Below are 43,963 nucleotides of genomic sequence, written 5' to 3' on the forward strand. Positions count from 1 at the left end.
GCTTTGCCGCCGCAGCCGAAACTTTGTAAATGAGCTCAAACAAATGCTGCAATCTGGGCTAGGTCGCAGCCGGAATCACAAATGTAAAGTTCCTTAAACTCAAAATTTGTAAACCTAATTTTAAAAAACTAATTTAGTCCTATGAAAATTTATACAAAAACAGGAGATAAAGGTCAGACCGCTTTGTATGGCGGAACAAGAGTTTCAAAAGCAAGTGCGAGAGTCGACAGTTACGGAAATATAGACGAGCTGAATTCCTTCATCGGAATTGCCAAAAGCCATATTGAAGATGAAGAAGTGTTAAGACAACTGAAAAAAATCCAGTTCGATTTATTTACCGTAGGTTCCGAAGCGGCAACTCCGGTGGATAAACTCATGTTGGCAAACGGAAAATCGCGGCTTCCTTTAATCATTTCAGATACCGAAATCGAAGAACTCGAACACTGGATGGATGCTTTTGACGAAAAATGCGAACCGCTTCAGTATTTTATCCTTCCCGGAGGCGGAAAAGCAGCAACATTTTTACATGCAGCACGTACCATCTGCAGAAGAGCAGAACGTTCTCTGGTTTTCTTAAACGAATCGGAAGAAGTGCGTCCGGAACTCATTAAATATCTCAACAGACTTTCCGACTATCTTTTTGTTTTGGCAAGATACATTTCAAAAATCAACAACGAACCGGAAGAATACTGGAACCCGAATGAAAGATAAAGTACTGCTTTTCATCAACGGAGATCCTCCCAAATCTTTTCCCAACCTTGAAGAATACAGTCTCATAGCCTGTACAGACGGTGCTTTTCATTATCTGAAAAATCTGAATTTTCCCTTGGATAAACTGGATTTTATTTCAGGAGATTTCGACTCGCATTCCGGCTCGGACGAAAATGTATATGAAAACAAATTCATTTACACGCCCGATCAGGATAAAACGGATTTCCAGAAAGCTTTAGAAATTATAGCAGAAAAAGATTTTAAAAAAGTAGATGTTTTTGGAGGAAGCGGAGGAGAGCAGGATCATTTTCTGGGAAATCTTACCGTGGCTTTTGGATTTAAAGATCAACTCGAGATCAAATTCTATGATGAATTTTCCGAATATTATTTTATCCCGAAACAATTTGCTGTAACAGGAGTGAAAGACAAAATGATTTCTTTGTATCCGTTTCCTGCAGTTGAAAATATTACGACTAAAGGATTAAACTGGGCTTTAACCAATGGAAATTTAGATATTACTTCCAGAATCGGAACACGAAATTTTGCTGTGGAAGATGAAGTTTCTATTCAATACGAAACAGGAGATTTGCTTTTGTTTGTTGGGAAAAACTATTTGTAGTGTAAACACTAATTGCACGAATTATTTGCACAAATTGCACAAATTTATTTTTGCAATTAAGAATAAATAATGAACTAATAGAATCAATAGGAAAGGACTTTGCTCATTTTTCTAATTGCTAATGTTTTCACAAATTGCACGAGCTTGGTTTTATAGAAATAAATAATAAAGTTATCCGCATCAATAGGAACGGGCTTTAGCCCGTTTTCAAAATTAAAAAACATCAACCGGCTTTAGCCAAAATATAAAAAATCAAACACGAACATCGGTGTAGATTCGTGAAATATGTGAGAAAATAAAAATGAAAAACCTCATCAAAATATCATTCCTTACCATCACATTACTCTGTGTTTTATCCTGCAGAACACAACAATTTTCCACACCCGAATTTGGAAAAAGAGAAGCAGGAAAAGATATTCAGATTAAAAAAGTCAACAATTTCAGAACGGTTGGAAACATCAGAAATATTGACGGAAGAACCCTGAAAGAAGGTAAGCTGTATAGAAGCGGAAATTTATATAAACTGAAAAATTCTTCTTTTAAACAACTTGAAAATTTAGGCATCAGAGAAATTATCGATCTTCAGAATTCAAAGGAAATTGCAAAGAAGCCCGATCATCTTCCGGAAGGAATTGTTTACAAAAATTATTCTGCGTTTGAAGACAAAGGCGATCAGTTGGATCAGGCAAAGAAATTGGTCTTAAAAGGAAAAGTCAGCGGTGCAGATGCTGACAAAAGAATGCATGAGTTTTACAAAGACTACGTTACAGAAAACCCTGAAATCATAAGAAAAATTATCACAGAAATTTTAGAATCAGATCAGCCTGTTTTATACCACTGCACCGCAGGGAAAGACAGAACCGGAATCACAACCGCTCTCATTCTTACAATTTTAAAATTCGATAAAGAAACCATTTACAACGATTATCTTTTATCCAATAATTACAGAAAAAAATTAATCGATAAAAGACTTCATCTCGCCGATAACCTGCATTTTCTCTATCCGAAAATGGATATCAAAGTTCTGGAGAAATTAAGCTGGATAGAAACCGGTTATCTGGATGCTGCTTTTAATGAAATTAACAACAAATACGGTTCTATGGATCGATATATTCAAGAGGCTTTGGGAATTTCTGAAAATAAAAGACAGGAATATATTCTTAAGTTTACATATTGATAATTCAGCTTTATTTTCTTCAATAAAATCCATTAAAATTTATAATAATTTTAACGCTAAAAAACCAAACTTTTTTAGCAATTTTGCATTCTTAATTCACTTGTTTAGAAATGAAAATAAAGTACTCGGAACTTATTGATCAGACGTTGTATTTCCCTACCGAGGAATTCAATGTTTCTGAGAACAATTTGTTGTTTCACGACATTCCTTTAATGGATGTTGTTGAAAAATTTGGCACCCCGCTAAAAATTAGCTACCTGCCGAGAATTTCTCAAAATATCCAGAAGGCCAAAAGCTGGTTCAGGGAAGCCTTTGAGAAAACCGATTATAAAAAGAATTATAGATATTGCTATTGCACAAAATCCAGTCATTTTAAATTTGTATTGGAAGAGGCTTTAAGAAACGACATTTCCATAGAAACTTCTTCAGCCTATGACATGGATATCGTAAAATCTCTTTACAAAGAAGGAAAAGTAACAAAAGATATAGAAGTAATCTGCAACGGTTTCAAAACAGACGATTATCTGGCGAAAATTTCGGAGATGATTAACAGCGGTTTTGAAAATATTACCCCGATTTTGGATAATTACCGCGAGCTGGATAAACTTACAGAAAGCATTGATACCACTTTCGATATCGGAATCAGAATTGCTTCTGAGGAAGAACCGAAGTTCGAATTTTATACCTCAAGATTAGGAATCGGGTACAAAGACATCATTCCTTATTACAGCCAGAAAATTGCAGAGCATCCGAATGCAAGACTGAAAATGCTTCATTTCTTCATCAATACCGGAATCAAAGACACAGCGTATTACTGGAACGAATTGTATAAATGTCTTCGTGTATACGCACGTTTGAAGAAAATTGCACCCGAAGTCAACTCTTTGAACATCGGAGGAGGTTTCCCGATCAAAACATCTCTGCAGTTCGATTACGATTATCAGTATATGGTGGAAGAGATCGTTTCTCAGATCAAAAAATTCTGTGAAGAGGAAGGAGTGGAAGAACCGAATATTTATACAGAATTCGGAAGTTTTACCGTTGGTGAAAGCGGAGCCAATATTTATAAAATCATTTCCCAGAAACGTCAGAACGACAGAGAAAAATGGAATATGATCGATTCTTCTTTCATGACGACTCTTCCCGATACATGGGCAATTTCCAGACACTTTATCATGCTTCCGCTGAACAGATGGGAAGATACGTACGAAAGAGTTTTCTTGGGAGGCCTTACCTGTGATTCGGATGATTATTATAATTCTGAACAGCATACCAACGCGATTTACCTGCCTGTTTTCAGCGATACGAAACCTTTGTACATCGGATTTTTCCACACAGGAGCATATCAGGAAACCATCGGAGGATACGGCGGAGTTCATCACTGCTTAATGCCACAGCCGAGACACGTTTTGATTCAGAAAGACGAAAACGGTGAGTTGCAGTATGAAATTTTCCGTGAAAAACAGGAACCTGAAGATGTACTGAAACTTTTGGGTTACAAATAAATATTTAAACACAAACAACACAAATTTTTTGCACTAAAAACACAAGAAATAATTGTGAAATTTGTGAAAATTATTTGTGCAATTGGTGTTTAATAATAAAACAAAAGCTCTCAGATGTTGAGAGCTTTTCCTGTTTAAAAATATTTTGAAATTTTATCCAGTTCTAGTTCGGCATAATCCGAAACCACAATATTTGCCAACGTATAATCCTGATTTTTAGAATGCGGACTTCTGTACGCAGCACAGAAAATATTTGCCCGATGCGATGCTAAAATTCCATTCGTGGAATCTTCAATCACCATACAGTTTTCTACAGGTTCATTCGCCATTTCTGCGGCAAGAAGAAAAACTTCAGGATGAGGTTTGGATTCCTTCAGATCGGCTCCGCTTATCTTTCCTCCAAAATATTGTTCAAGCTCAAATTTTTCAAAAACCATATTAATCGTTGCCATTGTTGCGGAAGAAGCGAGAATCAGTCTGATCCCGTTGTCGTAATAATGCTGTATCAGTTCTCTTACGCCTGAAATCAGGTCAAACTCTTCATCATTATAAAAGTATTCCTTAAAATAATCTCTTTTGGTTTTTGCAATGTCTTCGTACGTCTGTTTTAAATTAAATTCCTGAATCAGAGTTTCGCAGACTCTTTTGGTAGAAGCTCCGGTAAATGAAGCGTATAACTCTTCCGAAACATCGATTCCGAGATCATTAAAAGTTTTAAAATAGGCTTTTCTGTGCAGAGGTTCCGTATCCACAATCACGCCATCCATATCGAACAGCACAGCTTTTAAAGGCATATCTGAATTTTTTCACTAAAATAATAAACGTTTCAGAAATGATGAAACTATTTTTCGATTACTTTTTAAGTTTTGCGATCCAGTCTGCCATTTCAGTCAAAGCTTTTGGAGAGATGGTTTGTTCAATGTCTGCATATTCTGCAAATGCTCCCGTTTTCGCTTCCTGAAATAAATGATTTAAACCGGGAAGTTCCTCCGTTCTGAAATTTTTGTTTCCTGCTTTGGTTAAAGATTGTTGAATGGCTTCCAGATTTTCTTTAGCCGGAACCTGAAAATCCAGACTTCCGTTCAGTGCCAGAACAGGAATTTTTATGGTTGAAAGATATTCGTCGGGATTGAATTTTATAAAATATCTGAACCAGTTTTTCTTGGTCTGGCTGATGGTTTGTGTCAGCTCTTCCTTACTCATTTTACCCTGAAAATTTTCTGTCATAAATTTTTTCAGATCTTCTTCATAGGTTGTTCCGCTGTAACTTTTAATAAAGTCATAAATCTTTTTATTCATTACATTGGCTTCAGCTAAATCTTTTTCAGTCATTCCTGCGAGTTTGCCGCCCAGATAATTCTGCTGAATCAGGAGTTCGTCAATTTTAGTTCCCGGAGCAGCCATTAACACTAAAAATTTCACTTTGTTGTTCATTTTTGCTACGATCGGTGCAATCATCCCTCCTTCGGAATGTCCGATCAAGCCTATGTTCAGATATCCTTTTGCTGCAAGAAAATCAACCGCTGTAGAAATGTCTGTTGCAAAGTTAGCAGTTGTGTCATCATCTTTTCCCTGACTTGAACCACCCATTCCACGGTCGTCAATTCTTAAAGTGGCAATGCCTTTTTTCGCAAAATAATCTGCAATCACGGCAAAAGGTTTATGCCCAAAAAGCTCTTCGTCCCGGTTTTGTCTTCCGGAACCTGTAATCATGACTAAAATTTTATCCGATTTTTTAAAGTTTTGAGGTATAGAAATGGTTCCTGCCAAAGTATTTTTATCTACAGGATTTACAAAAGTCACCTCTTCCGTTTTGTAGTCGAAAGGAGGTTTGGGAGTTTGGGGACGGTTAAAATTTACTTTTTCTTCCCCGATAAGAGTTTCGAAAGTAAGAGGAAGAGACATCGATCCCTGTTGGAAAGTTCCTTCAATTTTTCCGTTTTTCAAAGTTCCTTTATAAGAAACAGAAAGTGCTTTTACTTCAAAAATAAGTTCGTTGTTTGCAAAGGTTGTATGGTCTACAGGAATATCTTTTGCTCCCTGTTTCGGGCTGTCTACTGTGGATTTTAAGTTTTCACCGTCTTTGCTGATGTGCAGAACGAGAGGAAGTTTCATTCCCTGAATATCGAGGTTACCTTTCCAGTTTCCTGTTATTTCCTGAGCGTAAAAAGTCTGTGCCAATACAATCAGCACCAATAAAAGTTTGGTTTTCATAATGTTATTTTTTTAAGTTATAGGCTGAATTGAGGTAAAATAATTTGACAGATTAAAATTCCTAAAAGAGTTACAAAGGCAAAAATGGCGATCTGCTGCCATTTTTTAATATTGGTTGCGGTTTTGAAACCGTTGAAAAGCAAGGTAAAACTGTAAATGATTAAAATTAAGTTGGCAAACGCAAAAACCGTTAGACTGATTAAATCCAAAATATTAATATCCGGAATTTTATCTTTTGCAGATGTTTGGGATATTTTTTCTGAAAGTTTTTCAATATCAAAAAGTTTGGTAGAAATTACGGTAAACAGTACAGGAATTTGTGAAACCAAAACAGTATTGGCAATATCAATCAGCCTTGTTCTTTTATTGAAGATTTTTCCTAGCCCGAAAAGCAGTAAAACCGCATACACTAAACTGATTAAAACATAGAGACTGATTGAAACCAGATTTAAACCTTCGCCCGAAGAAAAATGGAGCAGACTGTCCATTTTTGTTTGGGTAAAGTAACAGGAAATAATTAAGAATACACCTGTAACAGCACCAATCACCAAAAGAGTTTTTTCCGAAAATTTAGAAAACGGATTGAATAGAGTTTGCCAGTTCATTACTTCAGGTTTTTAATTTTTTCGATTAAATCATCCATCTTGTTTCGCATGGTAGGATAAGAATTTCCTGCCTGCTTCGCCATTTCTTTAATGCTTCCGCTGGACAGGAAAAAGCTGAGGATAAATTCCTGCTCTTCGCGCGTAAGCTGTAAGTATAACGGAAGCTCGTAATTTCCGCTGACGGTGGTTTCGCAGTTGTTGCATTTCATCTGGCTTACCTGTAATGCAGATTCGCAGCTTGGGCAAACGATGGGTAGTTTCATGTTCTTAACTTTTTGTAAAAATAAAAATTATTTTAATAAAGTTGAAAATTATTTTAATAAAATTAAAATTTGAGTGATTTTTGTTGTGATTGAATTGTATTTTATTTTAGAAAACTGAAATAATTTCTTGAATAGAACTTTAGTTGGAGAAGATTCTGGTGCTGCCGAAGATGAGAATTTTAATAAAAAGTTCAATAGAATTATTACTATTGAACTTTGTACAAATATTTTATAGAAGCGCTTGAGCGGTCATTTTGCCAAGCTGCTGTTAGCTATATTTTCTAAGTGCTTAAATCTGTTTCATCCCATTCCGTTCCATCAGAAAGCATCCACGTTAAAGAATGTCTTCTTTCGTGTATAACTCCGCCATTTCCAATAGGGTCAAAATTTTGTGGAACAGTTTGTCTTCCCAACTGGGCACTTCTTACTGCATTATGAAGACAATAGAATAAATCTTCTTTCTTATTTAAATCTTCATCTGATACAGTTTTTGCTGTTTCAGCCCAGTTTTCAATTTTTTCATCAAGCGGACAAGTATAATTAATTAAAATTTCTTGCATTTGTTCACCTGTCATCATCTGTCCTGTTATATCAGGAGCTATGTAGCCAAAGTACCAGGCTAAAGACCAGGCATTTTCAAATTTCCAACCAATCAGATTTCTTAATTCTTCATCATTTCTTGATGAATTTAGAATTTGTCTTTCATCATCTGCTAAAAATAAATCTAACCCATTATTCGAAACAAAGTTTAAAATTCTCTCATTAGATAATTCTTCCTCAGGTACCATAAGCCAAAGAACAATAGCCTTTATTGCGTTTAGTCTTTTTGCAATTTCAATTTTAGGTCTCAATTTTCTTTCAAATTCAGTGGGCAAAGAAGTAGCTGGTTTAAAACCTGAACTTAGACATATAGAAATATTATCAAGCCTTAAATCTGTCATCCAAGGGATAGCTTTATATTTTTCTAATGCATCACTCTTATTTGTTTGTTTTGGCGGGTTTTCATTTTCCGATGAACCAAATATTTTCTTAAAAAAACTCATACTTTTCTATTATTGTTTGTTTTGAAAACAGTAGCTAATGTTTTGTGGCTTGGTGAAGTAGAGGATTTCAGTATGAAAAATTCAATCAAACTAAAACTATTGAACTTTGTACAAATGTTTTGTAAAAATACTTCAGTCATCGTTTTGGCGAACCGATGATGGCTGAAGCGTTTATTATTTAATTTTCTAATGGAATCATTCCTTCAATCTGTCCATCAGTTACAACGAAAAGTGCGTTTAAAATTTGTGCATTTCCGTAGGAATCATCATTCCAGGTATGATTATGTAACTGTAAAAATGTATCAAAAAGTTCTTCGTCAACTTGTTTTGATGTTATCATCATACATTTTCGCCTTGGGATTGAAACATAAAGTTCTTTTGCATTTAAAAGTTCATGTGCTTTAAGCATATGGCTTCTGCATAAAATTTTTTCGCTGGAAAAGTCTTGTCCGGAAGCAGTTAAAACCTGTCTGTTTAGTGTTTCGGAAATTTCAAAATTAGATTCAATTTTCTCTAAGTTGTCATATGCTTCTTTCAAAATTTCACTTGGCTTTTTTTCTTCTAAATCATGTGGCATTAGAAAAACAAAATTATCCGGGGTATCATAACCAAAAGCAACAACAAGTTCAGGTTCTTCTTGTGTACCTATTATTGTTTGTTTCAAAGCACCAGCTTTTACTCCTACCCAATCACCCGGCTTAAGTATTGGATAAATTTTATTTATTTCTCCAGATTTTATTTTCTGAATATCACTTTCAGCAATTTTATCAGATTCAACATTTCCCTTACCAAAAATTCTATTAAATAATCCCATATATTTATATTATTTGATTTTTTTTATTAGTCTTTTAAAATTACCATTAAGTTGATATTTATTTAAAATATCAATACAAATAGTAAAGATCAAATATAAAAAATTAACCTTGCAATAATTAAAGTTTTTTTATCAATCCATTTTATCAACATTTCTTTATTGATCAGAATTCATTTCCTTATTCAGAGTGATGATGATTTTATTTTTCTTGTGGCAAACAAGCACAGATTGTCCACAATGGAAACCCGTTTCCTGAAGCCATTTTCCACAAAGTCGGATTTCAGGAAATACAACATACCGATGATACGGTCTTAAAATGTACTTCTGATGCACTTTCAATTGTCTTATTCCTGATTTTTGATATTTTTTTTCTTCCTTCATGATGGCTATTTATTGTTGTAAAAGTATAATAAATTATATTTTAGTAAAAATAAATTATCGTAAAAATATAATTTATTGCTTTTTTGAATTGATTTTCAAGTGTTTAAATTTTAACGATATTTGCAGGAAAAGTCAATAAATTATCATCGTGTCGAAAGTAAACTTAAATAGAATAAAATCTGTTCTGGTTGAAAAAAACAAAACCAGTAAAGAATTAGCCCGTCATTTGGGAAAAACCGAGTCAACAGTTTCTCGATGGTGTACGAATGAAGTTCAGCCTTCTGTTGAAACACTTTATGAAATCTCGAAATTTTTGAAAGTGGATATTCGAGAACTACTCGTGTCGACGTTATAATCTGCGAAATATATTGATCATACTTTAAAGTTTATCAGATGACTTCATGAAGTTGTTCCTTTCATCATCCGCCAACTTCTCCAAACTTCTTTGTATCTTTGCCGAAATCATTTAATTTTTACATAAAACATGAAAACATACGCAGGAATTCCTGAGGAAAATGCATCGTTAGAAAACTCGAAAGTAATGTTGGTGACTGTTCCTTACGACGGAACTTCAACGTGGGGAAAAGGAGCTGATAAAGGACCTGAATTATTCCTTGATGCTTCCGAAAACATGGAACTGTATGACATCGAAACGCAGACAGAACCGTATCTGGAAGGAGTATATTTAGCAGGAGAAGTTTCTGAAAATTCTTCACCGGAAGCCATGACAGAAGCGGTTTACCAGAAAACAAAAGAGCTCTTGAATAATGACGGAAAACTATTCACCCTTTTCGGGGGAGAACACTCTGTTTCTATCGGTTCGATTCGTGCGGTAGGAGAGAAGTTTGAAAATTTAACCGTTCTTCAGTTGGACGCTCACACAGATCTTCGTCCCGAATTCCACGGTTCTACTTCCAACCACGCATGTGCGGTTTTTGAAGCCAATCAGAAACATAATCTGGTACAGGTGGGAATCCGTTCTATGGATGTGGAAGAAGTTGAATATTTACCGGAAGGAAGAGTATTTTTCGCTCACGAAATTGCCAACAACGAAAACTGGGTAAATGACGTTTTGGAGAAAGTTTCAGGAAATGTGTACATCACCATTGATCTTGATGCTTTCGATCCATCGCTTTGTCCGTCAACAGGAACCCCGGAACCGGGTGGTTTACAGTGGTATCCTACTTTGGAATTATTAAGAAAAGTATTCGAAAAATGTAACGTTGTCGCTTTTGATATTGTAGAATTAATGGATTCTCCGATGGCAAAACCAAGCGCATTCTTAGCAGCGAAGTTATATTACAAAATGCTTGCTTACTATCATATTTATAACAACAACTAAATTCCGCAGGAAACGGATTTTTTCTGCCGTAGATTCTTTGGAAATTTGTAAGGTAAATTCAATGTTATGTCTACACAGAATCAGATAGATTACGAAAGAATTGCCAAAGCGATAGAGTATATTCGGAGCAATTTTAAGCTTCAGCCAAGTCTGGAGGAAGTGGCGGAGAAAATTCATTTGAGCCCGGCTCATTTTCAGAAGATGTTTTCTGACTGGGCGGGAACAAGTCCGAAGAAATTTTTGCAGTTCATCAGTCTGGAACATGCCAAAAGTTTGCTGACGGAAGAGAAAGCGAGTTTATTTGATACGGCTTACGAGACAGGATTATCGAGTACAAGCAGACTGCACGATCTGTTTGTGAAAATAGAAGGAATGTCTCCGGCAGAATATAAAAACGGAGGAAAAAGCCTCAACATCAATTACAGTTTTTCCGAAAGTCCTTTTGGAAAAGTAATTGCAGCTTCCACAGAAAAAGGAATCTGCTACATGGCTTTTGAAACCGATCATCATAAAGCATTGGGAGATTTACAGGCTAAATTTCCCAATGCTTCTTTTTTTGAAAGAAAAGATGATTTCCAGAACAATGCCCTTTCTATTTTCAGTAAAGACTGGACGGAACTTAACACTATAAAACTCCATTTAAAAGGAACCGATTTTCAGCTGAAAGTCTGGGAAAGCCTGCTCACTATTCCGATGGGGAAATTATCAACCTATGGAAATCTGGCGGATAAAATTGGAAATCCTAATGCTTCAAGAGCTGTCGGAACTGCGATTGGCAGCAATCCTGTTGCATTTTTAATTCCGTGTCACAGAGTAATTCAGTCAACCGGAAAAATTGGCGGTTATATGTGGGGAAGCGAAAGAAAACAACTGATTATCGGCTGGGAGAGTTCAAAAATGTACTCTTGATTTCAAACACAAATTGCACTAATTTTTTTACGAATAGCTAATAATTTTGATTGAAATTTTAAAAATAAAACTATTCCATCAATAGAAACGGGCTTTAGCCCGTTTAAAATAATCAATTGACCAAATTGGCTTTAGCCTAAAACTTATTTTAATAAAAAAATCAATAGGATCATTTATTAGAGGTTAAAATTTAAAAATGCTTAGCTTAGATTCCTACGGAATGACAAAGAACTTGAAACATTAATCACAAAACATTAAACTTTATGATGAGTTTATTCGAAGACGTATCAGATTATCCTTTAAATATCCTTCCCAAAGACGGAACCGTTCATTATTACGGAAAAGTGTTCTCCAAAGAAAAAGCTGATTTTTATTTCGATTATCTTTTTAACGAAATTCCTTGGGAAAATGATGAAGCGGTTATTTTCGGAAAATTAATTTTGACCAAAAGAAAAGTAGCCTGGTTCGGTGAAAAACCTTTCGAATACACCTATTCAAAACGGACAAAATATGCCAGATTCTGGACGCCCGAATTATTAGAATTAAAGAAGAAATGTGAAGAAATTACTGGCGAAACCTATAATTCCTGCCTTCTGAATTTATACCACGACGGAAGCGAAGGAATGGCGTATCACAGCGATGCCGAAAAAGATTTAAAAAAACACGGAGCCATTGCTTCCCTGACTTTCGGAGCGGAAAGAAAGTTCTTATTTAAACATAAAACAACAAAAGAAAAAGCCGAAATATTTCTGGAAAACGGAAGTTTATTGGTAATGAAAGGAGCCACGCAGGACAATTGGCTGCACCGGCTTCCTCCAACCACAAAAGTAAAAACACCGAGAGTGAATCTTACGTTCCGTACCATTGTAGAATGATTTATTTACATTAATCTACGGTATATTTGTCATGCTGAAATTATCTAAACAAAGTTTTCAATGTATTGTTGAGATCCTTTCAGGATGACAAATTGGATGGATAATTATCTCCCGCAGATTAAGCAAATTTAGCAGATGATTGAGTGGAAAAATCTGTACAATCAGCGAGAACCAAAAAATAAAATAACTTTCAGAACGATTGAATGATGACTTATTTCCACATGCTGAAAGCATCTAAACAAAGTTTTTAATGTATCGTTGAGATCCTTTCAGGATGACAAGCTGTATGATTATCATCTCCCGCAATTTTAGCAGATGATTAAGGGGAAAAAATCTGCACAATCTGCTAAATCCGCGAGAAACAAAAAATAAAATAACTTTCAGAACAATTGAGTGTTCATTTATTTACGTTATGTTTGTCATGCTGAAAGCATCTACACAAAGTTTTAATATATCGTTGAGATCCTTTTATGATGACAAATTGGATGGATAATTATCTCCCGCAGATTTATCAAATTTAGCAGATGATTGATTGGGAAAATCTGCACAATCCGCGAGAAAATAAAAACATAAAAAAAAGCTGTTCCAACCGAACAGCTTTTAAATTTATTTCAAAACTTCAACTTCAATCGAACTGTCATCAAAAACTTTGATAAACGCTTTGGTGTAATCCTCCTTCGTTGCAAAATTCGGGTTTTCCATAAACTTCTGCGGGTTAATAGCAAAAAGCGGGAACCACGTCGAAGAAATCTGGATCTGGATTTTATGTCCCTTTTTGAAAGTATGCACCACATCCTGCAATCTGAAATTCACGGCTGTTTTCTGGTTCGGAACCAAGGCTTCCGCTTTTTCTCTTGAATTTCTGAATCTTGCAGGCATAATTTCACTTCTTACCATCTGATGATAATTTCCATAGATCACCCCGTCTTTTTTCTCAGCAGGTTTAAAATCTTCAGGATAAACATCAATTAATTTTACCGCAAAATCTGCATCCGTAGAAGTGGAAGCAATGTTTAATTTAGCCATAATTTCTCCCGCAAACGTAATGTCATCCGTTAAAACATCCGTTGTAAACGTTAAAACATCAGGTCTTCCTTCTGCAAATCTCTGGTCTTCCGACATATAATTTTTCGGGGTGAAGCCGTTGAAATCTCTTACATTATCAGAGCTTAAAACCGGATTATTAGGATCGCTGTAATATTCTGAAGAACCTTGTCCTGCTGTGTTTTTCAAAGTTCCTTTCGATAAATAGAAATTCACTTTCTGTGCTTCTTTTGGCGGATAGGTTGCAAATTCTCTCCATTGTTTTGCACCGGTGTCATACATTAATGCTTCCGGTAAACCTGCATCCTGTTTTGTATTTCCTTTCAGATAATGATTGAAGAATTTTGTTTCCACATTCTTCTGGTAATACGTTGCAATGCTGTCTCCGAAATAAATCTGGTTGTGGAAATGTTTTCCCTGTTCATACGCCCAGGCTCCGTGAGAGAAAGGTCCCATTACGATCGTGTTTTTCGCTTTCGGACTTGTTTTTTCAATGGTTTTATAAATATTTAAAGGTCCTGAAAGATCTTCCGCATCAAACCATCCTCCAACAGTCATTACCGCATGATTTACGTTTTTCAGATGAGGTAATAGACTTCTTTTCTGCCAGAATTCATCGTAATTCGTGTGGTTCATTATTTCCGTCATGAAGAAATTATCTTTGTAGTATTTTTCATAACCGTCTTTTAAGGTTCCCATGTCTCTGTAAAATTTCAGACCGTCTTCAGAAGTGGCTTTAATCATAGAATCAGAATACCATGCTTTATTTTCAGGCTTCGTTTTCTGAACGCCGAAAACAGGGAAAGTTCTGAAATAGCCCATCATAAATCTTCCGTTGTGAAGAAAATCGTCATTCCAGAAATCTGAAATCGGCGCTTGTGGAGAAGAAGCTACCAAAGCAGGATGTTCAGCTAAAATTCCGACTGCGGTATAAAATCCGGGATAAGAAGTTCCGTATTGTCCTACTTTTCCGTTGTTGTCTTTGATATTTTTCAATAACCACTCGATCGTGTCGTAGGTATCTGTACTTTCATCAACATCTTTCTTTGTTTTTCTTTCAACCTGCGGCGTCATATTGGTGAACGTTCCTTCACTCATGTATCTTCCGCGAACGTCCTGAAACACAAAAATATATTTGTCTTTCATCAGGTATTGGTTCGGTCCCAGTTTGGTTTTATATTCGTTTTCACCATAAGGAGCAACGCTGTAGCAGGTTCTCTGCATCAGAAACGGATATTTGTTTTTGTTGGAAATATCCTTTGGAATGTACACCGAAGTAAACAGTTTTACGCCATCACGCATCGGGATATACATTTCCTTTTTAATAAAATTATCCTTTACAAAAGTATCGGGTTGCTGTTTAGTCTGAGAATTTCCAAAAACAAACAGAAAAACAAACAAAATCGAAAAGTGAATCTTCATTGTTTAAAATTTGCAGCTAATTTAATCATAAAATGGTTTTTAGCACAAAGTTTTAACAACAGGTTGTCATTCTGACGAAGGAAGAATCTAAATTAAATATTATTTTATGGATCTTTTATTTTAAACTTTTTACCGCAAAAGATGCAAAAGATTTAGACACTTTAATTTTTTAAGTCCAATATTTAAATGGAAAAAAGATCACATAAGTTAAGAAAATGAAAGATTTTAACAAAAGAAATTCAAATAAAACTATTTCTTCTTCCCTCCAAATTTATTCAGTTTCATCACCAGAGAAAACATCACATATCTTTTCAATATCAAATCTTCTCTGTCTTCCACGCCGGAAGCGGAAATTGTTCTGGTGACACTTTGGTTTTGGTTGAGAACATCATACACTTTTATACGCGCAGTAAGCTGTTTTTTAAAAAAAGTGTAGCTCACACTTGAATTTAAAAAATAAAAATCCCTCTTGAAGCCAGGTGCGATATTCGAACTCGTGTTGTATTCAAAATCATTTTCAAAGACAAGATTGGTTTTAAAAAAATAATTCGTGAGCTCCAGACTGAAATTCTGAGACGTGTTTTTGATACTTTCAATGCTGTAATTTTGATATCCTGAAAAATTATAATTGATGCTGTAAGATGGTTTGATCGTAATTTTATCTTTTTTTTCATAGGTAAGATTAATTCCCGGGCTGAAATTGTAAGAGTTTCCTGTGAATTGCTGTCCGTTGATAAAACCTCTGTTAAAACTGTAACTAAATCCTGATCTTGGTCTTACATTCAGTTTATGATCTTCCCATTTATACGTTTTTCCTAAACCTGCAATGAAATTGACGCTTTTATTTCCGCTGATGTTCGCGTAAGTCACAAACTGCTTTCCAGAATCATCGTAATATGAATAATTGGTTGTGTTGTTGTTATTGTACACAAAACTGAAATTGAAATAATAGTTTAAATTTTTCTGAATATTATAATTGTTGAAATAAACATTCGTAGAATTCATCCATGAGTTTTTCAAATCAGGATTTCCTTTATACGTTACCAGAGGATTGGATTCATCTACATACGGAATCAGGTTTGCGGAAGATGGGAGGGTGAAATAGGATACATTGGTAATACTTACATTGGAAGTCTGGCTGAAGTTGTAAATCAGTCCGAAATTATATCTCGGAAGCGCAAAATTTCGCTGAAGCTCATAATTTTGTCCGTTGAAAGTGGAATGATAGTTCAGATCTGTAAGATTCAAACCTAAAGATGTCCACATTTTCAGCATTTTTTTATCTAAATTAAAACTGATCTCCGGCGAAAGCTGATTGTTTTTTTCATCCGAACTGTTAGATAAAGCCAGATTGTACACCGTATATTTTCCGGTAGCGGTATCAAAATCATTAACAATTCTTTCATTCACCGAATTTCTCGAATTATACTCCATACTCATCGTCACACTTGCAGAATCCGAAACAGGTTCCGTATATTTTGCATTAAATGAATAATTGTTATTCTGATTTTTACTTTGGCTCAGCTGATTTCTTACATCTCTTTTCGCAACATTTTCCACTCCGTTTTCAAAAAATAAAGTACCGGAATTGATCAGGTTATTGTTTTTATTCTGCTGAATCGAAGTAATTAAATCGGCATAAAAACTTCTGTTTTTCTTTCTGAATTTTCTTGCGTAATGAAGATTAGGCGAGAAACTGTTGTTTTCGGAGTCCGTTACAGTAGAAGACTGACTTTTGTTTAAAAGTTCATCATTCTTAAAAGTCACTGAATTTCCCGTTCTGAAATTATTTGATTTTGTAAAAGAAAACGACGGCGAAAAAGAAATCGTACTGATTGTGTCCGGCTTTATTTTCAAAGTAGAATTCAGTGTGTATTGCTCTCTGTCATTTTCGGCGCGGTTTTCTGAGTCTGTTTTTAAGTTGGAATCGGGAAGAAAAGTGGTTTTAGAAACTTTTGAAGCTGTTTCAAGATTGGTCGTATTTCGTTTGATTCCTAGTTCCTCAATTTCGACTTCCTTGCCCAGTTTATCACTGTAATTCACCCCGATCATCGAAGATTTCTGAATCCCCAGCTTTGAATTTTTACCATTGTCATCATCCATAGAAACACCCTGCGAATTGATATTATTGGAATAACCCAGCAAACTGATCTTGGTCTTATCTTTAAAATAATTAATCAGTCCTTTTTCGTCATACCGTTTATCTGAGCCGTAACCTGCAGAAATTTTTGAAACCCAGCCTTTGTTTTTCTTCTCATCAATATTGAAATTAATGGTTTTGTTCTGTGATTTAGGCGTTTTTCCCGTAAGTTCCTCTTCTTTGGTTTTGGTGGTGGTAATCTGGATGTTTTTAATAATATCGGCGGGAAGATTTTTTAGCGCAATTTTTCCGTCTTTATCAAAAAAAGGCTTTCCGTTCACCATGATCTGGTCAGCTTCTTTTCCGTTGACAGTAATTTTTCCGTTGTTGTCGATCTCCACGCCGTCAATATTTTTGAGCAGTTCTTCAATATTACTGTCGGGACGAACTTTGATAGCTTTCGCATTGTATTCAACCGTATCTTTTTTAATTTTAATCGGCGAAACCGTAATTTTTACCTCTTCAATATCCGAAATCTGGTTTTTATCCAACTGGATGTCTCCCAGATCAATAGATTTGTCGATGGTATCGAATTTTGTGGAGTAAGAAATTAATTTTTCTGCGTCAATCTGTAGAATTGTAGGTTCATTAAGTTCTTTGGTTTTTATTGTAAACAGACCTTCCCTGTTAGAAGCTGTATAATCGACTAATGAAGAGTCTTTCTGTTTTAAAAGATAAATGGTTGCATTCTCCACAGGTCTTTTCCCAAAATCTGTAATTTTTCCTTTAATGACGTACTTTTGGCCGTTCAGCATAAAAAAGCTAAACAAAAAAAGCAGCAACCATAAGATTTTCTTCATTGAATGTTTTTGAACGCGCTAAAATATAAAAAAAACATCCCCGAAAAGGGATGTTCCTATTTTAAATAATGTTAAATCTTTACAATTAAGCTCTCAAATATCTTGAGTAAGCATAACCTTCCTGCCCGTCTTCAGTTTTTACTTTCCACCAGTCATCTGATGTCTGCTCAACCAAAGTTACAGAAGAACCTTTTGCTGCTTTACCTACAACTGCGGCATCCGTAGAAGGTTCCTGTCTGATATTAAGATTAGATTCGTCCGTTGCAACCGTAAGAGCTGCACCTGCTGCCAAACCTGAAACCTGTACGTCAATATTGATGTCTGAAGCAGAATATGTAGAATCAATTGCTCCTAAAGCATTCCAGACCGCATCTTTCGCTGCTGTGTTGGAAGCACTTCCTGAAACGTAAAGAATTCCGTCCTGTTCCTGAACCTGAAGATTAGAAATTCCAGCAGACTGAGCAGCAGAAACCACACTTGAATATTTATCTTGTAATGTGCTCATCTTTAATTACTTTACTGTTAGTTTATTATTGTACTTACCAATTTTCAAAGCATCGATTGATTCTTTTACTTTTCTAGCATCAGCAGAAGATACACTTCCTGTAAGAGTAAGTTCTCCGTTTACTACTTCAACTTTTACCCCCGGAATATCTTTTACGGCATCCTGTACTTTTTGCTGTACCATCGGATCTACCGCGCTTTTAGTTTCCACAGGAGCTACAGCAGGTGTAGCAGGAGCTACAGTCGCCATATCCATTACTTCTTTAACACCGGTAATGGCTTTCAGTTGCTTAATCATTGCATCTTTTGCCTCCTGAGTTTCGAAAGTCCCGCTCAGGTGTGCAACTCCGTCCTTCACCTCTACAGAAGCACTAGGATTTGCTGTTACTACCGTAGTAGCCTGCGTTTGAAGATCGGCATCAGAAACTTTCTTTTTACAAGAAACAGCTCCGAAAGATACAGCTATAGCTAATGCAGCCATTGCGATCGTTTTTTTCATAGTTGTATATTTTTTTATGTTGTTAATACAAGTAAATGTAATAATAAAATTTGTACCAAAAGGATAAAATTCAAATAAATTTTTGTAAATTTTTCTACAATATTTTACTAATCAGATAATTAATTTTAAATCGTGTTTGATTTAACATAATATTATTTGTAGAGGAAATGAAATCTTTCTGCCAATTGTAAAAATATTATATTTGCGAATCTTGAAACATATATATGAAAGGACAGAATAAACTTTTTATAGCAATTATTATTGCACTCGTGATCGGTGTGGGAATCGGCGGACTTGTACATACACAATATCCGGAAAGTGCAGAATCTTTTTCTAAAAATATAAAACTTCTGGGAACGGTGTTCATCCGTCTCGTTCAGATGATTATTGCTCCGTTGGTTTTCACAACTCTTGTTGTAGGAATTGCCAAAATGAGCGATATTAAAATGATCGGAAGAGTAGGGACGAAAGCGATGCTGTGGTTTATTTCTGCTTCGTTAATTTCATTATTCATTGGATTAATGCTCGTAAACTGGCTTGAACCGGGACACGTAACCAAACTTCCGATTCAGGATGCTGCTTCCGCAGAAGAACTATTGAAAACCAGCAAAGGTTTCTCTATGGAAGACTTTGTAAAACATATTATTCCTAAAAGTATTTTCGAAGCTTTTGCAACCAATGAAGTATTACAGATCGTTGTATTTTCCATCATGTTCGGAATTGCTCTTGCCAATTTAGGTGAAGAATATTCTCAGCCTGTAATCAAATTATTCGATATTATAGCACACGGAATCCTGAAAATGGTAGGATACATCATGTGGTTTGCGCCGCTTGGAGTATTAGGTGCTATTGCTGCGGTAGTCGCGACCAATGGTTTTGAGATTTTTAAAGTCTATGCCATTTATTTAAGAGATTTTTTCTTCGCTTTAGGCGTACTTTGGCTCGTACTTTTACTGGTTGGATATTTAATTTTAGGCAACCGTCTTTTCGAATTGTTAAGAAGAATAAAAGAACCTTTGCTGATTGCTTTTTCCACGACAAGCTCGGAAGCTGTTTTCCCGAAATTGGTGGAAGAACTGGAAAGATTTGGCTGTAATAACAGAGTGGTATCGTTTATTTTACCATTAGGATACTCTTTCAATCTGGACGGAAGCATGATGTACATGACGTTTGCTTCTATTTTCATCGCTCAGATCTACGGAATTGAAATGACGGTAGGACAGCAGATTACGATGCTTCTGGTATTAATGCTAACTTCAAAAGGAATTGCGGGAGTTCCGAGAGCTTCTTTGGTAATCATTGTGGCAACCTGTTCCATGTTCGGCATTCCGCCGGAAGGAATTGCTTTAATTCTGCCAATCGACCATTTTTGCGATATGGGAAGAAGTATGACCAACGTTCTCGGAAATGCTTTGGCAACCTCAGCGGTTTCTAAGTGGGAAGGACAGTTGGAAAATCATGGCGGGAATCTGTAATTAATGATTGAAAAGTCAATTTCATTTCGATTGTGAAATGTGAATTATTAAAGAGAAAGTTTACAAGCAAAACGAATTCACCATTGACGATTCATATCTTATAAAAAATCAAGCTAGGCTGTGAGTGGTCAATAGTGAATTTTTAATTTTCATTATTGACCATTTATTTTTGACCACGACTTCTAATCACGTAACCATTGCTATCATTTGCTGAGTGAAACGCCATTGCGAACGAAAAATATTTTCAATCCTATTAAATAAAATCTTTGCGATCTTTGTTTTAAGAAAAGATTCTTCACTCCACTGCGATTCGATCAGAATGACAGATTCTATTTAAAGAAATTTAATTCAAAAATTAGCAATGAGAAAAATTAGAATTACACTGCTATCATTTGCTGAGTGAAACGCCATTGCGAACGAAAAATATTTTCAATCCTATTAAATAAAATCTTCGCGATCTTAGCGTTTATAAAATATTCTTCCCTCCGTTGCGCTTCGATCAGAATGACAGCTCCATTTAAAGAAATTTAATTCAAAAATTAGCAATAATAAAAACTAGAATGATACTTTTATCATTTGCTGAGTGAAACGCCTTAGCGAACGAAGAATATTTTCAATCCTTTTAAATATAACCTTTGCGATCTTTGTGTTAAATAAGATTCAAAACAATCAAATGAATTTACAACATCATAAAAACTTAATTACAGAAAAAGGTTTTACCGTCATCAACAATATTTTTTCCGATGAAGAAATTGAAAAGATCAGTGAAGTTATCCAAAATATAGACACTTCTAAAGAAACTTTCAGAAAGTCGGAAGATCTTTTTGCTATCCGACAGTTTTTAAAGGAAATTCCGGAAGTAAAAAAATTGATTTTTAATGAAAATTTAAGAACAATCATCAAAGAAATTTTCGGCGAAAAATATTTTGTGGTAAAAAGCATTTATTTTGATAAACCTGAAAAATCAAACTGGTATGTTGCGTATCATCAGGATTTAACAATTTCTGTTGATAAAAAGTTGGAATTGGAAAATTTCGGACCATGGACAACGAAACAGAATCAGTTTGCGGTTCAGCCTCCTTTGAATATTTTGGAAAATATTTTCACTATAAGAATTCATCTGGATAAAACGAATGAAAACAATGGAGCACTCAAAGTGATACCGAAATCCCACGCCAAAGGAATTTACAGACCGGAAACCATCGATTGGAACGCAGAAACTGAAACTATCTGCAATGTCGAAAAAGGCGGAATTATGATTATGAAACCTTTACTTCTTCACGGTTCCAACCGGACAACAAACGGCAGAAAAAGAAGAGTGATCCACATTGAATTTTCTGATATGGAATTACCCGCAGAACTGAACTGGTCGGAAAGAATGAATTAATTTTTAACTACAAAGTTTTTATTCAGAACGAAACGGAAAATCTTTTTTCTCCCGCAGATTACACAGATTTTGCAGATGTTTGTATTAAAAAGATCAGCAAGATTAAAAAAACAAAACCTCTTTCAAGCCGAAAGAGGTTTATTATTTAGAGGAATTTTTAAAAATTATTTCACAGAAATCTCATCCACAAAAATATAAGCATCGCCGCCGGCTCCCTGATGCCACTCCGGAAGTTTCCCGAAATGATAGGCTTTTACTTTTACGTAGCGTGCCTGTGTAGGAAGAACCTCCGTTGAAAAATTCTTTACCTGAACCGTTTCATCTTTCGGATCCAGAGTATTTTCAACTGTTTTCAGCAAAATAAAATCTTTTCCGTTGTTGGAAACATAATATTCCACTTTTTTAGGCATCAAAATCCATGCGCGGCTGTCCTGAAGATAGGTTGAAGATAACTGAGTGAATTGTTGAGGTGATTTCATGTCGATAATCGCTTCAAAAGTCTGCCCCTGATAACCCAGCCATTCTCCTTTTCTCCAGTTGGTGTCACCGTTGATTCCGTCGATTAACGATAATTTTCCGCTTGCTGTGTATTGTGGAGTAGGAGTGGAATTTACCGTAATGTCCCAATTATTCGGTCTTCTGTTGAAATTGGCTCTTACAATTGAGCTTTTTTCGCCATTTCTTTCCGCGTAAGCCGCAACCTGAGTGGTTTTAGTAATAGTAAAAGGACCTTTATAAGCGGTAAACATTTTTCTTACGTTTGCATCACCCTCATCCAGCGTCATATAGTAAATTTTGTCATCAGGATTTAGCGCTGTGATCTCAACCTTTGTATTTAAATCAAAAATTCTGGCAGCAGAAATAACAGGAGATGCCGTTAATTCATCATATTTAAAATCTTTGAATGATTTTGCATTTTCAAAACCAAGTTTTTTAAGCTCTTCTCTGTTTGTATTGGGAGTAATCGTTCTTGTTGTTCCATCCTCAAGATGAATTTTAACCTCATCAAAATAAGGCTTCGTCGTCTGCCATTCCGGTAAACCGGGAGTTACAGAGTAAATTCCCATAGCACTCAAAATATACCATGCGCTCATCTGTCCGCAGTCTTCATTTCCAATCAGTCCGTCCGGTGTATTTTTGTAATAATTATCAAGGATGAATTTAATTTTTGCATCTGTTTTCTCAGGCTTTCCCACATAATTATAAAGATATGCGATGTGGTGGCTCGGTTCATTTCCCTGTGCATATTGTCCGATTAATCCGGTAATATCCACTTGTTCTCTTCCTGTGGTTTTGTCCGGTGCAGAAAAAATACCATCAATAAACTGTTCAAATTTCTCTTTTCCGCCATGCGCCGCGATCAGTCCCGGAATATCCTGCTGAACAGAGTAGGAGTAATGCCAAGAATTTCCTTCTGTATAATTGTTATTAACTTCTCTCGGCTCAAAAGGTTCATACCAGTTTCCGTTTTTTCTCGGCTGCATAAATCCATTCTTTGGATTGTACAGATTTTTCCAGTTCTGGGAACGTTTCATGAAATACTGATAGTCTTCTTTCTTGCCTAAAATTTTAGCCATTTGAGCGATACACCAGTCGTCGTAAGCATATTCTACGGTTTTGGAAACACTTTCATGCTCATCATCAATGCTTATGAAATTATTCTGTTTGTAAGCATTTAACCCAAAAATATCCAGCATGGCAGAATTTTTAGAAGCCTGAAATGCTTTTTCATAATCAAATCCTGTAATTCCTTTTGCCATCGCATCGGCAATAACAGAAACTGCGTGGTAACCGATCATGCATTCCGTTTCGTTAGACGCCAGTTCCCAAACCGGCAGCTTTCCGCCCTGTTCGTATTGTTTAATAAAGGTATTGATGAAATCTGCCGTTCTTTTTCTGTCGATTAAAGTCATCAAAGGATGCGCTCCGCGAAAAGTATCCCAAAGTGAAAAAACTGAATAATAATCGAACCCGTTTGCCATGTAGAATTTGTTATCACGACCTCTGTATTTTCCGTCAACATCCATATTGATGTTCGGTTGCGTGAAAACGTGATACATTGCAGTATAGAAAACTGCAAGTTTATTTTTGTCGGAAGATTTGACTTCGATTTTAGATAATTCTTTATTCCAGTCTGCAACAGCATTTTTTTGAATGTCATCAAAATTATCAGACTTTCCTTCAGCCAGCATATTTTTTGCCGCTCCTTCGTACCCTGTAGGTGAAATCGCCACTTTTACAAGAATTTTTTCGCCTTTTTTGACCTTTGTAGAAAATGCTATTTGAATTTCATCACCTTTTGTAACTTTCTCAGGTATAGAAACCCCTCTTTCGCTAGGCTTTACAACATGATCTTTAGATCTAAACATCGGTTTTGAAAACTCAATTCTTGCATAAATGTATTGGTTCGTTGCCCAAGCTTCACTTCTGCGGAAAACTTCAATCGTTTTATCATCAATGATTTTTACTTCGCCTTCCAGCAGTTTATCTCTGTGATTCAGATCTAAAATAATATTCGCATTTCCTGCATTGTTGAAGGTATATTCATGGTAACCGACTCTTTTAGTCGTGGTTAAACGAACATCAATATTGTTTTTTTCTAATTTAACGGAATAAAATCCTGCGGTTGCTTTTTCGTTCTTATGAGAAAATCTGGATGAATATTCTTTAGGTGTTAAACCCGGTTTTCCCATCGTTGGCATCAGCATAATATCACCATAATCCGAAACTCCGGTTCCGTTGAGGTGCGTGTGAGAAAATCCGTAGATCACAGAATCTGAATAATGATAACCGCTGCAGCCGTCCCAGCTTCCGTCGATTCTGGTGTCAGGAGAAAGCTGTACCATTCCGAACGGAACAATAGCTCCGGGAAAGGTGTGACCATGACCGCCGGTTCCTATAAAAGGATTCACATACTGCGAATAATTCTGGGCTTTGATACATAGGGAAGTGAGAAAAAAAAGTAAGATGAATTTTTTAGAGTTCATTGGTTTGGTGATGTAATTTTTACTTGATATAGATTTCAACAAATCTAACAAAATTTCATTAATAATGAGGAAATACACATTGCGCCGAATTAATAAGGACTTATGAAACCGTTTTTATGATTAAATGAAGGGAAATAATTTATTTTTAATAAGCTTGTTTTTACTAAATCTTTTTTCCTCAAAAGAAAATATCTATCAGTCTCTTTACTTATTCTAAATAGCTAAAAATTACGTAAATTTGTAAACAATTTATTTAGTTTATGTTGACGAAAGAAAAGGTACAGGGTTTCCTTAAAGAGATAGAAGTTGATGATTTGGTGAATAATCTTCAGATAATGGGCAATGATGTCTATATTGACATGACGGCTCATTCTCCCGCAATGCACGAAAAGAAAAAGCTTGAAGCTGCAATGAAGCAGGCTTTCGCAAGCGAGTTTGGCGAAGATGTTAATCTGAAATTAAAGATCGTTTCTCCGGAGCCGAGCGAAATTCAGCAAAGCCAGATCAAAGGAAAGCAAATTCCGGGAATTCAGAATATTATTGCCATTGCTTCCGGAAAAGGAGGGGTTGGTAAATCTACAGTTTCTGCAAATATGGCAGTGACTTTCGCAAAAATGGGCTTCAAAGTAGGATTGTTAGATGCAGATATTTACGGCCCTTCAGTTCCTACCATGTTTGATACGGAAGGTGAAAAACCAATTTCTGTAGAAGTGGACGGAAGAAATCTGATGAAACCTATTGAAAATTATGGCGTAAAAATGCTTTCGATAGGATATTTTTCAGGAGCGAATCAGGCAGTTGTCTGGAGAGGTCCGATGGCTTCAAAAGCATTGAACCAGATGATCCGCGATGCAGCTTGGGGAGAACTGGATTTCCTACTTATTGATCTTCCTCCGGGAACAGGAGATATTCATTTATCCATCATTCAGGAGGTTCCTGTGACAGGAGCAGTAATTGTAAGTACACCACAACACGTTGCTCTGGCAGATGTAAGAAAAGGTATTGCAATGTTCCAGATGGAAAGCATCAACATTCCGGTTCTTGGATTAATTGAGAATATGGCGTACTTTACACCTGAAGAATTGCCGGACAACAAATATTATATCTTCGGACAACAGGGAGCGCAATATCTTGCAGATGATCTTGGAATTCCTGTTTTAGGGGAAATTCCTTTAATCCAGAGCATCAGAGAAGCGGGAGATGTCGGAAGACCGGCAGCTTTACAGGAAGGTTCCAAAATTGCTGAAATCTATACGGAAACTGCCCGAAAAATGGTAGAGAGCCTTGTGGAAAGAAATAAATATCTTCCGCCAACAGAAGCGGTAAAGATTACTACCATGGCTGGATGCTCGCCAAAAGCAAAATAATGATTTTTTTTTAAATCTGAAAAAAACAGAGAACTGAACTGAAAAAAATATGGAAACAAATATAACGCACGAAGATACTGTAACAAGAGTTTTGGAAGCTCTGGAAAGCATCCGTCCGTTTCTGAATAAGGACGGTGGTGATATCGAGCTTATCGATGTGAAAGACAGTCTGGTTTACGTAAAACTTTTAGGAAACTGTTCCGGGTGTTCTTTAAATTTTTCAACCTTAAAATTAGGCGTGGAAAATACCATTAAGCAATATGCTCCGGAAATAGAGAGAGTAATAAATGTAGAGTAGAAGAGTAAAAAATAAATATTTTATAAGACAGATCGTTTAAGGTCTGTCTTTTTTTTATCCTTAGTTTACCGTAACAGATTTTCTATTTATTTTAATATAGATCTTAAAGTTTCTGACGAGAATAGTGGCAGAAGCGGATGTAATTTAAATTACTTACCATGTCGAATGCCATTGTTTGGTTAGAAGATATCCCTGAATCTGGAATTTATCAAAAAAAATGTGATCAGCATGAAATAGAGAAATTATCTATATATTACTTTCAGACAGGTCTTTAAACCTGATATTGCTGTTTTTTAAGAAAAATTTAAAGAATATTATGAAATTTTTTATAGTAATAATTCTAAGTGTTCATGAATATTTTATGTGCTATTTTTGTACAGAATTGTTTACAATGCGATATGGGGATGTATGCTTGTAATATACTTTTATTCTTATGTTTTAGATGTTTCATATTTTTTTAGCAGTTGGTGTAAAAAAGTGGAAATAATATGTTCTGAAAAATTTCAGGATAATACAGTATATTGAATGTTTGTAAATCTCTTTAATCAGGTAAAATATAACAAAAAAATAATATTGGTCTGTAACTTGTATTGAAACTGTAAAAATTGAATGGAAAGCAATTTTCCGAAAGGGAAATTATTAAAACTAACACTATGAAAAATATACTCATTGCTGACGGTCATTATGTTGTAAGAATGGGAACTTCGCTCATTTTAGAAACGAAACTTGAATATCAGTGTACTATAGATTTCGCAGGAACTTATCTTGAAGCAAAAGAAAAAGTTTCTGAAAAGATATATGATCTTTTAATTATTGATATTGATATTCCGCAGAGTATTTTCAAAGCAATGGTAAAGGAACTGAAAAAGAAACAGAAACAATTAAGGATTCTTATCTTTTCCAATTACGATGAAAATGTAGGAATTCAGTACATAGAAGAAGGAGCGGCGGGATATCTTAATAAAGGCGCCACAGAAGAAGAAATCTTAGCAAGCGTGAAGGCAATATTCGAAGAGGGATATTATTACACGGTAGATATGATGAAGAAACTCGTTATGCAGTCTACGGATATTCACTCTGTGGAGCGGCTTTCAAAAAGGGAATTTCAGATTTTTAAACTCCTCGCAGAAGGCAACGGAAATATAGAAATTTCGAATAGTCTGAATCTCAAAATGTCGACAATCAGTACCTATAAGAAGAAAATTTTTGAGAAACTGCAGGTTAAAAATGTGGTAGATCTCGTAAGAATCTATGACGATATGCATTAAAAAGCAGTCGCGGCGAAAGAATTTCGCCGCGATTTTTATTTTACAGTGACTTGAATTTCGAATTCCTAAAATAGATGCAGAATACTTTCGAAGTTTGATTTCAGCAGTTTCTTACTTATTTTCTCTGTTTGCAAGCCCTTTTATAGCTTCATGCCTTATCTGATGGTCTTTAGAAAAACAATTTTTATACAAGACCTGTCTGATTTCTTCATCGTAATATTCGATTTGTGTTCCAAGACCAAAAGTAGCCCAGTCCCTCACTCTAAGGCTTTTATCCTGTGCCAGTTTTATCATCATTTTTACTGCTTTATAATTCTCAACTCCCAGCAAAGAGAAAGTAAGTGCATACCTTATCTCTTTAGATTCTGAGTGTTGAAATTTTTCTAAAGTTCTGAAATGCTTTGTTTTTAAATATTGGTTGTTGTGACCAATGGCAAAAAGGCATGTACAAATAAGATTTTCATCAGATGTTGTTCTTAAAATTTCAAAGATTTTATCAAAAAGAGACTCAACAAAGTTTCCACGTTTATTTCCTGATTGGCATAGAATATCAATCCCGATTTGTTTAAATTTTACATCATCAGAATCTATCATTTCAAAACATTCCGAAATCATTTCATCATTTACATATGTTCTTAATTTTGAAATATGATTCCAGTAATAACTTTTATATTTTGCTTTGAAAGCTTTTTTGATTAAAAAATTAATGTCCGGATTATCCATCTTAAATTTCAGATAAATTTTCAATAATCTCTTTAATCACCTTTAAAACCTCAGTAGACTTTTCCCGGATGATCAGCTTATTTTTTTTATTTACAATAAGTTCTGTAAAATGGTTGTCTTCTGTATTGATGTCAACAATAAATGCTCCGTATTTCAATGCAGTTTCAGCAATGGCAAGCGGAAGGTTTGTGGCTCCGGAAGTTCCGATAATGAAAAGCACTCCGCTGTTTTTTGCCACTTTCAGAGAACTGAATTTCTTATTGGTTTTTTCATCATAATATTCATCAAACCACAAAATATTCGGGCGCATCCAGTGTCCGCAATACAAGCAGGTAAGCAATTCAATATCTTTTGCTGTAAGATCTTCATCGATGTCTTTGCCTTTAATTTCTTCCGGAAGATTCAAAATTTCCTTACATCCGTTCGAACATTTAATTTCACGGTTATTTCCATGAATTTCATAAATTCGCTGATTTCCTGCGCGCCTGTGAAGATTGTCTATATTTTGTGTGATCAGATGAAACCGGTCCTGCAGCATTTTTTCAATTTCAGCTAAATGAAAATGGCTTTCATTGGGTTCTGCACTTTCAAACATTTTTTTCCTGAAAAGAGAAAATTGAAGAACTTCTTCAGGGTGCTGTTTAAAATATTTCAGCGTTCCGAATTCTTCCGGCTTATGAAACTGCGTTCCTTTTACCCAGATTCCGTCTGTTCCGCGATAGGTAGGAATTCCGCTGTCGGATGAAATTCCTGCTCCCGTTAAAAAAGTGAAAAGATTTCGTTTTTCTTTATGGTAAACCTGACGGATGATTTCTTCTAATTGCGTTCTCATGGTATTTCAAAGTTTAAAACTACTGAATTTCTTTAAAACAAAAAAGCCCCGAAAATCGAGGCTCATTTAATCAACTAAATAATATATAATCTACTTTACAATAACTCTTTTCAGATGTCCTTCGGAAGTTTTTATAAGATAAACTCCTGTGGAAAGCATCGAAGTGTCGATTGTTAAAGCATTTTTTTCTTTTCCAATCTGTTTTCCGGACATATCATACAATTCATAGTCCTGCGCTCTGTTGAAATACAGAATATTTCCTTTCGTTACCGGATTTGGGAATACATTGAAAGTTGCTTTTTCAGATTTTACCTCTCCGGTTGCCAGAGTCGGAGCATTGGTAATTTCATACATCGATAATGTACCGCTGATTTCATTGGCAACAATTACATACCCTTTTCCGGTTGTTGTATTTTCTGGGGCAATGTAGATAAGTCCTTCCGGTCCGTTATCGCCTCCATAAGCAGAAGTCATTCTCGAATGCTTGTAATCTGTGAAAGCAGGATTGTTAGGATCTGTAATATTATAAACCATTACTCCGCCGGTTCTTTCCAGTGTAATGAAGGCGTATGTTTGTCCGTTAATATTTCCTAAAGCAACTCCTTCCGGTTCTGGACCTTTTGCACGGCTTCTGCTTTTAACAGTATTGGATTCATTATCTGCATTAAAGATCAATGGATGATTGGCAGCAATATATCTCTCAAAACGGTCTCCACTGTCGTAAACGATCTGTTTTGTATCTGCATTGAAGATTGAGAATGAACGCGCTCCCAAAGCTGCTATTTCCTCGAAATCTGTATCTCCGTCTGTATTTCCTGTTGCATTGGAAACTCTGAATCTTCCTAAATTATAAGAAGCTTTTAAAACAGAAGACTGTGGAAAAATAGCCGGATCTAAAGTATAATCATTCGCGCCTACTGTAGTTCTTTCACTGAATCCTGCAAGATCTTTTTCATCTCCTTCGTTGGCAGTTACAATATAATTGGTTCCTCCAACTTTATAATTCTGTACTCCATCCGGAAGAAAATAAGCTTTCACAGGCCAGTTAGCAATTAAAATTTCTCCGTTGTTATCGGAAGCATCAAAGCCGTTTCCGGGAATGCTCATGTCTTTTTTACCCAATCCCCAAATTCCTGTAATGGTTTTTGTGGCTAAATTAACTTCAGCAACTGCATTGTTTTCCTGAAGTGTAACCCATGCTTTCTGACTGTCTGAGCTAATTGTAATGTATTCAGGTTCTAAATCCTGAGAAAGCGTATTGTTTGTTCTTACTTTTCTTACACCGGTTGCCGCTAAAGCAGAAACCTGAGAATCAAAAGCATTAAAATTAAGCGTTGTAACATTGCTTTGCGTAAGATTAGCAATTCCGCCCGAAATATCAATAATGCTGATTGTTCCTTCCGGATCTACGGTATAAGCATCGTTCGGCTCGCCTTCATTGGCGGTCATTACTTTTGTTCCGTCCGGTGAAAAAGTAATCATATCCGGTAAAGCTCCTACGGTAACCTGCTTCAGGAAATTTCCGTTGATATCAAAGAAAACTACAGAACCGTTCAGCTGCGGATTGGTGTTCGGAGAAGCCGCAGCAATAATTCCGTTTTTTACGGCAATGCTTGTAATTCCGCCGTAAGGAGCCATATTAATGGTATTAACAACGGTTGGCGAAGTAGGATTGCTGAAATTAATAATATCAAAAACATCGGTGATGGAACTGATGGTAAATAATCTCTGTGTGGCAGGATCATGAACCACAATTTCCGTAGAACTGGTATTGGTTCCCGAAGGATCAAAACTTCCGATATAATTTAAAGAAATCTGATGAGTCGGAACCGGAGCAGGTTTATCATTATCTATAATATAAACTGTTGCATTGCTGTCTCCGGAAATGGTTGCTCCGACCGGATTTTCAAGGCTTACTACAAAATATTCAGCCTGCTGTTCTTCCAGCGAATCATCGATGATCGGGATGTTTACGGTATAACTCGTTGTGGAAGGAGTAAGATTAATCGTCTGATTCGTTAGTGTAAAGTCGCTGCTGTTTGCCGTGCTGAAAGGAGCAGGTTTCACCACTAAGTTCACTGTTGAATTTGACGGATTTGTAACATTTATTTTAAATGCTAAAGTTCCTGTATTTTCATTGACCTTAATAAAGTTTTTATCCAACGAAATTGAGGTTCCTGCGGTGGTAAAAGTGGTGGAAGTAACTGCCGTCACTGCATTATCACTGGTATCTTCTACCATGTTAGGTTTTAAAGCCAGATAATACGTTTGGTTGGGGATTAAAGCTACAGTCGGGATCACTGTAATTTTATTGCTGGAAAACGTAGTTGTAAAGGGAACCTGAGAACCTGAAGCATTTCCAAGGCGGAAATCGACAAGTATTTGTGCATTAGAATCGTTGATCGCGGAATTGTCTGTTAACCTTACACTTTCATTAAAAGAAATCGTAGGATTTACAGTCGTTAGAGCATTATTTGTGTTGTTTGAGGGAAGATAAGTTACCGTGGGTGGAGTAGTGTCGGCAGCATTAATGAGGGTTGCATCTACGGTAAAATTATCGAAACGGTTGTTACCCACAGTTCCTCCGGAACCTTGTGAGAATTCAACTTTAAGTTTAAAATTAGGATTGTTGGCTGCTCCTGAGATTGTCGAAAAATCTAAAGTAATGAGTTGAGGATTGGCATCTAAAGGAGAAACCGTCTGAAAAGTAACGAAATTTGTTCCGTCCACAGAATATTTCCACGTCTGCGTTCCTGCTCCGGAACCGGATCTTCTTGTCGTAAATTTCACGACAACATTATTGTATCCTGTTGTTGGCAAATTGAACTGAAGATTTCCGTTGATCGGGAAATTATAGCGTAAATGCGTTCCTGAAACATCTCCGTTTCTCGCATTGAAATTGTCGATATTGAAATTCTGTCCTGTTCCGTTGGCGAAATCTACATCAGTAGTTCCGTTGATTACGGCTGTCATCGAACCTCCCACCAAAGTGGAAGTCGGGGTAGTGATGGAAGCTGCCGAAGCATTGTTGTTGAAGTTCCAGTAATGGATAAGAGAGGTCTGCCCGAAAACCGCTCCCTGAAGAAAGAATGCGGCGACAACAGAACTTTTTAACAGGTAGTTGTTAATCATTTTTTACTTACATTAAATTTATGCAAAAATGAAGGTTCTACTTTGCAAAGATTTTAAGCAAATTTTAAAAAATGATTAATAAATAACAGGTAAGAATAAATTTAAGTTAATAATAAAAATAATAGCCATGAAATACAGAAATCGATTTCAGTTGAAACGATTTTAGAACGGATGATTCCCCAAAAATATTTTTATTTTGAGACCTGACCGGAAAAACGCAAATTTTTACCTGTGAACTTATTTCCTTCCATGGGATGCTTCTGCATATAAAAAAATCCTGAAATTGCCGTCAGAACCAATAAAATAAAAGCTACCAGAAAAATTCTTTTTAACATTTCCTTCATATCGCCAGATTTTTAATGTCCTTAATTTCTAATGTTGAAGTCGGATACCCTTTTAGTACAGCATTAATCATTGCAATACCCACTTCTTGTAAAGTTAATGATTTTGATGGTAATAAAACAGGGAAAATCCAAATTAAAGGTTTAAAAAACCATTTTACATTTTCCTGACCTTCAACGGGTTTCATAAATCCCGGTCGAAAATTATATGCAGCCCTGAATCCAAGCTTTCTGAGTGCATTTTCTGTTCTGCCTTTAACTCTTGCCCACATTATTTTCCCGCTTTCCGTTTTGTCGGTATGCGCTCCGGAAACATAGTTGAACACCATATCCGGATTCTGATGAAGTACTGCTTTTGCAAAATGCAGCGTCGTATCATACGTAATTTTGGTATACTCTTCCTCGCTCATTCCTACACTGCTGATTCCTGCACAGAAAAAGACGGCATCATAGCCTTTGAAGTTTTCATCATTCAGATCTATCTTTAAAAAATCTGAAACTATATATTCTTTTAATTTGGCGTGTTTTTTACCCGACGGTTTTCGGCTTACACTGAGGATTTCAGAAATATTAGGATTCTCAAGACATTCCATCAAAACGCCTTCACCTACCATTCCTGTTGCTCCTGTGAGAATTATTTTTATTGAATCCATTTTTTACTGTTATTACTGTTGTTGACGTTTTCAGTAATGCTTTTACTTTATGTGGTATCAAAAATTATACATTTTTTTAGTTTTTTGAAATTTGGGTATTATTTAACCTAATTGATAAGGGTTTCAGGGTTTCGGCGGCTGCGAAGCAGCCGCCGAAACCTTCAAATCAAGCAAAAAACTTCTGAAACCATAAATAAAAAGCCGATCAGTTCAATCTGGTCGGCTTTTAAATTTCTATACTATAATATATGTTTATTTCTTATCCTGCAATTTGCTGTAAATATTGTGGATTAAACCATCTGCAACAGAAATTTTAGGTACAAAAATCCTGTTGATTTCCGACCATGACATCACATTGTTGAAGATCTGTAACGCGTGAACCAGAACGTCGGCTCTGTCTTCGCGAAGATTATATTTTGTCATTCTTTCATCAACGGTAAGATCATCAAACTCTTTATACACTTTTTTAAGATGAGAAAGAGACATCGGTTTGCCGTCTTTTGTTTTACTCATGGAAAAAACTTTGTTGATGTTTCCTCCCGATCCAATAGCTACAATCGGTTTTTTGCTGTTGATATTTTTTCGGATTTCTTCCTTCATATCTTTCCAGTTGTCGGGCGTTACCAGATTGTTCAGCAAACGTATGGTTCCGATATTAAAAGACTTTTCGTACTTCATTTTTCCGTTTTCGTAGAAAGTAAGCTCTGTAGAACCTCCGCCGACATCAATATACAAATAGGCAAATTCTTTATCAAGACCTTCGGCAACATGATTTTCAAAAACCAGAGTTGCTTCTTCGTCTCCGGAAATTATTTCAATATTAATTCCTGAAGTTCTTTTCACCTCTTCAATAATTTTCTGTCCGTTGGCTGCGTCACGCATGGCACTCGTAGCACAGGCTCTGTAATGTTCCACTTTGTAAATTTTCATCAGATCGCTGAAAATCTTCATCGAGTCGATTACCATTTTTTCTCTTTCCTCTCCGATCTTTCCTAAGCTAAAGACATCCATTCCCAGTCTCAGAGGAATTCTCAAAAGATTCAGCTTAATAAATTCGGGCTGTTTGTTGTTTATTTTTACTTCATTAATCAAAAGTCGGGCGGCATTACTTCCTATATCTATGGCTGCGATCTTCATTTTTTATTCGTTTTGGCTTTTAAATATCGATAGGTTTCAATCTGAGAACGGCACTCTTCCTTATCGTTATCAATATATTCGTTGCTCAGTTTTTTGTCTAAAATACGGGCTTTTACATTATCTTTCAACTGGATGTCGAGAATATCCTTCAGTTCTTTCTTTAAATTTTTATCGGTAATTTTTGCAGCGGCTTCAATTCTGTAATCCAGATTCCTCGTCATCCAGTCCGCGGAAGAAATATACATATCTTCGGCTCCTTTATTGTAAAAATACATCACTCTGGCGTGTTCCAGATATTCGTCTACAATGCTGATTGCCTTTATTTTTTCTTTAAACTCTTTTTGGTTCACCGCACAGTAAATTCCTCTTACAATCATTCTGATGACAACTCCGGCTTGTGCCGCTTCATATAACTTTTCAATCAGAAAGCGGTCGCTTACAGAATTGGCTTTAATGATCATTTCTGCGTGTCTTCCCGCTTTGGCTTCTTCAATTTCCTTATCAATATGATGTAGAATCTTTTCACGCATAAACTGCGGACAGACAAGTAAACTCTTACAGGTTTTAAGAACAGGCAGATAATCTTCCTTCGGCTTTTTCAGAACATTGAATACCTTATTAATGTCTGCCATAATTCCGCGGTCTGCGGTCATTAGCAGATGATCTCCATAAATTCTGGCGGTTTTTTCATTGAAATTTCCCGTACTTACAAAACCGTACTGGATGGTTTTGTTATGAGACCTTTTCTTGATGACGCATAATTTGGCATGAACTTTCTTATTCGGAAGACCTATCAATACGGTAATTCCTTCAGGTTCCAGCATTTCCTTCCATTCAAGGTTCGATTCTTCATCAAATCTTGCCTGAAGCTCAAGCATTACCGTCACTTCTTTACCATTTCTTGCCGCATAAATTAAAGCATTGATGATTTTCGAACTGCTCGCTAAACGATAGGCTGTAATCTGAATCGACTTTACATCAGGATCCATTGCTGCTTCACGAAGAAGATCAATTACAGGATTGTATTTGTGATAAGGGAAGGTAAGAAGAACATCATGTTTCAGAATAACATCCGTTACTCTTTCCGTGTTTTCAAAAGCGGGGTGGGTAAAAGAAGTTCTTTCAACAGGCTTTTCATACCTTTCAAAAACGTCGGGAAAATCCATGAAATGTTTAAAATTATGAATTTTTCCTCCGGGAATGATGCTGTCTTTTTTTGTCAGGTTTAATTTTCGGATCAGCATTTCAAGAAGAGCCTTGTCCATATCTTTATCGAAAACAAAACGGGTAGGTTTTCCTTTTCTTCTGTTTTTTAAACCTTTTTCAATTTTTTCGGCAAAATTGGTACGGATATCATTATCAAGTTCCAGTTCTGCATCTTTGGTTACTTTAAAAGCATTGGCCGCAAATTCATCATATCCGAAATAGGAGAAAATATGAGGCAGGTTAAAAGTAATCACATCTTCCAGAAGCATTACATTTTTCTCTTCCACATCTTCGGAAGGAAGCAGAACAAATCTTCCTACAAACCTTGAAGGGATTTCAATAATGGCATAATTGCTGGAATACTGCCAGTCTTTTTTCCGCATCGCTACACCCAGATAAAGACTTTTGTCCCGCATGTAAGGCATAGGTGTATTTTCATGAAGCAGAATAGGAATAACATTGGATTCTACCACTTCATCAAAATATTTTCTTACAAACTCTTTCTGATTGGAAGATAAATTTTTGGCTGTTTTAATATAAACATGATGTTCAGCCATTTCCGCCTGAATTTTTTTCCAGGTTTTATCAAAATTCTGCTGCTGTCGCATCACAATATCATTGATCTTCTGGAGAATTTTGGAAGGCGGCTGATAAAAAGATTCTGCAATAACTTTTTCTTTGAAATCCATGGCGCGCTTTAAACCTGCAACCCGCACACGGAAAAATTCGTCTAAATTGTTGGAGAAAATTCCTAAAAAACGGATTCTTAAATGTAAAGGGACTTTTTCGTCCATGGCTTCCTGTAAAACCCTCTCGTTGAAGGCAAGCCAGGTAATATCTCTCGGATTGAAATGTAATGACATTCTCTAGTGTATAATTTATCAAAAATAATAATTCGTGGTATCTCTGAAAACCTTTTTGCGTTAAGCTTTAATTAAATTTTTGGAGCGAAAAAGATTCTGAAACCGGATGATTTTTGTAATCCATTAAAGTTATTAAAAACTATCTGGAAAATTATAATTCTGACTGATGTTTTTATTTTAAAGTTGTGAAGTGACAAAATTGATACGGTTTAACAAGTATTAAAAGGTTTTGTGACAAAAATTCAAATCATTTAAAAAGTAAAGTTTAGGTTTATTTTAAACTGTATTTCTAAAATTTTTAAGGCGAAAAATGAAATTATTTTTTCCTGTTTTAGTTTGTTTCTGTCAATTTGTCACAAAATTTTGAATGGTATAAATATTGAGAAATACTGAGTGTAATTTAAAATTAAAAATTAGAAAAAATATAAAAATATTATGAGTAAAATAATTGGAATTGACTTAGGAACAACCAACTCTTGTGTTGCTGTGATGGAGGGTAAAGACCCTGTTGTTATTCCTAACGCAGAAGGTAAAAGAACAACGCCGTCTATCGTTGCGTTTACAGAAGATGGTGAAAGAAAAGTAGGAGATCCTGCAAAAAGACAGGCGGTAACGAATCCAAAGAAAACAGTATATTCAATTAAAAGATTCATCGGAACTCACTTTAAAGAAGATGCGAAAGAAATTTCAAGAGTGCCTTATGAAGTAGTTTCCGGACCAAATGATACCGTAAAAGTAAAAATCGACGACAGAGAATATACTCCACAGGAAATTTCTGCAATGACGCTTCAGAAAATGAAGAAAACGGCTGAAGATTATCTTGGTCAGGAAGTAACAAGAGCGGTAATTACTGTTCCTGCATACTTCAACGATGCACAGAGACAGGCTACGAAAGAAGCGGGTGAAATCGCAGGTCTTAAAGTAGAAAGAATCATCAACGAGCCTACTGCTGCAGCATTAGCTTACGGTTTAGATAAAAATCACAAAGACCAGAAAATCGCGGTATACGATTTAGGAGGTGGTACTTTCGATATCTCTATCCTAGATTTAGGAGATGGTGTATTCGAAGTATTGTCTACAAACGGAGATACGCACTTAGGAGGTGATGATTTTGATGATGTAATCATCAACTGGATGGCAGATGAATTCAAATCTGAAGAAGGTGTTGACTTAAAGTCTGATGCAATCGCATTGCAGAGATTGAAAGAAGCTGCCGAAAAAGCAAAAATCGAATTGTCTTCTTCTCCGCAGACTGAAATCAACCTTCCATATATCACAGCTACTGCTACTGGTCCTAAACACTTAGTGAAGACTTTAACGAAAGCTAAATTCGAGCAGTTATCTGCAGATTTGGTAAGAAGATCTATGGAGCCGGTTGCTAAAGCCTTGAAAGATGCAGGTTTATCAACTTCAGATATCGACGAGGTAATCTTGGTAGGAGGTTCTACAAGAATCCCGATCATTCAGGAAGAAGTGGAAAAATTCTTTGGTAAAAAACCATCTAAAGGAGTTAACCCGGATGAGGTTGTAGCGATTGGTGCAGCGATTCAGGGAGGTGTATTAACCGGAGATGTAAAAGACGTTCTTTTATTAGACGTTACGCCACTTTCTTTAGGTATTGAAACAATGGGTTCTGTTTTCACTAAATTAATTGAAGCGAACACTACGATCCCAACTAAAAAATCTGAGGTATTCTCTACAGCTTCTGATAATCAGCCGGCTGTAAGCATCAGAGTAGGACAGGGAGAAAGACCAATGTTCAACGATAACAAAGAAATCGGTAGATTCGACCTTACAGATATTCCACCTGCACCAAGAGGAGTTCCTCAAATTGAAGTAACATTCGATATCGACGCAAACGGTATCTTAAGTGTTTCTGCTAAAGATAAAGGAACTGGTAAAGAGCAGTCTATTAAAATTCAGGCTTCTTCAGGTCTTTCTGACGAAGAAATCGAAAGAATGAAGAAAGAAGCTCAGGAAAATGCTTCTGCCGATGCTAAGAAAAAAGAAGAAGTTGAAATCTTCAACAAAGCAGACGGATTGATCTTCCAGACTGAAAAGCAACTGAAAGAGTTTGGTGAGAAATTATCTGCTGATAAAAAAGCAGCTATTGAAACTGCTCACGGAGAACTGAAAACGGCTTTCGAAGCTAAAAATGCAGACGATGTAAAAGCTAAAACAGAAGCTTTAGACGCAGCTTGGATGGCAGCTTCAGAAGAATTGTACGCAGCAGGACAACAGCCGGGAGCTGATGCAGGAGCACAGAACGCAGGAAATGCAGGAGGTGCAGAAGATGTACAGGATGCAGACTTTGAAGAAGTTAAGTAGTTATTGATTAATATTAATTAACAAAATATAGAAAATCCCCACAGGCGTATGTTTGTGGGGATTTTTGTTTTTTCAAAGATTTTTGATTTTGTGCTTTTTTAAGTGTTTTTTATTACACATTTGTACCATATTTGTACCGGCACTTAAGTAGAGAAGATGTGGCACTTAAGATTTTTTTTCTTACCTTTAGTTTTTCTATATGTATGATTAAAAGGATTAAAAGAGAATGTCTGCATTGTTCGCAGGAATTTATACCTAAGACAGTAACTTCATTTTATTGTCGTGAGCAGTGTATAAAAAATGCTTACCAGAAAAGAAAGCGTCAAGAAAAATTAGAATTAAAAAGACAAGAACTGATTGATCAGATTCCTTTAGATAAAATTCTCTTGACAGTCCCTGAAGCTGTTTTACTCTTTGACATTGCAAAAAGAACACTTTATAGACTTATCAAACAAAATGTAATACCTTCTATTAATGAAGGAACTCGTTTAATAAAAGTAAATCGTGAAGTTTTGCAAGAAATGTTTCCTCCGGCATCTAAAGAAAAGATTGAAAAGAAAAATTCTAATCCTAACTTGTATGATCTTTCTGAAGAGAATTGCTATACTATTGGTGAGATTTCCAAAAAATTTCAGTTACACGATACGAGTGTATACAAGCATATCAGAAAGTACTCAATTCCCACCCGTCAAATTGGTAATTATGTTTATGCTCCAAAAAGCGAGATTGACAAATTATATAATGGTACTATAGATTAAGCTTATGAAACAACTTTCAAAAACTCAAGTTACAGTTAGATTGCGTAAAGCTGAGGATAGAAATGAATGGTATGTCTATTTGGAGAGTTATCCTGTATTTATTGCTGGAAAAAATAAACCGCAACGTTCTAGGGAGTATCTCAATAGAATTGTTTATACGGTTGAATGGGATAAAAAAAGAACAAGCAGAACTAACCTAAAGGACGGGACAAAAGCCTTTAAACCAAAGCGTGATGATAATGGAATTATAGTTTGTAAGAGTGAGCGTGACAGGGAGACAATGTTATATGCTGATGGAATTCGTAAACTACGCCAAAAAGAATATGATAATGTCGACTTGTATAGTGATAGCGATGCTATTAAGGCCGAATTGCAAGAAAAACAAAAAGAAAAATTTATAGATTACTGTAATAGGTTGCTAAAGAAAAGACACGGCTCAAATAATAGTTCTGATTCAATTAGAACTAACTGGAGGTGTTTAATTGAATTTATTATAGAGTTTTCCGGAGATGATTTAAGATTTTCAAAAATTGATTTGAGTTTTGCTGATGATTTTAAGCTTTATCTTTTATCGGCGCCCTATCGCGGAAAAAAGAAAGGAATTCTTTCAAATAATAGTGCTGCAACGTACTTTTCTATTTTTAAGGCAATAGTTTCCCAAGCTTTTATTGATGGTTATTTTATAATTGACTTATCAGCAAAGATTAAAGGTATTGGAGAGCAAGAATCTTTCCGTGAACATCTCTCTTTGGAGGAACTTAATCTTTTAGTAAATACTCCTTGTGAAAATGATGAATTGAAAAGAGCATCTTTATTTTCTGCACTGACAGGGTTAAGACATTGTGATATTAAAAGGCTTAAGTGGAAAGAAATTGATGTTCAGTCAAATAGAATCAAAATTCAATTTAGACAAAAGAAAACAAAAGGAGTCGAGTATACACCGATTTCTGAACAAGCAATTCATTTATGCGGAACTCCGAGACTTCCCGAACAGCTAGTATTTGAAAATTTACAAGATAGCTCTTGGATTTCGAGACCTCTCGAAAAATGGGTCAAATCAGCTGGAATAACAAAGCATATAACTTTTCATTGCTTCAGACATACTTTTGCAACATTGCAGCTTTCTTTAGGAACAGACATTTATACAGTTAGTAAAATGCTTGGACACAGTAAAGTTACAACAACTCAAGTTTATGCTAAAGTAGTTGATGAACTGAAAAATAGAGCAGCTGGAGCTATTAAGCTGGATGAAAATATTTTAGAAGAAAACCAAGAAATTATACAAGCAAACTAATAAATATGAAAGTCAAAAATTTTGAATTAATATGTATGTATTTACCCATTATAGTGGTATGTATCCTTTTAGGAACTCAAGTCAGAACATATTTTATCGATAAAGGGTCCGATGAATTTACGGCAAATATCTTTTTTATAGTCGTGATTTTCGTAGGTGTTGTTATTTATTCAGGTCTAACATTGTTTTTGCATACTATCTATGAAATTATAAGCAGAATTATTACTAAAAGAAAAAATCTAGTTTTGGTTAATGAATTCTTTTCTGGACCTGTTACTATTGCTGATATTAAAGAAGATTTAAAATTTAAAGAAGTTGTAAAGTTCGATAATAAGCTTGAGATTGCATTAAGATATACAAAGGAGCAATTTGCGCTATACACATCTGTTAATGATTTAGAAAACCTATGCAGCTACATTACAAAGTATGCTAAGAAAGAAAAAATAGAAAATTTTAGCCCTGTAAGGGTTCACAAATTATCTAATATGGATTTGTATCATTTTGGCTGGAACATTTGGAAGCACTTTGATAGGCGAAATCAATATGAAGTAGCATTGTTTTTAAAAGAAGTTTTTCAACATTCACTAAAAGATGTTGAAACGGACTCAATTAAAAGTCATTTAAAAGATGATGATGAAAAAGGTATCATTAAAATAAAAAGAGATTTAAAATTTTAGTATAATAAATATCTTAACTCCTTGCATAGTCGTAGCGATTATTGAGCATTTACTAATATTTCTGAAGCTATCCATTTACGAACTTAAATGTCGGGAATATTTCAAAAAATTATAATACATTATTAATAGTTAAATTTTTTTAGAAGAAATTTTATCATAAATAGATTTTACATAAAATGAAGAATGTAGAGAATATTCCTTTTTTACTGCAACAAATTGAAGGTAAATTAAATTCGCTATCTATAGAACAGGATAAATTAGATAATCCTCTTTTTGATATAGAAGTGACCAAAAACGAAATCTTACGGATCGAAAGTGAAATTGACCCGATAAAGAAAGAACTTATATCTTATACTGATATTCAGAGGCAGAAAGAATTAATGAGGATTCGTCTAACAGAGTATATGGATGTACTCGGCAAAAATCACGATCTCCCTTTTTCAAAAAGTCAGGGGCGTATTGGAGAATTAAATTTTTATCTAAAGCCCCTTGTTGATATCAGAAGTATTTTGAACAACGATTTGACAACTGGTATCAGCGTTAATTTAGCCCTGACAAAAGATCCATCTGATGCAGTCTTTGATGCAGAATCATTTAGAGAAACTCTTTTTCAGCAAAGACATAGTATTATCCAAGCAAACAATATCTTTCAACTCTTTGAAGTGTGCAGAAATTTCCTTGAAAAGATAAAGATAAATTATAAGTAATTTTTTTATTGGATAATGTCTTCATTGTAATGGATTCGCCACTTCGGATTGTACTGAGGTGAAGTTAACTGATAGTCTAAGTAAAAATCATAATCACTATTCATTGCCAGAAATTTACTGTAAAACTCTTCTTTATAACCTGCATTATCCAAGTAGAATCCAATAGCTTGGTGATAAGGATATACAAATGATAATTTTTTATAATGATGATGTAATTTATCTGCGTCAATTAATTGCTTTACCATAGCAAATGCATTAAGGATATTTTTTGTTCCACCGGAATATAGTGGTCTTACAGTACAGTCTATAAGTGTCTTTTCAAGATTTGAAACTTTTACTCCATTAATGAAGGTTTCCATTGTAGTACTGCTTTGATTTTTAAGAAAGTAAAATGTTTTGTCTCTGAATTGCTTTATATTTTTTGTGACTCTCTGAGGTTTACTAAAAGCTAAATCTATATTTCCTTGAGTTAAGGTGTTTTTAGGACTGGAAATGCTATCGATCTCTTCTGATAAATAGATGGCGTTGTTTTCAATAGTACTTATTTGATGCATTATTAGTGCTGAATGGTGGCTAAAGTGTATATTTGTTATACGCATAAACCAAGTCAACAACTTCAGGATTGGAGTCATTGAAAATATATAAATCTTGTTCTAAGGTGTAATGTTTTTGAAGTATGTATTCGCTAATTTCTTTACTTAATTTTTTGAATTTGCGAAAACTCGAAATTTCCTGTACCAAATAATCAAATTCCTTTTTATTTAAAGCCTTTCTGTGAGGACTACCAGCAATATAAGCATCAACAATCTTTTCAAAATTCATTAGTACGTAGTATTATTTACTTATGTATACATAAGAAATAATACAAAGTTAGTCTTTTTTATTTGAAAAGTCAAATGGAGGAGATTTTTATTTAAAATGTCCGTTATTTCATACAAAATGTGTAATTTTGTATGAAATAACGGACATTATGAAAAAGAAACAAATAATTTTACCCAAGTATTTGGCTCTGCTGGAACAAATGGGAGAGAATATTAAACTTGCTCGAAAAAGAAGAAAATTAACTACAGAGCAGGTTTCAGAGAGAGCCGGAATTGTACGTTCAACACTACATCTTATTGAAAAAGGTGATCCAAGTGTGGCAATGGGATCATATTTTAATGTTTTGAGAGTATTGGGTCTTAGCGATGATATTTTAAAGCTTGGATCTGATGATGAATTTGGAAGAAAATTGCAAGATTTAGAATTACTGAAATAATATAATTAAATGAAATCTACTAAAGTTGACATATTTGTATATGCAGATTGGATTGACCTTCAAGGTCCTCATTTAATGGGGATTTTGTCAGCTCATCAGGGTAAAGGAAAAAAGTCCTTTAGTTTTGAATATGATAAAGAGTGGATTAAAAGTGCGGGTCAAAATTTAATAGATCCTGATCTTCAGTTGTTTGGAGGTCCACAATATCCAACCAATAAAGAAAATTTTGGTGTTTTTATGGATAGTATGCCTGATACTTGGGGAAGAACACTAAAGAAAAGAAAATCTATTCAGGTAGCCAAAGAAACTGGAGAGAAAGAAAAGAAACTTTATGATCTGGATTATTTATTAGGAGTGTATGACCAAACAAGGATGGGTGCTCTGCGATTTAAGACTTCAATAGAT

Annotated in this window: 41 protein-coding genes; 20 read left to right on the top strand and 21 right to left on the bottom strand. The window is 35.3% G+C overall.

Annotated elements, in window-relative coordinates:
• The first annotated feature begins 141 nt into the window (after positions 1–141).
• The 4 genes from WFK35_RS01540 (at position 142) to WFK35_RS01555 (ending at position 4,012) form a co-directional block, all read left to right on the top strand.
• Positions 142–711: a cob(I)yrinic acid a,c-diamide adenosyltransferase gene (locus tag WFK35_RS01540; protein ID WP_235129875.1), complete on the top strand. Its 570-nt coding sequence runs from the start codon at positions 142–144 to the stop codon at positions 709–711.
• The gene (locus tag WFK35_RS01545) at positions 701–1,330 is read left to right on the top strand and encodes a thiamine diphosphokinase (protein ID WP_336731026.1); all 630 of its coding nucleotides are present in this window, start codon (positions 701–703) and stop codon (positions 1,328–1,330) included. The genes WFK35_RS01540 and WFK35_RS01545 overlap by 11 nt, the downstream gene beginning before the upstream one ends.
• 301 nt (positions 1,331–1,631) lie before the next feature.
• Positions 1,632–2,507 (top strand): tyrosine-protein phosphatase, encoded by an 876-nt coding sequence (locus tag WFK35_RS01550; RefSeq protein ID WP_336731027.1) that lies wholly within the window; start codon positions 1,632–1,634, stop codon positions 2,505–2,507.
• 110 nt (positions 2,508–2,617) lie between these two features.
• Complete coding sequence (locus WFK35_RS01555) at positions 2,618–4,012, top strand: arginine decarboxylase (RefSeq protein ID WP_116547836.1); 1,395 nt, start codon at positions 2,618–2,620, stop codon at positions 4,010–4,012.
• Between the two features lie 134 nt (positions 4,013–4,146).
• Here WFK35_RS01555 and WFK35_RS01560 read toward each other — a convergent pair whose 3' ends face one another.
• The 7 genes from WFK35_RS01560 to WFK35_RS01590 all read right to left on the bottom strand — a co-directional run bounded on the left by WFK35_RS01560 (position 4,147) and on the right by WFK35_RS01590 (position 9,332).
• Positions 4,147–4,806, bottom strand: a complete 660-nt coding sequence (locus tag WFK35_RS01560; RefSeq protein WP_336731028.1) for an HAD family hydrolase — start codon at positions 4,804–4,806, stop codon at positions 4,147–4,149.
• 58 nt (positions 4,807–4,864) lie between these two features.
• Complete coding sequence (locus WFK35_RS01565; RefSeq protein ID WP_336731029.1) at positions 4,865–6,226, bottom strand: alpha/beta hydrolase family protein; 1,362 nt, start codon at positions 6,224–6,226, stop codon at positions 4,865–4,867.
• A 17-nt stretch (positions 6,227–6,243) separates the two neighbouring features.
• Positions 6,244–6,831, bottom strand: a complete 588-nt coding sequence (locus WFK35_RS01570; protein ID WP_336731030.1) for a YIP1 family protein — start codon at positions 6,829–6,831, stop codon at positions 6,244–6,246.
• On the bottom strand, positions 6,831–7,094 hold the full coding sequence (locus WFK35_RS01575) for a DUF2089 family protein (RefSeq protein WP_214590601.1): 264 nt from the start codon (positions 7,092–7,094) through the stop codon (positions 6,831–6,833). The genes WFK35_RS01570 and WFK35_RS01575 overlap by 1 nt, the downstream gene beginning before the upstream one ends.
• 281 nt (positions 7,095–7,375) lie before the next feature.
• Positions 7,376–8,137, bottom strand: a complete 762-nt coding sequence (locus tag WFK35_RS01580; protein WP_336731031.1) for a DUF4272 domain-containing protein — start codon at positions 8,135–8,137, stop codon at positions 7,376–7,378.
• A 178-nt stretch (positions 8,138–8,315) separates the two neighbouring features.
• Positions 8,316–8,951: a hypothetical protein gene (locus WFK35_RS01585; protein ID WP_235129883.1), complete on the bottom strand. Its 636-nt coding sequence runs from the start codon at positions 8,949–8,951 to the stop codon at positions 8,316–8,318.
• 156 nt (positions 8,952–9,107) lie between these two features.
• Positions 9,108–9,332 (bottom strand): SymE family type I addiction module toxin, encoded by a 225-nt coding sequence (locus WFK35_RS01590; RefSeq protein ID WP_214590599.1) that lies wholly within the window; start codon positions 9,330–9,332, stop codon positions 9,108–9,110.
• Between the two features lie 148 nt (positions 9,333–9,480).
• Here WFK35_RS01590 and WFK35_RS01595 point away from each other — a divergent pair, with 148 nt between their 5' ends.
• From WFK35_RS01595 to WFK35_RS01610, 4 genes are all read left to right on the top strand, one after another.
• Positions 9,481–9,687, top strand: coding sequence for a helix-turn-helix transcriptional regulator (locus WFK35_RS01595; protein ID WP_214590598.1), 207 nt, complete (start codon positions 9,481–9,483; stop codon positions 9,685–9,687).
• Positions 9,688–9,816: 129 nt separating this feature from the next.
• Entirely contained in the window at positions 9,817–10,674 is an 858-nt protein-coding gene (speB, locus tag WFK35_RS01600; RefSeq protein WP_087709204.1) for an agmatinase, read from the top strand.
• A gap of 66 nt (positions 10,675–10,740) precedes the next feature.
• A complete protein-coding gene (locus tag WFK35_RS01605) occupies positions 10,741–11,583 on the top strand; it encodes a bifunctional helix-turn-helix domain-containing protein/methylated-DNA--[protein]-cysteine S-methyltransferase (protein WP_336731032.1) in 843 nt (280 codons plus the stop codon).
• A 266-nt stretch (positions 11,584–11,849) separates the two neighbouring features.
• Entirely contained in the window at positions 11,850–12,458 is a 609-nt protein-coding gene (locus tag WFK35_RS01610; RefSeq protein WP_336731057.1) for an alpha-ketoglutarate-dependent dioxygenase AlkB family protein, read from the top strand.
• Positions 12,459–13,064: 606 nt separating this feature from the next.
• Here WFK35_RS01610 and WFK35_RS01615 read toward each other — a convergent pair.
• The 4 genes from WFK35_RS01615 to WFK35_RS01630 all read right to left on the bottom strand — a co-directional run bounded on the left by WFK35_RS01615 (position 13,065) and on the right by WFK35_RS01630 (position 18,867).
• Positions 13,065–14,924 (bottom strand): CocE/NonD family hydrolase, encoded by a 1,860-nt coding sequence (locus WFK35_RS01615; protein WP_336731033.1) that lies wholly within the window; start codon positions 14,922–14,924, stop codon positions 13,065–13,067.
• Between the two features lie 249 nt (positions 14,925–15,173).
• Positions 15,174–17,864, bottom strand: coding sequence for a TonB-dependent receptor (locus WFK35_RS01620; protein WP_336731034.1), 2,691 nt, complete (start codon positions 17,862–17,864; stop codon positions 15,174–15,176).
• Between the two features lie 85 nt (positions 17,865–17,949).
• Entirely contained in the window at positions 17,950–18,369 is a 420-nt protein-coding gene (locus WFK35_RS01625; RefSeq protein WP_076395538.1) for an SH3 domain-containing protein, read from the bottom strand.
• Between the two features lie 6 nt (positions 18,370–18,375).
• The gene (locus WFK35_RS01630) at positions 18,376–18,867 is read right to left on the bottom strand and encodes a BON domain-containing protein (protein ID WP_336731035.1); all 492 of its coding nucleotides are present in this window, start codon (positions 18,865–18,867) and stop codon (positions 18,376–18,378) included.
• 224 nt (positions 18,868–19,091) lie between these two features.
• Here WFK35_RS01630 and WFK35_RS01635 point away from each other — a divergent pair, with 224 nt between their 5' ends.
• Both WFK35_RS01635 and WFK35_RS01640 read left to right on the top strand, forming a co-directional pair.
• Positions 19,092–20,342: a dicarboxylate/amino acid:cation symporter gene (locus WFK35_RS01635; protein ID WP_336731036.1), complete on the top strand. Its 1,251-nt coding sequence runs from the start codon at positions 19,092–19,094 to the stop codon at positions 20,340–20,342.
• 673 nt (positions 20,343–21,015) lie between these two features.
• Positions 21,016–21,729, top strand: coding sequence for a phytanoyl-CoA dioxygenase family protein (locus WFK35_RS01640; RefSeq protein WP_336731038.1), 714 nt, complete (start codon positions 21,016–21,018; stop codon positions 21,727–21,729).
• 164 nt (positions 21,730–21,893) lie between these two features.
• Here the strand turns inward: WFK35_RS01640 and WFK35_RS01645 are convergent, their stop codons facing one another.
• A complete protein-coding gene (locus tag WFK35_RS01645) occupies positions 21,894–24,716 on the bottom strand; it encodes a GH92 family glycosyl hydrolase (RefSeq protein WP_442891981.1) in 2,823 nt (940 codons plus the stop codon).
• 260 nt (positions 24,717–24,976) lie between these two features.
• Here WFK35_RS01645 and WFK35_RS01650 point away from each other — a divergent pair, with 260 nt between their 5' ends.
• From WFK35_RS01650 to WFK35_RS01660, 3 genes are all read left to right on the top strand, one after another.
• The gene (locus WFK35_RS01650; RefSeq protein ID WP_336731040.1) at positions 24,977–26,083 is read left to right on the top strand and encodes an Mrp/NBP35 family ATP-binding protein; all 1,107 of its coding nucleotides are present in this window, start codon (positions 24,977–24,979) and stop codon (positions 26,081–26,083) included.
• 49 nt (positions 26,084–26,132) lie between these two features.
• Positions 26,133–26,381, top strand: coding sequence for a NifU family protein (locus WFK35_RS01655; RefSeq protein WP_214590583.1), 249 nt, complete (start codon positions 26,133–26,135; stop codon positions 26,379–26,381).
• Between the two features lie 653 nt (positions 26,382–27,034).
• Positions 27,035–27,649, top strand: coding sequence for a response regulator transcription factor (locus WFK35_RS01660; RefSeq protein ID WP_214590582.1), 615 nt, complete (start codon positions 27,035–27,037; stop codon positions 27,647–27,649).
• A 111-nt stretch (positions 27,650–27,760) separates the two neighbouring features.
• Here WFK35_RS01660 and WFK35_RS01665 read toward each other — a convergent pair whose 3' ends face one another.
• The 7 genes from WFK35_RS01665 to ppk1 all read right to left on the bottom strand — a co-directional run bounded on the left by WFK35_RS01665 (position 27,761) and on the right by ppk1 (position 36,536).
• On the bottom strand, positions 27,761–28,372 hold the full coding sequence (locus WFK35_RS01665) for a hypothetical protein (protein ID WP_336731041.1): 612 nt from the start codon (positions 28,370–28,372) through the stop codon (positions 27,761–27,763).
• Position 28,373: 1 nt separating this feature from the next.
• Positions 28,374–29,204, bottom strand: coding sequence for an SIR2 family NAD-dependent protein deacylase (locus WFK35_RS01670; RefSeq protein WP_336731042.1), 831 nt, complete (start codon positions 29,202–29,204; stop codon positions 28,374–28,376).
• Between the two features lie 90 nt (positions 29,205–29,294).
• Complete coding sequence (locus WFK35_RS01675; protein WP_336731044.1) at positions 29,295–32,336, bottom strand: choice-of-anchor I family protein; 3,042 nt, start codon at positions 32,334–32,336, stop codon at positions 29,295–29,297.
• Between the two features lie 191 nt (positions 32,337–32,527).
• Positions 32,528–32,680, bottom strand: coding sequence for a hypothetical protein (locus WFK35_RS01680; protein WP_157967229.1), 153 nt, complete (start codon positions 32,678–32,680; stop codon positions 32,528–32,530).
• Positions 32,677–33,330, bottom strand: coding sequence for an NAD-dependent epimerase/dehydratase family protein (locus tag WFK35_RS01685; RefSeq protein ID WP_336731046.1), 654 nt, complete (start codon positions 33,328–33,330; stop codon positions 32,677–32,679). The genes WFK35_RS01680 and WFK35_RS01685 overlap by 4 nt, the downstream gene beginning before the upstream one ends.
• 252 nt (positions 33,331–33,582) lie before the next feature.
• A complete protein-coding gene (locus WFK35_RS01690) occupies positions 33,583–34,467 on the bottom strand; it encodes a Ppx/GppA phosphatase family protein (protein ID WP_235129897.1) in 885 nt (294 codons plus the stop codon).
• On the bottom strand, positions 34,464–36,536 hold the full coding sequence (gene ppk1, locus WFK35_RS01695) for a polyphosphate kinase 1 (RefSeq protein ID WP_336731048.1): 2,073 nt from the start codon (positions 36,534–36,536) through the stop codon (positions 34,464–34,466). The genes WFK35_RS01690 and ppk1 overlap by 4 nt, the downstream gene beginning before the upstream one ends.
• A gap of 435 nt (positions 36,537–36,971) precedes the next feature.
• On the opposite strand from ppk1, the gene dnaK reads away from it, so the two are divergent.
• The 5 genes from dnaK to WFK35_RS01720 all read left to right on the top strand — a co-directional run bounded on the left by dnaK (position 36,972) and on the right by WFK35_RS01720 (position 42,300).
• Positions 36,972–38,864, top strand: coding sequence for a molecular chaperone DnaK (dnaK, locus tag WFK35_RS01700; protein WP_336731050.1), 1,893 nt, complete (start codon positions 36,972–36,974; stop codon positions 38,862–38,864).
• Positions 38,865–39,022: 158 nt separating this feature from the next.
• Complete coding sequence (locus tag WFK35_RS01705; RefSeq protein WP_228370502.1) at positions 39,023–39,622, top strand: helix-turn-helix domain-containing protein; 600 nt, start codon at positions 39,023–39,025, stop codon at positions 39,620–39,622.
• A gap of 4 nt (positions 39,623–39,626) precedes the next feature.
• Entirely contained in the window at positions 39,627–40,916 is a 1,290-nt protein-coding gene (locus WFK35_RS01710) for a site-specific integrase (RefSeq protein WP_002977236.1), read from the top strand.
• Between the two features lie 5 nt (positions 40,917–40,921).
• Positions 40,922–41,593: a hypothetical protein gene (locus WFK35_RS01715; protein ID WP_002977238.1), complete on the top strand. Its 672-nt coding sequence runs from the start codon at positions 40,922–40,924 to the stop codon at positions 41,591–41,593.
• A 176-nt stretch (positions 41,594–41,769) separates the two neighbouring features.
• A complete protein-coding gene (locus tag WFK35_RS01720) occupies positions 41,770–42,300 on the top strand; it encodes a hypothetical protein (protein WP_002977239.1) in 531 nt (176 codons plus the stop codon).
• A 5-nt stretch (positions 42,301–42,305) separates the two neighbouring features.
• On the opposite strand, the gene WFK35_RS01725 is transcribed toward WFK35_RS01720, so the two are convergent.
• Positions 42,306–42,854 (bottom strand): hypothetical protein, encoded by a 549-nt coding sequence (locus WFK35_RS01725; protein ID WP_336731052.1) that lies wholly within the window; start codon positions 42,852–42,854, stop codon positions 42,306–42,308.
• A gap of 19 nt (positions 42,855–42,873) precedes the next feature.
• Entirely contained in the window at positions 42,874–43,122 is a 249-nt protein-coding gene (locus tag WFK35_RS01730; RefSeq protein WP_336731054.1) for a hypothetical protein, read from the bottom strand.
• A gap of 148 nt (positions 43,123–43,270) precedes the next feature.
• On the opposite strand from WFK35_RS01730, the gene WFK35_RS01735 reads away from it, so the two are divergent.
• Together WFK35_RS01735 and WFK35_RS01740 are read left to right on the top strand one after the other, a co-directional pair.
• Positions 43,271–43,558 (top strand): helix-turn-helix domain-containing protein, encoded by a 288-nt coding sequence (locus tag WFK35_RS01735; protein WP_002977244.1) that lies wholly within the window; start codon positions 43,271–43,273, stop codon positions 43,556–43,558.
• A gap of 9 nt (positions 43,559–43,567) precedes the next feature.
• The coding region (locus WFK35_RS01740; RefSeq protein ID WP_336731056.1) for a HipA N-terminal domain-containing protein at positions 43,568–43,963 on the top strand (396 nt) is incomplete at its 3' end.

Origin of the sequence: Chryseobacterium sp. VD8 (genome assembly GCF_037149975.1) — a bacterium.
Taxonomy (GTDB): domain Bacteria; phylum Bacteroidota; class Bacteroidia; order Flavobacteriales; family Weeksellaceae; genus Chryseobacterium; species Chryseobacterium indicum.

What these genes read in the sequence shown, in the direction of transcription:
- WFK35_RS01540 (WP_235129875.1), top strand. Translation starts at nt 142, where the DNA reads ATGAAAATTTATACAAAAACAGGAGATAAAGGTCAGACCGCTTTGTAT.
- WFK35_RS01545 (WP_336731026.1), top strand. Translation starts at nt 701, where the DNA reads ATGAAAGATAAAGTACTGCTTTTCATCAACGGAGATCCTCCCAAATCT.
- WFK35_RS01550 (WP_336731027.1), top strand. Translation starts at nt 1,632, where the DNA reads ATGAAAAACCTCATCAAAATATCATTCCTTACCATCACATTACTCTGT.
- WFK35_RS01555 (WP_116547836.1), top strand. Translation starts at nt 2,618, where the DNA reads ATGAAAATAAAGTACTCGGAACTTATTGATCAGACGTTGTATTTCCCT.
- WFK35_RS01560 (WP_336731028.1), bottom strand. Translation starts at nt 4,806, where the DNA reads ATGCCTTTAAAAGCTGTGCTGTTCGATATGGATGGCGTGATTGTGGAT.
- WFK35_RS01565 (WP_336731029.1), bottom strand. Translation starts at nt 6,226, where the DNA reads ATGAAAACCAAACTTTTATTGGTGCTGATTGTATTGGCACAGACTTTT.
- WFK35_RS01570 (WP_336731030.1), bottom strand. Translation starts at nt 6,831, where the DNA reads ATGAACTGGCAAACTCTATTCAATCCGTTTTCTAAATTTTCGGAAAAA.
- WFK35_RS01575 (WP_214590601.1), bottom strand. Translation starts at nt 7,094, where the DNA reads ATGAAACTACCCATCGTTTGCCCAAGCTGCGAATCTGCATTACAGGTA.
- WFK35_RS01580 (WP_336731031.1), bottom strand. Translation starts at nt 8,137, where the DNA reads ATGAGTTTTTTTAAGAAAATATTTGGTTCATCGGAAAATGAAAACCCG.
- WFK35_RS01585 (WP_235129883.1), bottom strand. Translation starts at nt 8,951, where the DNA reads ATGGGATTATTTAATAGAATTTTTGGTAAGGGAAATGTTGAATCTGAT.
- WFK35_RS01590 (WP_214590599.1), bottom strand. Translation starts at nt 9,332, where the DNA reads ATGAAGGAAGAAAAAAAATATCAAAAATCAGGAATAAGACAATTGAAA.
- speB (WP_087709204.1), top strand. Translation starts at nt 9,817, where the DNA reads ATGAAAACATACGCAGGAATTCCTGAGGAAAATGCATCGTTAGAAAAC.
- WFK35_RS01605 (WP_336731032.1), top strand. Translation starts at nt 10,741, where the DNA reads ATGTCTACACAGAATCAGATAGATTACGAAAGAATTGCCAAAGCGATA.
- WFK35_RS01610 (WP_336731057.1), top strand. Translation starts at nt 11,850, where the DNA reads ATGAGTTTATTCGAAGACGTATCAGATTATCCTTTAAATATCCTTCCC.
- WFK35_RS01615 (WP_336731033.1), bottom strand. Translation starts at nt 14,924, where the DNA reads ATGAAGATTCACTTTTCGATTTTGTTTGTTTTTCTGTTTGTTTTTGGA.
- WFK35_RS01620 (WP_336731034.1), bottom strand. Translation starts at nt 17,864, where the DNA reads ATGAAGAAAATCTTATGGTTGCTGCTTTTTTTGTTTAGCTTTTTTATG.
- WFK35_RS01625 (WP_076395538.1), bottom strand. Translation starts at nt 18,369, where the DNA reads ATGAGCACATTACAAGATAAATATTCAAGTGTGGTTTCTGCTGCTCAG.
- WFK35_RS01630 (WP_336731035.1), bottom strand. Translation starts at nt 18,867, where the DNA reads ATGAAAAAAACGATCGCAATGGCTGCATTAGCTATAGCTGTATCTTTC.
- WFK35_RS01635 (WP_336731036.1), top strand. Translation starts at nt 19,092, where the DNA reads ATGAAAGGACAGAATAAACTTTTTATAGCAATTATTATTGCACTCGTG.
- WFK35_RS01640 (WP_336731038.1), top strand. Translation starts at nt 21,016, where the DNA reads ATGAATTTACAACATCATAAAAACTTAATTACAGAAAAAGGTTTTACC.
- WFK35_RS01645 (WP_442891981.1), bottom strand. Translation starts at nt 24,716, where the DNA reads ATGAACTCTAAAAAATTCATCTTACTTTTTTTTCTCACTTCCCTATGT.
- WFK35_RS01650 (WP_336731040.1), top strand. Translation starts at nt 24,977, where the DNA reads ATGTTGACGAAAGAAAAGGTACAGGGTTTCCTTAAAGAGATAGAAGTT.
- WFK35_RS01655 (WP_214590583.1), top strand. Translation starts at nt 26,133, where the DNA reads ATGGAAACAAATATAACGCACGAAGATACTGTAACAAGAGTTTTGGAA.
- WFK35_RS01660 (WP_214590582.1), top strand. Translation starts at nt 27,035, where the DNA reads ATGAAAAATATACTCATTGCTGACGGTCATTATGTTGTAAGAATGGGA.
- WFK35_RS01665 (WP_336731041.1), bottom strand. Translation starts at nt 28,372, where the DNA reads ATGGATAATCCGGACATTAATTTTTTAATCAAAAAAGCTTTCAAAGCA.
- WFK35_RS01670 (WP_336731042.1), bottom strand. Translation starts at nt 29,204, where the DNA reads ATGAGAACGCAATTAGAAGAAATCATCCGTCAGGTTTACCATAAAGAA.
- WFK35_RS01675 (WP_336731044.1), bottom strand. Translation starts at nt 32,336, where the DNA reads ATGATTAACAACTACCTGTTAAAAAGTTCTGTTGTCGCCGCATTCTTT.
- WFK35_RS01680 (WP_157967229.1), bottom strand. Translation starts at nt 32,680, where the DNA reads ATGAAGGAAATGTTAAAAAGAATTTTTCTGGTAGCTTTTATTTTATTG.
- WFK35_RS01685 (WP_336731046.1), bottom strand. Translation starts at nt 33,330, where the DNA reads ATGGATTCAATAAAAATAATTCTCACAGGAGCAACAGGAATGGTAGGT.
- WFK35_RS01690 (WP_235129897.1), bottom strand. Translation starts at nt 34,467, where the DNA reads ATGAAGATCGCAGCCATAGATATAGGAAGTAATGCCGCCCGACTTTTG.
- ppk1 (WP_336731048.1), bottom strand. Translation starts at nt 36,536, where the DNA reads ATGTCATTACATTTCAATCCGAGAGATATTACCTGGCTTGCCTTCAAC.
- dnaK (WP_336731050.1), top strand. Translation starts at nt 36,972, where the DNA reads ATGAGTAAAATAATTGGAATTGACTTAGGAACAACCAACTCTTGTGTT.
- WFK35_RS01710 (WP_002977236.1), top strand. Translation starts at nt 39,627, where the DNA reads ATGAAACAACTTTCAAAAACTCAAGTTACAGTTAGATTGCGTAAAGCT.
- WFK35_RS01715 (WP_002977238.1), top strand. Translation starts at nt 40,922, where the DNA reads ATGAAAGTCAAAAATTTTGAATTAATATGTATGTATTTACCCATTATA.
- WFK35_RS01720 (WP_002977239.1), top strand. Translation starts at nt 41,770, where the DNA reads ATGAAGAATGTAGAGAATATTCCTTTTTTACTGCAACAAATTGAAGGT.
- WFK35_RS01725 (WP_336731052.1), bottom strand. Translation starts at nt 42,854, where the DNA reads ATGCATCAAATAAGTACTATTGAAAACAACGCCATCTATTTATCAGAA.
- WFK35_RS01730 (WP_336731054.1), bottom strand. Translation starts at nt 43,122, where the DNA reads ATGAATTTTGAAAAGATTGTTGATGCTTATATTGCTGGTAGTCCTCAC.
- WFK35_RS01735 (WP_002977244.1), top strand. Translation starts at nt 43,271, where the DNA reads ATGAAAAAGAAACAAATAATTTTACCCAAGTATTTGGCTCTGCTGGAA.